Source organism: Streptomyces sp. NPDC058525, assembly GCF_042719495.1.
In the GTDB taxonomy this organism is placed as follows: domain Bacteria; phylum Actinomycetota; class Actinomycetes; order Streptomycetales; family Streptomycetaceae; genus Streptomyces.
In genome coordinates, this window is the sequence record NZ_JBHXNP010000076.1 from 1 (window position 1) to 46,933 (window position 46,933).

Below are 46,933 nucleotides of genomic sequence, written 5' to 3' on the forward strand. Positions count from 1 at the left end.
ACCGGGGGCCCCCCCGCGTTTCCCACCGGGGCCATACGCCCCCCCGCCAAACTTTATTGTGGGTAGGAACGCCGGCCGGTTACCGCCCCCTCACTGCTCCGCGGCACCGCGCTGCGGCATGATGTGGGGGTGAGTGTGCTCCCCCTGGTCTTCACCAGCGGCTGGGCCAGTGGGATCAACGCGTACGCCGTGATCCTCCTGCTCGGCGTCTTCGGCGCGACCGGCCTGACCGACGAGGTCCCGGCCTCCCTGCAACGCACCGACGTGCTGATCGTCGCGGGCGTGCTGTTCCTCTGCGAGGCCGTCGCCGACAAGATCCCGTACGTGGACTCGGTCTGGGACTCGGTCCACACGGTGATCCGCCCGGTCGCCGGTGCCACGGTGGGCGCGCTGCTGGCCGGCCAGAGCGGTTCGCTCTCCGACATCGCCGCCGGCGCGGTGGGCGGCTCCACCGCCCTGGTCAGCCATTTCGTCAAGGCCGGCACCCGGATGGCGATCAACACCTCGCCCGAGCCGTTCAGCAACATCGCCATGAGCACCGCCGAGGACCTCGGCGTGGCGGGCCTGGTCACCTTCGCGATGTTCAACCCCGAGGCCGCCGCCATCATCGCGGCCGTCCTGCTGGCCGCCGGGCTGGCCCTGCTGATCTTCCTCTGGACCCGGATCCGCCGCTTCCTGCGCCGCCGCGCCCAGCGCCGCGAGGAGAAGCGGCTGGCCGCCGAAGCCCGCGCGCACACCGCCGCCCCACCTCCCTGACCTGAGGGGACGCCTCCCTCGATAGGCTCATCCGCATGGCACGAATTGCGGTGATCGGCGCCGGGATGGGCGCGATGGCGACGGCGGCCCGGCTGGCCGTGGCGGGGCACCGGGTGACGGTGTACGAGCGCGGGGCGACGTACGGGGGCGCGGTCGGCCGGTACGAGCGCGAGGGCTTCGCCTTCGACACCGGGCCCGGCCTGCTGCACCTGCCCGCCGTCTACCGCGACCTGTTCGTCAAGACCGGCAAGCGGTCCCTGGAGACCTGCGTGGACATGGCGCAGGCGGACCCGGCCGTCCGGCACGTCCTCCCCCACCACGGAGTCGACGTCGCGCTGCCCGGCGCCTCCCGCGGCGGGGTCGCCGCCGCCCTCGACGGGGCCTTCGGCCAGGGCGCGGGCGAGCGCTGGAACGCCGTGCTGGGCCGCGCCCGGGACGCCTGGGACGCCACCCGCCGGCCGCTGCTGGAGGAACCGCTGCCCGCCGACCGCCGGGCCCTGGCCGCCGACCCGTACCCCGCGCTGCGCCGCGGCGGCCTCCTGCGCCGCCGGCCCCCGACCCTCGCCGAGGTGGCCGACCGGGAGCTGGGCGGCGGTCTCGGGGAGCTGCTGGCCGGCCGGGTGCGCGCGTACGGGATCGACCCCGGCCGGGCCCCCGGCTCGGCCGCCGTGCTGCCGTACATGGAGCAGACCTTCGGCAGCTGGTACGTGCGCGGCGGGATGCGGGCCCTGGCCACCGCCGTCCACGAGCGCTGCCGTGAGCGGAAGGTGGAGTTCGTCTTCGGCGCGGAGGTCCGGGAGGTCCGCACCGACGCGGGCCGTGCGGCCGGGCTGCTGCTGGCCGACGGCAGTGAGGTCGCGGCCGACTCCGTCGTCTGCGGGATCGACCCGCGGCTGCTGCCCGCCGCCTCCCTGCCCTGGCCGCGCGAGGCGGTCCCGGCCCGCGGCCCGGACCTGCCGAGCCGGCTCACCCTGTTCCTCGCGCTGAGCGGCGCCCGTCCCCCGGGGACCGTCCACCGCACCCTCGTGCACTCCCCCGGCCTGGACGTCACCGTCCTGCGCCCCGACGACCCCGCCACCCGCCCCGACGCGGACCACGAGGCGGTGACGGTGACCGCCGTGTGCGGACCGGCGGGCGCGACGGGCGCGGCGGACCCGTCCCCCGAGCGGCTGCTGGAGCTGGCCGGGCGGGCCGTGCCGGGGCTGCGGGAGCGGCTGCTGTGGCACGAGGCGCACACCCCCGCCGACATCGAGGCGGCGACCGGCGCCCCGGGCGGCTCGGTGCCCGCCCCCGCCCTCGCGGGGGCCGGCGGGCGGCTGCTCTACCCGGCCAACGCCACGGCCGTGCCGGGGCTGTACCTGGCGGGCGGCTGGGCGCACCCCGGCGGCGGGCTGGCGCACGCCGGGATGACCGGGGCCCTGGTGGCCGGGCTGATCGTGGAGGGCGCGGAGTTCCGCGGCTCCCAGTGACCGGGCCGCGGCCGGCGGGCGCTCAGTAGCGGTACTGCTCGTACTCGCCCTGCTGGGGGTACGGGTACTGCTGCGGCGGCTCGCCGCCCTGCTCGTCCCCCGGGTAGGGCTGGGCGGCGTCGCGCTGCTGCGGGACCCAGACCCCGCCGGGCGGGGTGTCCATGGAGTACTGCTGCTGCCCGTGGTCGGGGTACGGGGGGTAGGCGGAGTACTGGGCGTAGTTCGCGTCGTTCGCGTAGTCGTAGGACGCCGGCTGTCCGAGGCCCCCGCCGGTGCCGATGTACGGGTCCGAGTAGGCGGCGTAGACCTGCTGCTGATCGCCCGGCTGGTAGCCGGCGGAGTAGTCGTACCCGCCGACCCCGCCCTGGCCCGCGGGGTCGTAGTACGCGGCGTACTGGTGGGCGTCCTGCTCGGCCGTGGTGAACGGCGAGGCGAAGGCGGCCGTCTGGCCCGCGTCGGCGGTGGGCGCGAAGCTCTGTATGCCGTAGGAGCCGGTGTCCTCGGGCATCGGCTGCGGGCTGTAGACGTCCTCGACCGCGGGCGGGAACCGCCGCTCGGAGACGCGGTCTTCGGCCGCTTCCGCGGCCCCGTCCGCGCCCTCGTACTCCAGCGCGGTGACCTGGAGGGCCGGTTCGGGACGCGCGCCGCCGGAGCGCCGGCGGCCGGACTGCCGTACGGGTTCCCCGCCGCGCCGCAGCGCCCAGCCGGCCACGAAGCCCTTGCGGAAGGAGAGCGTCACCAGGGTCTGGCCCACGGCGAACGCTGCCGCGCCGGCGCCGATGACCGGCACCGACGGCAGGACCACCCCGGCGACCACGCCGAGGAAGCCGGTGAAGGCGAGCAGGCGCCAGCGGAGCCGGGCCTTGTACTGCATCAGGACCTCGGCAAGCAACCACAGCGCGACGAAGCCGAACGCGATGTAGAGGACCGTCATACCCATGCATGGCCCCTCTCGGTACGGCCGGCCGCCCAGGCAACGGGGGCCCGCCGGTCAGGCCCGCTGGTGCAGGCCCAGGTTCTCGTAGATCTCGAGAGACGCCGTGGAATTGTTCAGCGTGATGAAGTGCAGCCCTGGGACACCCTCGGACAGCAGCCGCGCGCAGAACTCCGTGGCGAACTCGATGCCAATGGAGCGTACAGCGGCCGGGTCGTCCTTGACGGCGAGCATGCGTTCTTTCACGTCCGCGGGGAAGACCGCGTTGCTGAGTTGGGGCAGCCGGTCGAGCTGCTTGATGCCCACAACAGGCATGACCTCGGGGATGATCGGGGTCTCGCAGCCCGCCTTCTCGACGCTGTCGCGCAGCCGCAGATAATTCTCCGGATCGAAGAACATCTGGGTGATCGCATAGTCGGCGCCCGCGCGGCACTTGTCCACGAAATGCCGGATGTCCGTATCCCAGTCCTTCGAACGCGGGTGCATCTCGGGGAAGGCGGCGACGCCCACGCAGAAGTCGCCGGACTCCTTGAGCAGCCGGACCAGGTCGGCGGCGAAGTGCACCCCCTCCGGGTGCGCCACCCAATCGGCCATCGGGTCGCCCGGCGGGTCGCCGCGCAGGGCGAGCATGTTGCGGATGCCGGCGTCGGCGAACTGGCCGATGACGTGGCGCAGCTCGGCGATGGAGTGGTCGACGGCGGTGAGGTGGGCGACCGGGGTGAGGGTGGTGTCCGAGGCGATCTGCTCGGTGGCCTTGACGGTGCCGCCGCGGGTGGAACCGCCGGCTCCGTAGGTCACGGAGACGAAGCTCGGGGATACCGCCTCGACCCGCCGCAGCGCGTTCCAGAGGTTGCGTTCGCCCTTCTCCGTCTTGGGGGCCCAGAACTCGAAGGAGTACGAGCGCCCGGACGCGAGGAGGTCGCGGACCGTGTGTGCACGATCCGACCAGGTGGAAGCGGTACCAGAGGCCATACGGGCAGGTTAGACGCGGGCTGGCGGACACCGAAGCGGTGTCCGCCTTTTGGACACGTTTTTGGACACCCTCCGGGGGGCGGGCCCGTCCTAGCCGAGGCGGGCGCGGACCCGCTTGGCGAGTTCCGCGGCGGCGGCGCCGGGGTCGGTGGCCTCGGTGAGGGCCCGGACGACGACGACGCGGGTGGCTCCGGCGTCCAGCACCTCGTCCAGATTGCCGCTGTCGATGCCGCCGATCGCGAACCAGGGCCGGTCCTGCCCGAGCGAGGCGGCGTACCGGACGAGTCCGAGGCCTGGGGCGTAGCGGCCGGGCTTGGTGGGGGTGGGCCAGCAGGGGCCGGTGCAGAAGTAGTCCACGCCGGGCTCGGCCACGGCCGCGTCGACCTCGGCCTCGGCGTGGCAGGAGCGGCCGATGAGCACGGAGCCGGGGCCGCCGAGGATGGCGCGGGCGGCGGGCACGGGGATGTCGCCCTGGCCGAGGTGGAGCACGTCGGAGCCGATGGCGTGGGCGACGTCGGCCCGGTCGTTCACGGCGAGCAGCTTGCCGTGGCGCCGGGCGGCCTCGGCGAAGACCTGGAGGTGCTCGAGCTCTTCGCCCGCCTCCATGCCCTTGTCGCGCAGCTGGACGATGTCCACGCCGCCGGCCAGTACGGCGTCCAGGAACTCGGGGAGGTCACCCTGGCGCTTGCGGGCGTCCGTGCACAGGTAGAGCCGGGCGTCGGACAGCTGCATGGGTGTACCCCCGTGATGGAGGCGGTGTACGGACCCCGGGGGCCCGTACACCGCGGTGGAGCGGATGCGGATCAGGTCAGAGGGCGAGCGCCTGGGCGCGGCGCTTGACCTCCGTGCCGCGATTCTCGCTCAGCGCCTGCGCGGGGGTGCCGGGCAGGGTCGGGTCCGCCGTGAAGAGCCACTCCAGGATCTCCGCGTCGGAGAAGCCGTCGTCGCGCAGCACGGTGAGCAGTCCGACGAGGCCCTTCACGACCTTGTCTCCGTCGATGAAGGGGGCCGGTACCTGCAGGGCGCGGTTCTCGCCCCGGCGTACGGCGATGAGCTGCCCCTCCTTGACCATCTGGCGGACCCGGGTCACCTCGACGTCGAGCATCTCCGCGATGTCGGGGAGGTGCAGCCAGGAGGGGACAAGGGCATCGATCTTTGCGTCAATCTCGGTCACGGGGACAAGCCTGCCACTTCGGCTGGGCCGCCGGTACCGGGGCGAGCCGTCCGGGGGCCCGGTGCTCCGCCGTCAGGCCGTCGCCGACTTGAGCGGGGTACCCGGGTCGCGGACCTTGGCCGGGTCCAGCTGCGCCCCCGTCTCGATCAGCTTGCGGCCCTGCGCCAGGTCGCGGGGGCGGCCGACGGCCAGCAGCGCGACCAGGGCCCCGTCCTTCAGCCAGCACACCGACCAGGCCGGCTCCCCCGGGTCGCCGCGCCAGAGCAGGGTGTCGGCCCCGCCGTGGTGGCCGGCGTACTGGACGAAGCGGCCGAACTGCTCCGACCAGAAGTACGGCACGGGGTCGTAGGCCCGGGCCGGCTCCCCGGCCAGGATGTTCGCGGCGACCGCCCGCGGCCCCTGGAGCGCGTTGTCCCAGTGGTGCACGAGCAGCCGGGTCCCGTAGCGGGCCGAGGGGAAGGAGGCGCAGTCGCCGACCGCGTACACGCCGGGCAGCGAGGTCCGCAGGTGGGCGTCGGCGGTGACCGAGCCGTCGGGGCCGAGCTCCACGCCGGTCCCGGCCAGCCAGCCGGTGGCGGGGCGGGCGCCGATGCCCACCACCACCGCGCCGGCCGGCAGCGCCCGCCCGTCGGCGAGGAGCACCCGGCCCTCCTCGACCCCGGCGACCTTCGCTCCGGTGACGAGGCCGGCGCCGGCCTCCTCGTACCAGCGGGCCATCGGCTCGGCGACCTCGGCGGGCAGCGCGCCCGCCAGGACCCGGTCCGCGGCCTCGACCACGGTCACCTCGCAGCCCGCCTCGCGGGCCGCGGTGGCGAACTCGGCGCCGATCCAGCCCGCCCCGACGACCACGACCGAGGGCGCGGCTGCCAGTACGGGGCGCAGCCGCTCCGCGTCGTCCAGGGTGCGCAGCAGGTGCACGCCCTGGACGCCGTCGGTCCCGGGCAGGGTCAGCGGCTGTGCGCCGGTGGCCAGGACGAGGACCCCGTACGGGACGGGCCCGGCCTCGGTGTCCAGTTCGCGTGCGCCGGCCCGCAGCCCGGTGACCTCGGTGCCGAGCCGCAGGTCGATGTCCAGCGCCTCGAAGTCCACGTCGAAGGCGGAGTCCTCGGCCTTGCCGAGCAGGACCGCCTTGGACAGCGGGGGCCGGTCGTAGGGCTGGTGGGGCTCGGCGCCCAGCAGGGTCACGGGGCCGGTGAATCCGCCCTCGCGCAGGGCGACGGCGGTCTGCACACCGGCCATTCCGGCGCCGACGATCACGACGCCGCTCTCAGTCTGTTCCGTCTGCTCGTTCACCCGGCCACCCTAATCATCTGACGGCCCGTCAGGAATAGGTGCCCCTTACCCGCCGTCGGCGACGGGGTTAGTCTGGCCACCGTACCTATCGCGGGAGTCCGGGCGCACCGGGCTGAGAGGGAGGCTGGACGGCCTCCGACCGTACGAACCTGATCCGGGTCATGCCGGCGAAGGGAGGGGCTGGACGCCCATGCACTCATCTCGGAAGGGATCCGACGTCCTCGTCATCGGGGGCGGGATCATCGGACTCGTCACGGCCTGGCAGGCGGCCCGCCGGGGCCTCGGCACCGTACTGGCCGATCCGGCCCCCGGCGGCGGGGCCGCCCAGGTCGCGGCCGGCATGCTCGCCCCGGTCACGGAGCTGCACTACGGCGAGGAGGCCCTGCTGGGCCTGGGCCTCGCCTCCGCCGCACGCTATCCGGAGTTCGCCGCCGAGCTCGCCGAGGCGAGCGGCGGCCTGGACATCGGCTACCGCGCCTGCGGCACCCTCGCCGTCGCCCTGGACGCCGACGACCGGCTCCACCTGCGCGAGCTGCACGCCCTCCAGCGCCGCTGCGGCCTGGAATCGGAGTGGCTCACCGGCCGCGAGTGCCGCCGCCTGGAGCCGATGCTGGCCCCGGGCGTCCGCGGCGGGCTGCGCGTGGACGGCGACCACCAGGTCGACCCGCGGCTGCTCGCGGCCGCCCTGCTCACCGCGTGCGAACGGGCCGGGGTGGAGGTCCACCGGGCGGCCGTGGAACGGCTGCTCGTCACCGCCGACCGGGCGGCCGGCGCCGTCCTCGACGACGGTACGGAGCTGCGCGCCGACCAGGTCGTGCTGGCGGCGGGCTCGCTCAGCGGCCGGCTGGCGGGCGTACCGGCGGAGGTGGTGGCACCCGTACGCCCGGTGAAGGGACAGGTGCTGCGCCTGTCGGTGCCCCCCGCCTACGCGCCGTTCCTGTCGCGGACCGTACGGGCCGTCGTACGCGGCAGCCACGTCTACCTGGTGCCGCGGGAGAGCGGCGAACTCGTCATCGGCGCCACCAGCGAGGAACTCGGCTGGGACACCACGGTCACCGCGGGCGGGGTCTACGAACTCCTGCGCGACGCCCACGAGCTGGTGCCCGGCATCACCGAACTCCCGCTGGTGGAAACCCGGGCGGGACTGCGCCCCGGCTCGCCCGACAACGCGCCGATGCTCGGCCCGACCGACCTGCCGGGCCTGCACCTGGCGACCGGGCACTACCGCAACGGGGTGCTGCTGACCCCGCTCACCGGCGAGGTCATGGCGGACCTGCTGACCACCGGCGAACTGCCGCCGATCGCCCGCCCCTTCAGCCCCCGCCGGTTCTCCGCCGCACGTCAGGAGTCGTACGCATGACCATCTCCGTCAACGGCGAGCCGCGCGAGGTCGCGGCCGGCACCACGCTCGACGCGGTGGTCGCCACCCTCACCGCGGCGCCCTCCGGAGTCGCCGCCGCGCTCAACGAGACCGTGGTCCCGCGCGGGCAGTGGCCGGCCACGGCCGTGGGCGAGGGCGACCGGGTCGAGATCCTCACCGCGGTCCAGGGAGGCTGAGCGCCATGGCAGACGACCTCTTCACGCTCGGCGGCCGGACCTTCTCCTCCCGCCTGATCATGGGTACGGGCGGGGCCCCGAGCCTGGACGTGCTCGAGCGGGCCCTGGTGGCCTCCGGCACGGAACTCACGACGGTGGCGATGCGGCGGCTGGACCCGACGGTCCAGGGCTCCGTCCTCTCCGTGCTGTCGAAGCTCGGCATCGCGGTCCTCCCCAACACGGCGGGCTGCTTCACGGCGGGCGAGGCCGTGCTCACCGCGCGGCTCGCGCGGGAGGCGCTGGGCACGGACTGGATCAAGCTGGAGGTGGTCGCGGACGAGCGGACCCTCCTGCCGGACGGCGTGGAGCTCCTCGACGCGGCCGAGACCCTGGTGGACGAGGGCTTCACCGTCCTGCCGTACACGAACGACGACCCGGTGCTGGCGCGCAAGCTGGAGGACGTGGGCTGCGCGGCGATCATGCCGCTGGGGTCGCCGATCGGCTCGGGCATGGGGATCCGCAACCCGCACAACTTCGAGCTGATCACGGAACGGGCGGGGGTCCCGGTCATCCTCGACGCGGGCGCCGGGACGGCCTCGGACGCGGCCCTGGCGATGGAGCTGGGCTGTGCGGCCGTGATGCTCGCCTCGGCGGTGACGCGGGCCCAGGCGCCGGCGCTGATGGCCGCGGCCATGCGCGATGCCGTGTCGGGGGGGCGGCTCGCGTTTCGCGCGGGGCGCATCCCGCAGCGCCGGTTCGCCGCCCACGCGTCGTCTCCTGCGGAGGGCCGCGCCACCCTGGACCCGGAACGCCCGGCGTTCTGAGGGAGGGTGGGGTACGGGACTTGCGGCGCGGGCCCGCCATCTCCTCCCCTCGCCCCCCGGGGCCGGTCGGCGGTTGCCCACCCGCCCCCGGGTGCGGGTCCGGGGGCCGGGGAGCGGTAGCCCCTTGGCCAGGATCAGAGAGGGTTCGGAGGGTTCCCGTCAGCCCCATCGTCCTTCCGTATCGTGCCGTTCCCTCAAAGCCATGGCTCGGGGCCGGGGGCCCGACTACCTGCCCCAAATGCCGCCCAGAGCCCCCTGGGGAGCACCCAGACGCAGCAGATCGCTACGCGCTCCTCTGATCTCGGCGACCGGCGGCCGTCTGCGGCTGGTCGTGGGCGCGTTCAACGTTGGCGACGGCGGTGGTGAACTCTCGGCCGGAGGCGTTGCGGATGTAGGCCAATTCCATCCAGCGCTCATGGGCCAACGAATCCGAGACGTTTTCGTTGATCACTGCCATCAGCACCCCCTCGGTGCCGGACGCGAGGTCCCGGACACGGTGTCGTAGGAGCCGATGGGGGACGTACCCGTAGCGTTCAGTCATGGCAGACCGCCTCGAAGGTGCTGAGGAAGCGCTCCCAGCCGGCCTGAGCCCGATCAAGCAGGCCGGTACTGGGCTCAGCCATGGCGGCCACCCTCTTGACAGGCACGTCCGCGGTCTCGGGCGCCTCGCAGACGCAGCTGTGCGCGATGCGGTCGGTCACAGGTCAACTCCTCCATAGGCAGGTGGTTTCACCCATCAGCCTGGACGCGTCCCAACCGTGCGGGAATGACCGCTTGTTGCACTTCCGTTGTACTTGCGTCCCCCTTAGGCGGTCCGGCGTGATTCGATGGCGGTGGGAAGGGAGCGATGTGTGGCGACCGTGCACCACTGGACCGGGCTGGAGGCCAAGGCACTCCGGCTCGCGCTGCGGCTGAGCGTCCGCGCGTTTGCCGAACACCTCGGTGTCGGCGTGCGGACCATCTCAAAGTGGGAGAAGCTCCAGGGGCTAACCGAGCCCCGCCCGGACACCCAGGCGATCCTCGACACAGCTCTGGCACGTGCGAATGCGGCCGCCCATCTGCGGTTCGAGACGTTTCTGTCCGAGGCCGGACACCCGGGGACGGAAACCGCACGGCGGGTGACACTGGCAGGTCCGCTGGCCTGGGAGTACGAATCCTGGGCCGATGACCTGGACCGGGTCGTGGTGGCCCTCTCTCAACAGGATTTCACGTTCGCCGATAGCCTGCTCAGCCGGTGGCCAAGCCGCTTCAAGACCCCCGATCTGGACGAGAAGGGCCTGTATCTGTTTGCCCGCTCGACCGCCTTGCTCGGCGACCTCAAGCGATATCGGGGAACGCCCGCCGGACTGCTGTCCGCCCAGCACTCCTATGTCGGTGCGCGCGCCGTCTTCACGCACCTCGGCATCCCGCGCCGTGTAGCCCAGCTCGACCTGTCCCTCGCGATCGTCATGGAGATGTCCGGCGAGCTGGAAACCGCTGCTCGCGCCTACGAAACCCTGGCTGTCGACGACCGGCTCTCTCCTCGCGACCGCGCGAGTGCCCGCTTGTGGGTGGGAACCGCGCTGAGCAAGGACGGTCAGCACGAATACGCGACGCGTGTCATGACAGCCGCGACTCGTGACTTCGAGAACCTAGCCGAACCCGACGACTGGTCGGTGGCCCACCAGAAGCTCGCCCTCGCCCGCCGCGACGCCGGAGACCTCACCGCCGCGTTCCGGTTCCTGGACGTCGCCTGTAGCACGGGCACCGTGCGGTCCCCGATGCAACGGGTGCAGCTCACCACCGCTCAAGCCCACATCTTGCGCACCGATCCCGCCACCCGTGACGACGGGCTCCGCCTTCTCGACGAAGCCGCAAAGATCGCCGCTCAGTCCGACCTCGGGCATCAACTACGTAGCATCGAGGCCATCAGACGGACGTGCGAGGGCGCCTTCAAACCCCTACACCGCCGACCAGGGAGCACCGAGTGGCAGACGGACGCCCGCAGGGAATCACCGAGGATCAGCTGCAGGCCGCCCAGCTGATCTGGGACTACCACCACATGCGTCACGAACTCCTCCCGTGCGACGCGGCCATTGCTTTGGGCTGCAACGACCTCGGCGTAAGCACCTACGCCGCCCACCTGTACGAGACCGGGTTCTTCCCCGCCCTCGTGTTCACCGGCGGCAACAGCGCGGCCACCAGCAGCGTGTTCCCCCGTGGCGAAGCCGTGCACTTCCACGAACACGCCCTCGCGCTCGGCGTACCCGCCCACGTGATGCTGCTGGAGCCGAAGGCGGCCAACACCGGGCAGAACATCGCGTTCGCGCGTGAGACTCTTACCGCCGCCGGGATCCGCCCCCGTTCCGTGCTGCTGATCAGCATGCCGTACATGGAGCGACGGGCCTTCGCCACCTGCCGCGAGCAGTGGCCCGACGTCGAAGTAGTGTGCGCTTCCGACCCATTGTCCTTCGAGACCTACCTCAAAGGCATGGGCGACGAGGAATCCGTGATCAGCATGATCGTCGGCGACCTGCAACGGGTGATCGAGTACCCGAAGCAGGGCTTCGCCATCGCCCAGGACGTACCGGAGGGCGTGCATGTCGCTTACGAGTCCCTCGTCCGCGACGGCTTCACCAGCTGTCTCACCAGCCCTGACCAACCGAGACCAGCCCCAGACGGCCGCCGGCCGCCGAGAAGCGCGTAGAGCGATCTGTCGCGCTTGGGTGCTCCGCAGGGGTCCGGTCAACATTTGGTGCAGCTAACTGCGCCCCGGCCCTGGGGCGGGGGTCTGGGGGCCCGGATGCCCGGCCGGCCGACGCCCGGTCCCGCGCCCGTCACCGAAGGGGATCACGCAGTCACGCGACGAATGAGCGCCCTTGGGAGACCGGCACGACACGGAAGGACGATGGGACTGACGGGAACCCCCGTACCCTCTCTGATCCGGTCCACGGGGATGCCGCTCCCCGGCCCCCCCCCGGCCCGCAGACGTGGGGGCGGGTGGGCAACCACCGCCCCGCCCCCACACCTCGAGGGGGAGATAGCGGGCCCGCGCCGCAGGCCCCGTACCGGCCTCCCATGTCACGGCTGGGCTGCAAGGCTGCCCCGGCCCGGCCAGGACGCGTCGTCGCGCCAATAGAATCGCCGGGTGGATACGACCCTGGATGACCCCCTCGTCGGGCGCGTGCTCGACGGCCGCTACCGCGTCGACGCCCGCATCGCCGCCGGCGGCATGGCCACGGTCTACCGGACCGTCGACACCCGCCTGGACCGCGTGCTGGCCCTGAAGGTCATGCACCCGGCCCTCGCCGCGGACGCCGCCTTCGTCGACCGGTTCATCCGGGAGGCGAAGTCCGTGGCCCGGCTCGCCCACCCCAACGTCGTCGCCGTCTTCGACCAGGGCACGGACGGGCCGTACGTCTACCTCGCCATGGAGTACGTCTCCGGCTGCACCCTGCGCGACGTGCTCCGCGAGCGCGGCGCGCTCCAGCCGCGGGCCGCGCTGGACATCCTGGAGCCCGTGCTCGCCGCCCTGGGCGCCGCTCACCGGGCCGGATTCGTGCACCGCGACATGAAGCCCGAGAACGTCCTGATCGGCGACGACGGCCGGGTCAAGGTGGCCGACTTCGGGCTGGTCCGGTCCGTGGACTCGGTGACCAACACCACCGGCTCCGTCCTCGGCACCGTCTCCTACCTGGCTCCCGAGCAGATCGAGAACGGCGTCACCGACACCCGCGTGGACGTCTACGCCTGCGGTGTCGTCCTGTACGAGATGCTCACCGGCACCAAGCCGCACACCGGCGGCTCCGCCGCCCAGGTGATCTACCAGCACCTCCACGAGGACGTGCCGCCCCCGTCCGCCGCCGTCCCCGGTCTCCCCGTCGGCCTCGACGAGCTCGTCGCGCAGGCCACCGCGCGGAACCCGGAGCTGCGCCCCTACGACGCCGCCGCCCTGCTCGGCCTCACCCGCGAGGCCCGCGCACGGCTCAGCGACGCCGAGCTGGACGCCGTACCGCCGCAGGCGCGCGCCGAGGAGCGGACGGCCGCCGAGGACCGCACCAGCGTGATCCCGCGCCCGGTCACCGCGCACCGGCCCGTGCACCAGACCTCCCGGCTGCAGGTTCCGCCGCCGCCCCCGTCCGGTCCGCCCGCCCCGGCGGGCGGGCGCGGGCCCCGGCGCGGCGTGCTGCTGGTGGTCGCGGGCGTGCTGCTGGCCCTCGGCCTGGGCACGGGGGTCTGGTACATCAACTCCGGCCAGTTCACCAAGGTGCCCAACCTGCTGGGCAAGACCGAGGAGCAGGCCAAGTCGCAGCTGTCGGCGGCCGGCCTCGGCGTGAAGCGGATCGAGCGGAAGTTCAGCAGCTCCTTCGACCGGGGCACGGTGATGAACACCGACCCGCCGGGCGGCAAGCGGATCCGCGGCAACGGCGCGGTGACGCTCACCATCTCCCGGGGCCCCGAGGTCGTGGCAGTGCCCAACCTGAAGGGCCGCCCGCTCGAGGAGGCCAAGGCCGAGCTGACGAAGACCGGGCTGGCCCCCGGCATCGTCACGCAGGCCTTCAGCCAGGACGTCGCGCAGGGCTCGGTGATCAGCACCGACCCGGTGGGCGGCGAGAAGCGGGCCCCCGACACGGCCGTCGCCATGATCGTCAGCAAGGGCCGTCCGGTCCCGGTGCCGAGCGTTGCCGGCCTCCCCTTCGAGCAGGCCAAGTCGGCCCTGGAGGGCCTCGGCCTGAAGGTGGCCACGGCTCCCGAACAGGTCAACGCCCCTTCCCCGGCCGGTACGGTCGCCAACCAGTCGGTCGGCGCCGGAACCCAGGCCGCGGCCGGGGACACGGTCACGCTGACCGTCTCCAAGGGCCCCCGCCAGCTCCCCGTCCCGGACGTGACCGGCCAGGACGTGGACTCGGCGCGCAAGGCCCTGGAGGGCGCCGGCTTCAAGGTGAAGGTGGAGCGGCCGCTCATCTCGTTCAGCAAGACCGTGGACACCCAGTCGGTGGCCGGCGGCCAGAACGCCCCCGAGGGCACCACGATCGTCATCAAGACCAAGGGGCTGTGAGCAGCGGTGATACGCAATCCGGTGGGCGGGCACGTGCCCGTCGCGGGCGGGCTCGCCTCGGTCGGTCTGACGTACGCCCGGGAGATGGGCGCGGAGGCGGTGCAGGTCTTCGTCGCGAATCCGCGCGGCTGGGCGACGCCGGTCGGCAACCCGGCGCAGGACGAACTGTTCCGGACGCAGTGCGCGCAGGAGTCGCTCCCGGCCTACGTGCACGCCCCGTACCTGATCAACTTCGGCTCGCACACCGGGGCGACCGTCGAGAAGTCGGTGGAGTCGCTGCGCCACTCGCTGCGCCGGGCCCGGCAGATCGGTGCGCTCGGGGTGGTCGTGCACACCGGCTCGGCCACCGGGGGCCGGCCGCGCGAGGCGGCGTACGCGCAGGTCAGGGAGTACATGCTGCCGCTGCTGGATGAGCTGACGCACGACGACGACCCGTTCCTGCTGCTGGAGTCCACGGCCGGGCAGGGCTCTTCGCTGTGCTCGCGGGCCGAGGAGTTCGGGCCGTACTTCGACGCGCTGGACCACCACCCGAAGCTGGGGATCTGCCTGGACACCTGCCACATCTTCGCGGCGGGCCACGACCTGGCGGAGCCGGGCGGGACGAAGCTGACGCTGGACCTGCTGGTGGACACGGTGGGCGAGGGCCGGCTGAAGCTGGTCCACGCGAACGACTCCAAGGAAGGGGCCGGTGCCCACAAGGACCGGCACGCCAACGTCGGCCAGGGCCACATCGGCCGCGAGGCCTTCGCCGAGCTGTTCACGCACCCGGAGATGGCGGGCGTACCGCTGATCATCGAGACTCCCGGCGGCAAGGAGGGGCACGCGGCGGACGTGGCCCTGCTGAAGGAGCTGCGCGGGGGCGGGTGACCGCCCGATCCGTTGAGGAATACCCCAGGGGGGTATACGGTTCTGCCCTATCGGCGGAACCGCTACCCGGCTTTTCCCATCAGGGGGTCGACATGGAGCAGCACGCGCACCACGAGGACGAGCAGCACCGGCACCACGGCCACGAGCGGCACGGCCACGAGCCGCACGCTCACGAACAGCACGGCCACGCGCACCACGGCCACGGACGTGCCGGCTGGGCCACGGCCGCCCGGGCCACCCTGCACTGCCTCACCGGATGCGCCGTCGGCGAGGTGCTCGGCATGGTCATCGGGACCGCGCTGGGCTGGGGGAACGTCCAGACGATGGCCCTGGCGATCGCCCTCGCGTTCCTCTTCGGCTACGCGTTCACCCTGCGCGGGATCCTCGCGGCGGGGGTGGGCCTGCGTACGGCCGTCCGGGTGGCGCTGGCCGCGGACACTCTTTCGATCACCGTCATGGAGCTGATCGACAACGGCGTGATCGCCCTGTGGCCGGGCGCGATGGACGCGCACCTGTCGGACCCGATGTTCTGGGCGGTCCTCGGGATCGCGCTCGCGGCCGCCTTCGTGATCACGGTCCCGGTCAACAAGTGGCTGATCAGCCGCGGCAAGGGCCACGCGGTCGTCCACCGGTACCACTGACCGGCCGGACGCGGACGAGCCCTACAGCTCGGGGCCGTCCCCCGGCTCCTCCTGGTACGAGTAGCGCTGCTCGCGCCAGGGGTCGCCGATGTTGTGGTAGCCGCGCTCCTCCCAGAAGCCGCGGCGGTCGGCGGTCATGTACTCGACGCCGCGGACCCACTTGGGGCCCTTCCACGCGTACAGGTGCGGGACGACCAGGCGCAGCGGGAACCCGTGCTCGGCGGTGAGCAGTTCACCGCCCTGATGGGTGGCGAAGACGGTCCGCTCGGAGGCGAAGTCGGCCAGCCGCATATTGGAGCTGAAGCCGTACTCGGCCCACACCATCACGTGCGTGACCTGCGGCGCGGGCGGCGCCAGGGCGAGGATCTCACGGGCGAGCACGCCGCCCCATTCGGCGCCCGGCATGCTGAACTTCGTCACGCAGTGCAGGTCCGCCACGACCGACTCGAACGGCAGCGCCGCGAACTCCTCGTGGTTCCAGCAGTGCTTGTCACCGTCGGCCGTCGCGCCGAAGACGCGGAACTCCCAGCGGTCGGGCTTGAACTTGGGTACAGGACCGTAGTGGGTGACCGGCCAGCCCCGCTGCAACCGCTGCCCCGGTGGAAGCTCCGACTGCTCTGCTCCCGGAGATTCCCGGCTTTCCGGCTGACCCATGACTCCATGGTGACAGACGCGCCGGGGTGGTCATGACCAGGTCTGGACCGATTCGGGCAACTCCCACTAAGGAGGCACTTACTGGACGGCCTTCAGCGGCGGTGCAAGGATGCGCCCAATCCCCCGGCCACGGCTGGGAGGTGCCCCCAGCCCCGTCATTGATGACATTGCCTGGAAGGAGCCTCTGCGATGCAGGGCGACCCCGAGGTCCTTGAATTTCTGAACGAGCAGCTGACCGGCGAGCTGACCGCCATCAACCAGTACTGGCTGCACTACCGCATCCAGGACAACAAGGGCTGGACCAAGCTCGCCAAGTACACGCGTGAAGAGTCCATCGACGAGATGAAGCACGCGGACAAGATCACCGAGCGCATTCTGATGCTCGACGGTCTGCCGAACTACCAGCGCCTCTTCCACGTACGGGTCGGGCAGACGATCACCGAGATGTTCCAGGCGGACCGCCAGGTCGAGGTCGAGGCCATCGACCGGCTCAAGCGGGGCATCGAGGTCATGCGCGGCAAGGGAGACATCACCTCCGCCCGCCTCTTCGAGGACATCCTGGCGGACGAGGAGCACCACATCGACTACCTCGACACCCAGCTGGAGCTCATCGAGTCACTGGGCGAGCCGCTGTACATCGCGCAGCTGATCGAGCAGCCGAGCTAGCAGGGCCGGACGGCGTCCGAGCGGGTGGCGCGGGCCGGGCGAACCGGTCTAGGCGGCTTCCGCGAGCGAGGGTGCCGGAACCGGGCCGGGCGACACCTCGGCGGCGAGAACGGCCGCCCCGTTGCCCTTCTCCAGCAGTTCCCGGCGCGGGCACGCACCGCGGCCGAGTATGCCCTGGATGGTGCGCACGCAGGATCCGCAGTCGGTGCCGGCCTTGGTGGCCGAGGCGATCTGGCGCGGAGTGCAGGCCCCGGCGGCCGCGTGGTCCTTGACCTGCTTGTCGGTGATCCCGAAACAAGAGCAGACGTACACGCGGTTCACCTCCCTGGGCGGACTGGTTCAGCGAGCCACCCCTATTCGGTGAGGCTTACCTAACCGTACCCAAAGTTAGGGTCGCCTAAAAGCCCCCGATACGACGATGGGGCGCGGATCACATCGATCCGCGCCCCATCGTCGTAGGTAGCTACTTACTGATCGCGGTACATCTCCGCGACCAGGAACGCCAGGTCCAGGGACTGGCTGCGGTTGAGCCGCGGGTCGCAGGCCGTCTCGTAGCGCTGGTGCAGGTCGTCGACGAAGATCTCGTCGCCGCCGCCCACGCACTCGGTGACGTCGTCACCGGTGAGCTCGACGTGGATGCCGCCCGGGTGGGTGCCGAGGCCCTTGTGGACCTCGAAGAAGCCCTTGACCTCGTCGAGCACGTCGTCGAAGCGGCGCGTCTTGTGGCCCGAGGCCGCCTCGAAGGTGTTGCCGTGCATCGGGTCGGTGACCCAGGCGACGGTCGCACCGGACGCGGTGACCTTCTCGACCAGCTCGGGGAGCTTGTCGCGGACCTTGTCGGCGCCCATGCGCACGACGAAGGTCAGCCGGCCCGGCTCGCGCTCGGGGTCCAGCCGGTCGATGTACGTCAGCGCCTCGTCCACCGTGGTGGTCGGGCCGAGCTTGATGCCGATCGGGTTGGCGATCTGCGAGCAGAACTCGATGTGCGCGTGGTCCAGCTGGCGGGTGCGCTCACCGATCCAGACCATGTGGCCCGAGGTGTCGTACAGCTTGCCGGTCCGCGAGTCGGTGCGGGTCAGCGCGCCCTCGTAGTCGAGCAGCAGCGCCTCGTGGGAGGCGTAGAACTCGACGGCCTTGAACTCGGCCGGGTCGGTGCCACAGGCCTTCATGAAGTTCAGCGCGTTGTCGATCTCCCGCGCGAGCTGCTCGTAGCGCTGCCCGGACGGGGAGGTCTTCACGAAGTCCTGGTTCCAGGCGTGCACCTGGCGCAGGTCGGCGTAACCACCGGTGGTGAAGGCGCGCACCAGGTTCAGCGTCGAGGCCGACGCGTGGTACATGCGCTTGAGCCGCTCGGGGTCCGGGATCCGGGCCTCTTCGGTGAAGGCGAAGCCGTTGACGGAGTCGCCGCGGTAGGTCGGCAGGGTGACGCCGTCGCGGGTCTCGGTGTCCTTGGAGCGCGGCTTGGAGTACTGGCCCGCGATGCGGCCGACCTTGACGACGGGCACGGAGGCCGCGTACGTGAGGACGGCGCTCATCTGGAGCAGCGTCTTGAGCTTGGCGCGGATGTGGTCGGCGGACACGGCGTCGAAGGCCTCGGCGCAGTCGCCGCCCTGCAGCAGGAACGCCTCGCCCTTGGCGACGGCTCCCAGACGGGCGCGCAGCTGGTCGCACTCGCCCGCGAAGACGAGCGGAGGATACGACTCGAGGTCCGCGACGACAGCGCGCAGAGCCTCGGCATCGGGGTACGAAGGCTGCTGCGCCGCGGGAAGGTCTCGCCAGGTCGCCTTGGCGGCGGGGGCTTGGGTTTCAGCGTTCACGGTCACCCCGTACACATTACGGTGTCATTCGTCCCGTCCAGCCTCACGCCCACCTGATGAGACGGATGCGGCTCGAAGGTCGACGGCTCCGGAAGTTTCGGAATCCATGGTCATCCCGCTCCCCGGGAAACGTCCCGGCACGCCGGGGCCGATCTGGGCTAAGGTGCGCTGCATGTACGCGCACACGAACCTGAACTGGTGGTGGCCCGCTTCCGGCGGCCCACTCCTCGCGCGTACGTAGAAACGACACGACCGACGCGAAGGCCGCCCCGAGGGGCGGCCTTCCGCGTTGTGCGCGGGCCAGGGGCCGCTCCTCCCACCGGAAGGACGCCGCTCCGAATGAATCTCAGCCGACTGCTCGACGACTCCTGCCCGCCGTTCGCCCTGCTGCGCCGGCGGACCCCCGGCCGCGACCACGACACCGTCGAGGTGCTGATCGGCCCGGTCCACGAGGCCGCGCGCCTCGCCGACCTGCCCGTCCGCGAGCTGCCCACCCTCGCCCTGGTCCCCTTCCGGCAGATCCGCGAGCGCGGGTTCGACGTACGCGACGACGGCACGCCGCTGAGCGTGCTGGCCGCCGAGGAGGCGTACGAGATCCCCCTCGCCGAGGCGCTGGCCGCGCTGCCCGCGCACGCCGTACGGGTCGACGGGGGCGGCTTCGACATTCCCGACGAGGAGTACGCGGCCACGGTCGAGCGGGTCATCGAGGACGAGATCGGCCGCGGGGAGGGCGCGAACTTCGTCATCCGGCGCACCTACGGGGGCCGGATCGAGGGCTTCGGCCGCGCCGACGCCCTGGCCCTGTTCCGGCGGCTCCTGGAGGGCGAGCGCGGCGCGTACTGGACGTACGTCGTGCACACCGGGGAGCGCACCCTGGTCGGGGCCAGCCCCGAGGTCCACGTGCGGATGTCCGGGGGGACCGTCGTGATGAACCCGATCAGCGGCACCTACCGGTATCCCGCCGAAGGCCCCACGGCGCAGTCGCTCCTCGCCTTCCTCGGCGACCGCAAGGAGACCGAGGAGCTGTCGATGGTGGTCGACGAGGAGCTCAAGATGATGTGCACCGTGGGCGACATGGGCGGGGTCGTCGTCGGGCCGCGGCTGAAGGAGATGTCCCACCTCGCGCACACCGAGTACGAGCTGCGCGGCCGGTCCTCGCTGGACGTGCGGGAGGTGCTCCGGGAGACCATGTTCGCCGCGACGGTGACCGGCTCGCCGGTGCAGAACGCCTGCCGGGTCATCGAGCGGTACGAGGCCGGGGGCCGCGGCTACTACGCGGGGGCGCTGGCCCTGCTGGGCCTGGACCCGGCGGGCGCGCAGACCCTCGACTCCCCCATCCTGATCCGCACCGCCGACATCGACCGGGAGGGCGGGCTGCGGGTGCCGGTCGGCGCCACCCTCGTGCGGCACTCCGATCCGGCGGGCGAGGTCGCGGAGACCCACGCGAAGGCCGCCGGGGTGCTGGCGGCGCTCGGGGTGCGGCCCGCGGCGCCCCGCCCGGCCTTCGAGGGGCTCCGGCTGGCCGACGATCCCCGGGTGCGGGCGGCCCTGGCGGCCCGGCGGGCGGACCTGGCCCCCTTCTGGCTGCGGATGCAGGAGCAGCCGGCCGCGCCGGCCGGCCACGCGCTGGTGGTGGACGGCGAGGACACCTTCACCGCGATGCTGGCGCACGTCCTTCGGGTGGCCGGGCTGGCGGTGACCGTACGCCGCTACGACGATCCGGGGCTGCGGCCGGCGGCCCTGGCCTGGGAGGGCCCGGTCGTGCTGGGCCCGGGCCCGGGGAACCCGGCGGACGCGGCCGACCCCAAGATGCGGATGCTGCGCGAACTGGCGGCGGAGCTGCTGGCGGGCCACCGCCACGGCCTGGTCGGAGTCTGCCTGGGGCACGAGCTGCTGGCGGCCGAGCTGGGCCTCCCGCTGGTCCGCAAGGCGGAGCCGGCGCAGGGCGCGCAGACCCGCATCGACCTGTTCGGGGCCGAGGAGGTGGTCGGCTTCTACAACACGTACACGGCGCACTGCGACGACGCCGGCGCGGACCGGCTGGCGCAGGCGGGCGTCGAGGTGTCCCGCGATCCGGTGACCGGGGAGGTCCACGCGGTCCGCGCCGTCGGCGGCGGCTTCGGCGGCGGCTTCGCGGGGGTGCAGTTCCACCCGGAGTCGGTGCTGACCCTGCGGGGCGCGGATCTGCTGCGCGAACTGCTGGCCGGCGTGATGACCACCGCCCCGGCATAGCCGCGGCGGCGGAGCGTCAGTCGGGGACCAGGGTGTTCTCGGAGCGGCGGCCGGCCAGGTAGTCGGCGACGTTGGCGACGGTGGTGTCGATGATTTGGCCCACCGCGTCGGTCGTGTAGTACGCCTGGTGCGAGGTCACCACCACGTTCGGGAACGTGACGAGCCGGGCCAGGGTGTCGTCCTCGACGGCCTCCAGGGACTTGTCCAGGAAGAACACCCCGGCCTCGGCCTCGTACACGTCGAGGCCGACGCCCGCGAACCTGCCCGCCCTGAGCTCCGAGACCAGCGCGTCCGCGTCCACCAGCCCGCCGCGGCTGGAGTTCACCAGGATCGCGTCGTCCCGCATCAGCCGCAGCGCCGCCGAGTCGATGATGTGGTGGGTGGAGTCCAGCAGCGGCACGTGCAGGCTGATCAGGTCCGCGGAGGCGAGCAGCTCGCCCTTGTCCACGTACTTCATGCCGAGCTCCACGCAGGCCGGGTTCTGTACGACGTCCCAGCCCAGCAGGTTCATCCCGAAGCCGTGCGCGATCCGGGTGAACGCCTCGCCGATCTTGCCGGTGCCGAGCACGCCGACCGTACGGCCGCGCATGTCCCGGCCCATCAGCCCGTTCAGCCGGAAGTCGAAGTCCCGGGTCCGGTTCGAGGCCCGGACGATCCGCCGGTTCACGGCCATCGCCAGGGCCCACGCGAACTCGGCCACCGAGTACGGGGAGTAGTAGGAGACCCGGCTGACGCTCATGCCCAGCTGCCGGGCCACGCCCAGGTCGATGTTGTTGAAGCCGGTGGAGCGCTGGGCGATCATCTTCGTCCCGCCCGCCGCGAGGGTCCGCAGCACCCGGCCGTTCAGGTCCGCGTTCACGCTGGAGGAGACGATCTCGTAGCCGGCCGCGATGGGCGCGGTGTCCTCGGTCATGAAGACCTCCAGACAGCGCACCTCGTGCTGCCCCGCGAAGGCACGCTCCAGAAGCGGCTTCTCGTCGGCCGTCACACCGAATGCCAGGATCTCCACGCCGGCTCCCGTACCTCGTACCCATGGGTCGTTTGTCACCATACGACCCATGGGTCCGTGTTGCCGCTCGCCGCTTCGGCGCCCGCCGCGCTCAGCCGAAGAAGACCCCGACCTCCCGGTACAGCGCCGGATCCACCGTCTTCAGCTTCGCCGTGGCCTCGGCGATGGGCACCCGCACGATGTCCGTGCCCTTCAGCGCGACCATCTTGCCGAAGTCCCCGTCGCGCACCGCGTCGATCGCGTGCAGTCCGAAGCGGGTCGCCAGCCAGCGGTCGAAGGCACTCGGCGTACCGCCGCGCTGGATGTGCCCGAGCACCGTCGTACGGGCCTCCTTCCCGGTCCGCGCCTCGATCTCCTTGGCCAGCCACTCGCCGACGCCCGACAGGCGGACGTGGCCGAAGGAGTCCGTGGTGGCGTCCTTGAGGACCATCTCCCCGTCCGTGGGCATCGCCCCCTCCGCGACCACCACGATCGGCGCGTAACTCGCCTTGAACCGGGAGGTCACCCAGGCGCACACCTGGTCGACGTCGAAGCGCTGCTCCGGGATGAGGATGACGTTGGCGCCGCCCGCGAGGCCCGAGTGCAGGGCGATCCAACCGGCGTGCCGGCCCATCACCTCGACGACCAGGACCCGCATGTGCGACTCGGCCGTGGTGTGCAGCCGGTCGATGGCCTCGGTCGCGATGCCGACGGCGGTGTCGAAGCCGAAGGTGTAGTCCGTCGCCGACAGGTCGTTGTCGATCGTCTTCGGCACGCCGACGCACGGGATGCCGTACTCCTCGTACAGCTTGGCCGCGACCCCGAGGGTGTCCTCGCCGCCGATCGCGATCAGGGCGTCCACCTCGTACTTGGCGAGGTTGTCCTTGATGCCGCGGATGCCGTTCTCCGTCTTGAACGGGTTGGTGCGCGAGGAGCCGAGGATGGTGCCGCCGCGGGGCAGGATCCCGCGGACGGCGGGGATGTCGAGCGGGACCGTGGCCCCTTCGACCGCGCCCCGCCAGCCGTCCTTGAACCCGATGAACCCGTATCCGTACTCCTGCTCGCCCTTGCGCACGACGGCCCTGATCACCGCGTTGAGCCCGGGGCAGTCACCGCCGCCGGTCAGCACTCCGACCTTCATGGAATCTCCCTTCGCCATGACGGCCACGCTAGTGGTGACCCAGGTCACAACGAGAGATCTGGAAGAGTCAATTCGGGCGGAATCACGGGGCGTTGCGTACACCCGTTCACTCGTACGAGGACATAAGTACGACCGACGCCACCGGCTACACGTCGTCGAGGCCCCGCTCGATCGCGTACCGGACGAGCTCGACCCGGTTGTGCAGCTGGAGCTTGCCCAGGGTGTTCTGCACGTGGTTCTGGACCGTGCGGTGGGAGATGACCAGCCGTTCCGCGATCTGCTTGTACGAGAGCCCCTTGGCCACCAGCCGCAGCACCTCGGTCTCCCGGTCGGTCAGCTGCGGCGCCTTCACCTCGTCGGAGGCGGCCGGCGCCGGGTCGGTGGCGAGGCGCCGGTACTCGCCGAGCACCAGCCCGGCCAGGCCCGGCGTGAACACCGGGTCGCCGGCCGCCGTCCGGCGGACCGCGTCGATCAGCTCCTGGGCACCGGCGGACTTCAGCAGGTAGCCGGTGGCCCCGGACTTCACCGCCTCCAGCACGTCCGCGTGCTCCCCGCTCGCCGACAGGACCAGCACCCGCAGCGCTGGGTTGGCCCCCACCAGCTCCTTGCAGACCTGGACCCCGGGCATGCCGGGGAGGTTGAGGTCGAGGACCAGGACGTGGGGGGTGACGGCGCGGGCCCGGCGCACCGCCTCGGGGCCGTCGCCGGCGGTGGCCACCAGGTCGAAGCCCGCGGCGGCCAGGTCGCGGGCGACCGCGTCCCGCCACATCGGATGGTCGTCGACGACCATCACCTTGATCTCGTTCAGCTCGCTCACTGGGTCCTCCCCCTCGGTACTTTCAGTTCCACCTCGGTGCCCTGCCCGGGGACGGACACCAGCTCGGCGCTGCCGCCGAGGTCACGCAGCCGGCCCCGGATGGACAGGGCCACTCCCATCCGGCCCTCGCCCTCCGCCTGGTCGAGCCGGCCCGCCGCGATGCCCGGGCCGTCGTCCCGGACGGTCACGATCACCTCGTCGCCCCAGTCCTCGAGCAGGATCCAGGCGCTGGCCCCCTCCCCGGCGTGCCTGCGCACGTTGTCCAGGGCGGCGCCGACGGCCGCGGCCAGCTCCTTCGCCGCGGGCACCGGCAGCGGCACCGGGGCGCCCGGCTCGGCGAAGCTCACCCGGCACCCGGCGTGCGGGGCCAGCAGCGTCCGCACGTCCAACTCGCCCTCGTCCGCGCCCGGCTCCTCGACCTCGTACGCGTCCACCAGCGCGCCCCGCGACCCGTCGCTGGAGATCCGGGAGGGCTGCACCAGCCCGCTGCTGACCAGCGTGCGCAGCGCCACCTCCTGCTCCCCGGCCATCCGGCCCAGCTCGGCGGCCTCGCCGCCCAGTTCGGTGCCGCGCCGCTGGACCATGGCGAGGACCTGGAGGACCCCGTCGTGGATGTCGCGGGCGAGGCGCTCGCGCTCGCGGGTGGCCGCCTCGATCTCCAGGGCGCGGGCGAGGGTGGCCTCACTGGCCCGGGCCACCTCGACGACATAGCCGATGGCCACCGAGGCGACCCACACCAGCAGGACGTTGTGCAGGGTGTCCCGGGTGGGCTGGCCGCTGTGGATGACGACGTTGGCCGCGGCCACGAAGGTGGAGGCCACGCACGCCCAGCGCCAGCCGCCCTTGATGGCGAAGGCGAGGACCGCGCCGGCCGTCCAGATCGTGGGCAGGGTGGGACCGCCGGCCGCGATCCGCTCCTGGGTGTCGGCGAGCGGGGTGAGCAGGATCCCGACGAGGGCGACCGTCAGGTCGATGCCGAGGAACCGCTTGGTGCAGCTGGCGGCGTTGGCCACCTTGCCGTGCGTGGCCAGGGTCCAGACCACGAGCACGGCGAGGTAGCCGGCCGCGATCCAGGGGCGGTCGAAGCGCCGGTACGCGGCGACGAAGAGCCCCACGGCGTAGACCATGGTCAGCAGCCGGTAGGCGGTCAGGGCGCGCCAAAGCGGCTGCTCGACCGACATGCGTACGACGCGTTCGCGTTTCGCCATCTCCCCCACCCCCCGCGGGCGGTACGCCCGTCGCTACTCCGCCTTGCCGTCGGCCTTTTCCGCCTTGTCGGCCTTCTCGGCCTTCTCGGCCTTCTCGGCCTTGTCCGCCTTGTCCGCCTTCTCGGCCTTGGCGGCGGCCTTCTCGGCGTCGGCGATCTGGCGCTTGGCCGCCGTCGCGTAGATGTCCACGTACTCCTGGCCGGAAAGCTTCATGATCTCGTACATGACCTCGTCGGTCACCGAGCGGAGGATGAAGCGGTCGCCGTCCATGCCGTGGTAGCGGCTGAAGTCCAGCGGCTTGCCGATCCGGATGCCCGGCCGCATCAGCTTGGGGACCACCTTGCCGGGCGGCTGGATCTTCTCGGTGTCGATCATCGCCACCGGGATCACGGGGGCGCCGGTGGCCAGGGCCACGCGGGCCAGGCCGCCGGGCTTGCCGCGGTACAGCCGTCCGTCGGGTGAACGCGTCCCCTCGGGGTAGATACCGAACAGCTCCCCGCGTTCGATGACCTCGACGCCGCTCTTGATGGCGGCCTCGCCGGCCCCGCGCGCACCGGAGCGGTCCACCGGGAGCTGGCCGACGCCCTTGAAGAAGGCGGCCGTCAGCTTGCCCTTGACGCCCGGGGAGGTGAAGTACTCCGCCTTCGCGATGAAGGTGACCTTCCGGTCCAGCACGGCCGGGAGGAAGAAGGAGTCGGAGAAGGACAGGTGGTTGCTCGCGAGGATCGCCGGCCCCTCCGCGGGAATGTTCTCGAGGCCCTCCACCCACGGCCTGAAGGCGAGCTTCAGTGAACCGCCGATGGAGAACTTCATTGCGCCGTAGATCAACTCGAAAGCCTTCCTGTGTCTGTCGAACAGACCATATCCCGTGGCTCTCCCGGCAGCGGCCCGACGGCCCTGGTCGGTGCCACCCCGGTCGCGTACGGTGAAGTCACACAGAGCAACGCACCCACCTGATGTACATCATGATCAAGGAGACCCTGGTGCCCGTCCTCCCTGGAGCCGAGCCGTTCCGCCACGAGGGCGGAGAGGTCGGCGTCCTCCTCTGCCACGGCTTCACCGGTTCCCCGCAGTCGCTGCGCCCCTGGGCCGAGTACCTGGCCGCGCGAGGGCTCACGGTGTCGCTGCCCCTGCTCCCCGGGCACGGCACGCGCTGGCAGGACATGCAGCTCACGGGCTGGCAGGACTGGTACGCCGAGGTGGACCGCGCGCTGCGGGAGCTGCTGGACCGGTGCGAGCAGGTCTTCGTCTTCGGTCTGTCGATGGGCGGTGCGCTGACCCTGCGGCTGGCGGCCAAGCACGGGGACGCCATCAGCGGCATCGTCCTGGTCAACCCGGCCAACAAGGTCCACGATCCGATGGCCTTCGCCCTCCCGGTGGCCCAGCACTTCATCCGCTCGACGCCGGGCATCGCGAGCGACATCGCGAAACCGGGCTCGGAGGAGGTCGGCTACGACCGGGTCCCGACGCGGGCCGCGCACTCGCTGCGCAAGCTCTTCAAGCTGGTGGACACCGAGCTGCCGCAGGTCACGCAGCCCGTGCTGCTGCTGCACAGCCCGCAGGACCACGTCGTACCGCCGGTGGACTCGGCGCGGATCCTGGCGCGGATCTCGTCCACCGATGTCACCGAGACCCTGCTGGAACAGAGCTACCACGTCGCGACGTTGGACCATGACGCGGAGCGGATCTTCGCGGACAGCTATGCGTTCGTCGGCCGACTGGCGGAGAGCGTGGGCAGGGAGGGGGCGCAGGCGGGTGGCTGAGCACGAGGAGCAGTCGGGCGGGGTTCCGCCGCTGGACGAGGAAGCGGCGTGGGCGGCGATCGTCGCCGGGTACGGGCAGGAGCCGCCGGACCCGCCGGGGGCCCGGCCGTTCAAGCCGATCGAGAACCTTCTGCTGCCGGAGGAGGACGTGAAGCCGCTGCCGCCGGGGCCGGAGCCCGGGGCCGGGGCCGCGCCGGAAGCCAAGGCCGCGCCCGAACCGGAGCCGAAGCCGAAGGCCGCGTCCGAGCCGGAGCCCGAGCCGCCCGCGGCGCTGGGCAGCTCGGTGGTCTTCGCCCCGGGCGTCGGCGCGGGCATCGGCCCGGGCCCGCGCGACCACTCGCTGGCGGAGCCGGCGGACGAGGGCCACTTCGTCCCGCCGGAGCCGGAGCTGCCGGAGGCGGACACCACGTCGAAGTTCGCCTGGCTGGCGGTCGTCGGCGGTCCGGTGCTGCTGCTCCTGGCGGTGCTGTTGCAGTGGGAGATGACCTGGTGGCTGACGACGCTGGGCATCGGCGGCTTCCTGGGCGGCTTCGCGACGCTGGTCGCGCGGATGGCCCAGGGCGACGACGAAGACGACGACCCCGGCCGCGGCGCCGTGGTCTAACCCGGGCCCGCCACCGGGGCTCCGCCCCAGACCCCGGCGGCCTGGCCACGACCATGCCCATGGCTACGCCCAGGCCCCTGGGGCTCCGCCCCAGACCCCGCGCCTCAAACGCCGGCGGGGCTGGATTTTGCCGGCGTCAGCGTTCGAGTGCGGCATCAGCCGAATCAAGCCTCGCCGGCGTTTGAGGCGCGGGGGTCCGGGGGCAGAGCCCCCGGCAACGGCGCCCCAGCCGGGAGGCGAAGGGTGGCCAGGACCGGTAGGTGGTCCGTGGCCGCCGTCAGGTCCGCCGCGCTCACCCCCGCCAGTCCCGCAGGGACACCGCAGGCCAGCACCTCCACACCCCCCGTCGCGAAGACCGCGTCGATCCGCCGGTCCGGCGCCCCCGCCGGGAAGGTCCGCTCGCCGCCCCACGGGGCCACCGACCAGCAGTCCCGCAAGGTCTCCGCGAGCGCCCCGAAGGCCGCCCCGTCCGGGCCCTCGTTCACGTCGCCCGCGACGATCCCGTACGGGGTGTCCAGCCCGGCCAGCCGCTCCAGGAGCAGACCCGCCTGGTCCCGGCGCTCGGCCCGGTCCAGGGACAGGTGCGCGCAGACCAGGCCCGCCCGGGCGCCGCCGATCCGGACCACCGCCGTCGCGAGGCCCCGCCGGTGCAGGCCGGGGGTGCGCGGCAGCAGCACGTCCTGCGTCCGCTCCACGAAGACCCGCAGCGAGCACATCAGCAGCGGCCCGGCCGCCGTCGCACCCCCGCCCAGCACGACCAGGTCGCATTTCGCGGCCAGCCTCGCCGCGTGTTTGCGCCAGCGGAAGAACCGCGGCGCCTCCTGGACGAACACGAGGTCCGGCGTGCAGGCCCGGATGACCCGGGCGAGCGCCTCCTCGTCGTCGCGCAGCGAGCGGATGTTGTAGCTGAGCACCCGGATCACGGCAGAACCGTCGGGCTCCGTACGGGACTTCGGCAGCTGGTCCATGCCCCGCAAGATATGACGGCGCCCGCCGCTCCCCCAAGGGGCGCGGCGGGCGGTCACGAACGAGGAGGGCGGATCAGCCCTGGCGCGCCAGGTCGGCCGCGCCCACGAGCCCGGCCTTGCCGCCCAGTTGGGCGGCCAGCACCTGCGCGTGCGGACGCCAGGCCCCGCCGACCAGCCAGCGCTTGAAGGACTTGCGGATCGGGTCGAGGACGAGGTCGCCCTCGTCGGAGACCCCGCCGCCGACGATGAACGCCGACGGGTCGAAGAGCGAGGCGAGGTCGGCCAGGCCCGCGCCGGCCCAGCGGGCCAGCTCGCGGAAGGCGTCGATCGCCACCAGGTCGCCCTGCCGCGCGGCCTGGCTGATGTGCTTGCCCTCGATGCCGTCGGGGGTGCCGTCGCCGAGCGAGAGCAGGACCGTCGCGTTCTCGGGGGTGGCGTTGGCGCGCTGCTTCGCGTACCGGACGAGCGCGCGCCCGGAGGCGTACTGCTCCCAGCAGCCCTGGCTGCCGCATCCGCACAGCAGGCCGTCGGGGACGACCCGGATGTGGCCGAATTCGGCGGCGACGCCGAAGCGCCCGCGCCGCAGCTTGTTGCCGATGATGATGCCGCCGCCGAGGCCGGTGCCGAGCGTGATGCAGATGACGTCGTCGTGGCCCTGGCCGGCGCCGAAGCGGTACTCGCCCCAGGCGGCGCAGTTCGCGTCGTTCTCGACGACGACGGGCAGGCCGATGCGCTGCTCGACCTTGTCCTTGAGCGGCTCGTGCCGCCAGTTGATGTTCGGGGCGAAGAGCACGGTGGCGCGCTTGTCGTCCACGTAGCCCGCGGCGCCGATGCCGACGGCGTCGATGGTGTGGTTGCTGCTGACTTCGGAGACGGCGGCGCAGATCGCCTCCGTCACTCCGTCCGCGGTCGGCGGGGTGGGCACCTTGTACGTCTCAAGGATGGTGCCCTCTTCGTCGACCACGCCGGCCGCGATCTTCGTGCCGCCGATGTCGACGCCGATGGTGAGTCCCATTAGTCCCTCGGTTTCCGGTCAAACCCCGCCACGGCCCACCGTACCCGAGGGCGGAGGGGGTTCAGTCGAGATCGATCCGCTCGGCCGGGCCGTCGTCGGGGCCCTCGTCACGGGGATCGCGCTCGCCGGGCGCCTGCCGGGGAGCCGGGGGCTCGCCCTGTGTCCAGCGGCGTTCGTGGCCCTCGACGGCGGAGCGGTAGGCGGCGAGCAGCTCGGATCCGGCGGCCGCGAGGTGGTCGAAGACCTCGGGGTTGCGCTCGATGACGGGCTTGGCGGCGGTCTTCGCCTGGTTGACGAACTGGCGCACGGCGCCCTGGGCCGCGCTGCCGATGAGGGGGTTGTTCAGCCCGGAGACCTTGTCGGCGACGGCCTCGAAGAGCTTGAACAGCTCCTCGGCGGCGGTCCCGGTGCCCTGGCCCCCCGTCCCGCCTTGTCCGCGCAGGCGCTCCTTCTCTGCGGCGAGGTCCTCGGCGCAGGCCTTGGCCCAGGCGTCGTCGGTGGGGCGGTCGGTGGCCTCGCTCATGGCGGACTCTCCTGCGGCGGCTGCGGTGCGTGCGGTACTGGCTACCTTCGACGGTACCCGAACGGCGGTACGCGGTTCAGGGTGTGCGGGGCCAGAGTCCGGGGTCCGGGGTGAAGCGGATGCGCAGGCCGCCGTCGGCGAGGGCGGCGCCCGAGACGGTGCAGCGGCGCAGCGCCGCGGGCAGCGGAACGATCCTGCGGTACGGGCCCACGGTGAGCAGCAGCTCGTCGCCCCGGCGGATCAGGTCGAGCTCGCGCTTGTGCGCGCCGGGCAGCGGGACCGCCCAGACGAGCACCCCGTCCTCGGCGAGCCGGTCCTCGACCGCCCAGGCCCGGCGGGGTGCGGGCCGCTCGGGGACGAGCCCGCCGGCGGCGGCGAGCAGTTCCAGGTCCTGCGGGCCGCGCGGGTCCCGGCCGAGGTGGCCGAGCCGGACCACGGGCAGGTCACCGGCCCATGCGGAGGCGCACTTCTCCTGCTGGGCGGCGAGTCCGGCGAGCCAGGGGTCGGCGGAGTGCTCGGGCAGCAGGCGGTTGGCGACGACGGCGGCGACGGGCAGCTGCTGGAGGGCGAGCCCGAGGCGCCCCGCCCGGATCGCGTCGGCGGCGGCCGGTCCCGGTTCGGCGACCAGCCGGACCTCGGTGGTGGCGGCCTCCATGACCTCCTGGACGGCGGCCAGCTCCTCGTCCCACCGGGCGGCGGCCTCGTACAGCCACTGCGCGGGCATGGGCACGCCGGCCAGCTGGGCCAGTACGGGCCGCAGGGCGCGGGCGGCCTGCCGCTCGGCGGGGAGCAGCCGGGCGAGGTAGCGGCGCAGCTGGGCGGGGAGGGCAAGGGTGGCCAGGGCCTGGTGGAGCGGGGGCAGGTCGACGACGACGAGGTCGCACCCGGGTGCCGCGGCGGCCCGCCGCAGCGCGCGCAGCAGCGCGAACTGCTCGGCGCCGGGCAGTTCGGTGAGTTCCTCGGCGCCCAGCGGCCGGGCTCCGAGCATCCCGAGGAGGGCGGATCCGCGCTCCTGGAGGGCGACGAGCTCCTCGCGGAACTCCTCGCCGGAGTCCACCCGGGCCACCCGGATCCCGCCGGCCACCGGTACGGCGGTCAGGCCGGGCGCGGCCTCGGCGGGCTCGCCCACCGGTTCCCCGGTCAGGGCGGCGAGGGGGTCCCCGACGTCGCCGGAGAGCAGCAGCACCCGCCGCCCCTGCCGGGCCGCGGCGAGGGCGGTGGCCGCGGCCACGGTGGTCCGCCCGGCCCCGCCAGGGCCGGTGATCAGCAAGGTGTGCACGGTGTCGGGCCTCAGCCGGTCGATTCCACGCGCTTCTTCAGGCCGGCCAGGGCGCGGTCGATGATGACCTTCTCGGCCTTGCGCTTGATCATGCCGAGCATGGGGATCTTGACGTCCACGGTCAGCTGGTAGGTGACCTCGGTGCGCTTGCCGCCGTCCAGCGGGGCCAGCCGGTACGAGCCGTCCAGCTGGCGCAGCATCTGCGACTTGTCCAGGGTCCAGGCGACCTCGTTCTCGCCCTTCCAGGTGTAGGAGAGGGTGTGGTCGTCCTTGATCGCGCCCGCGTCGAGCAGCAGCCGCACCTTTTCGGCGCGGCCGTCGGCGCCGGAGGCCAGTACTTCGGCCTCCTTCACCTCACCGGTCCACTCCGGGTAACGGGCGAAGTCTGCGATCACGGCCATCACGTCGGCCGGCGCAGCCTCGATCGTGATGCTTGAGCTGGTGTGTTCCGCCATCGCAGTCGCTCCTCCGTGGAGTAATTCGAGGAAGTGTGCGGCCTCCGGCCGCCGCTCGAAGGCTACCGTGCGTGCGGAGCTCACCACTCCAGGGCCCAGGGCCTCCCGGTCGCCGCGAAGTGCCCGACGTTCACGCACTCCGTGCTCCCGATCCGCATCCGCCGGGCGAGCGGCTGGTGGACGTGGCCGAAGAGGGCGTACCGGGGGCGGGTGCGCCGGATCGCGGCGAGCAGGGCCTCGCTGCCGCGTTCGAAGCGGCGGGCGACCGTGTCGTAGCAGAGCTCCGGCACTTCCGGGGGGATGTGCGAGCACAGGACGTCGACCTCGCCCAGCGCCTCCACCTTGGCGGCGTACTCCTCGACGTCCACTTCGTACGGGGTGCGCATCGGCGAGGGCAGGCCGCCCCCGACGAAGCCGAAGACCCGGCCGCCGATCTCCGCGCGCTGCCCGTCGAGGACGGTCAGGCCGGGGCGGTCGGCGTACTCCGGCCACAGGGTGGGGATGTCGACGTTGCCGTAGGTGGCGTAGGTGGGGCTGGGGAAGGCGGCGAACATCTGCGCGTACTGGCGGCGCACGGCCTCCTCGATCAGCCGCTCGCGGTCCAGCCCGGCCCACAGCTGCCGTCCGAGGGCGTGGGCCTCGGCGAAGCGGCGCGCGGTGCGCAGCTCGACGATCCGGTCGGCGTTCTCGACGCCGAACAGGTCGGGGAAGATCCCCCGCGAGTGGTCGGCGTAGTCGAGGAAGAGCACGAGGTCCCCGAGGCAGATCAGCGCGTCCGCGCCGTCCCCCGCCCTGGCGAGGGCCTCGGTGTTGCCGTGCACGTCGCTCACGACGTGGACCCGGGTACGGGATCCGGAACGGAGCCCGGCACGGCTCGATCCGCTCGTGCCCCACGTCCCGCCCCGCATGCTGCCGCCCATAGCGGCCACCCTAGGGCGGCGGGGCGGCCGTGGGGTAGCGGGGGTGCCGGATGCAGCCGGACCTGCGGTTACTTCCGAGTCGCCGAGGGGGTCGACTAGTGTCGGCAGGAAAAGGCCGTGTCGTGTGACGCAGGGAACATCTGGCCGGTTCCCTCTATCCGGAACCCACTACCGGTGGGTAACGTCCGGTCGGTCCACATGGTGGCGATGGCGCCCAGAGGAGCAGCAGTCTTGCGCGAGTTCAGCCTTCCGGCCCTGTACGAGGTCCCGTCGGACGGGAACCTGACGGATCTCATCCGCCGCAACGCCGCGCAGCATCCCGACACCGCCGTCATGAGCCGCAAGGTGGACGGCCGGTGGCAGGACGTGACCGCGACCGAGTTCCTGGCCGAGGTCCGGTCCGCGGCCAAGGGCCTGATCGCCGCGGGCATCCGCCCCGGTGACCGGGTCGCCCTGATCTCCCGCACCCGCTACGAGTGGGTGCTGATCGACTTCGCGATCTGGACCGCGGGCGGCGTCACCGTCCCGGTGTACGAGACCAGCTCCCCCGAGCAGATCCAGTGGATCCTCGGCGACTCCGGCGCCGTCGCCGCGGTCGTCGAGAGCCCCGGGCACGCCGCGGCCGTCACCTCGCTGCGCGACCGGCTGCCGGACCTGCGCGACGTCTGGCAGATCGAGCAGGGCGCCCTGGAGACGCTGAAGAGCGCGGGCGCCGGCATCACCGACGCCGAGGTCGACGAGCGCAGCAGCCTGGCGTGCGCCGACGATCCGGCCACCATCGTCTACACCTCGGGCACCACCGGCCGCCCCAAGGGCTGCGTGCTCAGCCACCGCAACTTCTTCGCGGAGTGCGGCAACGCCGTGGAGCGGCTGAAGCCGCTGTTCAAGACCGGCGAGTGCTCGGTCCTGCTGTTCCTCCCGGCGGCGCACGTCTTCGGCCGCCTGGTCGAGGTGGCCGCCGTGCTGGCGCCGATCCGGCTGGGCTGCGTACCGGACATCAAAAACCTGACCGACGAGCTGCAGTCCTTCCGGCCCACCCTGATCCTCGGTGTGCCGCGCGTCTTCGAGAAGGTCTACAACTCGGCGCGCGCCAAGGCGCAGGCCGACGGCAAGGGCAAGATCTTCGACGCGGCGGCCGAGACGGCGATCGCCTACAGCCGGGCGCTCGACACCCCCCGCGGGCCGTCCTTCGGCCTGAAGCTCAAGCACAAGGTCTTCACCAAGCTCGTCTACAGCAAGCTGCACGCGGTCCTCGGCGGGCGCGGCGAGTACGCGATCTCCGGCGGCGCGCCGCTGGGCGAGCGCCTCGGGCACTTCTTCCGCGGCATCGGCTTCACCGTGCTGGAGGGCTACGGCCTGACCGAGTCCTGTGCGGCGACGACCTTCAACCCGTGGGACAAGCAGAAGATCGGTACGGTCGGCCAGCCCATGCCGGGCTCCGTCGTGCGCATCGCGGACGACGGCGAGGTGCTGCTGCACGGCGAGCAGATCTTCACCGGCTACTGGAAGAACGAGACGGCCACCGCCGAGGCGCTCACCGACGGCTGGTTCCACACCGGCGACGTCGGCACCCTCGACGAGGACGGCTACCTCACGATCACCGGGCGCAAGAAGGAGCTCATCGTCACCGCGGGCGGCAAGAACGTCGCACCCGCCGTGATCGAGGACCGGATCCGGGCGCACGCGCTGGTCGCGGAGTGCATGGTCGTCGGCGACGGGCGGCCGTTCGTGGCCGCGCTGGTCACCATCGACGAGGAGTTCCTCGGCCGGTGGGCCGCGGAGAACGGCAAGCCTGCCGGTGTGACGGCGGCGGAGCTGCGCGACGACGCGGAACTCAACGCCGCCGTCCAGAAGGCCGTCGACGACGGCAACGCGGCGGTGTCCAAGGCGGAATCGGTGCGGAAATTCCGCATTCTGCCCTCCCAGTTCACGGAGGAGTCGGGCCACATCACGCCTTCGCTGAAGCTCAAGCGGAATGTGGTCGCGAAGGATTTCGCGGACGAGATCGAAGCCCTGTACCGGGGTTAGCCGGAGTCGGCCGGGGCCGGTAGCCGGGGCCGGGGGCCGGGGCCGGCCGGATCTAGTCCTCGACGAGGATCCGGGCCATGTTCCGCTCGGCGAGGGCGGTGACGGTCACGAACGGGTTCACGCCGAGCGAGCCGGGGACCAGGGAGCTGTCGACCACGTACAGCCCCTGGTGGCCCTTGGCCCGGCCGTAGAGGTCGGTCGCCTCGCCGAGGACGCAGCCGCCGAGCGGGTGGTAGGTGAAGTTGTCGGCGAAGGGCTTGTTGCCGCCGAACAGGTCGTACCGGTAGATGGTGAAATTGCGCCGGTTGATGCGGTCGAAGAGGTTCTTCGCCGCGTTGACGGAGGGCGCGTTCTGGTCCCGCCGCCAGTTGAGCCGGGCCGAGTCGGTGGCCGCGTCGTACGTGAAGTGCCCGCGCTCGCGGTTCTTGGTGATGGCCAGGTACATCGAGATCCAGTGCTCGATGCCCATGGGGAGCGGGGCGATCTCCGCGAAGACCGGGTTCGCGGCGTTGTCCCAGTCGTCGATGCCCAGGGCGGGCATGGTGGCCTGGTGGGCGCCGACCGTGTCCCACAGGTGGTTGGCGCGGGCAGTCATGACGTTGCCGTTGGGGCCCCAGCCGAGCCCGACCCGGTCGCTGAGCGCGGGCAGCGTCCCCGTCTCGCGGGCGCGCAGCAGGATCTCGGTGGTGCCGAGGCTGCCCGCGCCCAGGAAGAGCCGCCGGCAGCCGAGTTCGCGGACCTGGGTGACCCGCCCGCTCACGTCGCTGGTCCGCACGGTGAGCACGTAGCCCCCGGCGGGGTCCTGCCGTACGCCGACCACGCGCTGCATGGTCTCGATGGTGACGTTGCCCGTGCCGATGGCGGCGGCGAGGTAGGTCTTGTCGACGCTCTTCTTGCCGTGGTTGTTGCCGTAGATGACCTCTCCGGCCAGGGCCGACCTGGTGGCGGTGCCGGCCGCCTCCCGCTTCATGTAGCCGAAGTCGTAGACGTTGGGGACGAACACGGTCTTCAGGCCGGTGTTGTGGGCGTGCTTGCGGGAGACCCGGGCGAAGCGGTACCACTCGGTGGACTCGAACCAGGCCGGGTCGATGTCGTTGACCCCGAGCATGGCGCGGGCGCGGGGGTAGTAGGTGCCGTACATCTCGTCGGCGTCGACCCCGGGCAGCACCTCGGAGAAGTACGACCGCCGGGGCGTCGGGGCCATGCCCCCGTTGACGAGCGATCCTCCGCCCACCCCCCGCCCCACGTACACGGACATGTCTCCGTAGTTCACCCGGTCGAGGACGCCGGGGTACGGGCTGATGTCGCGGTTGACCACGTCGAGCCAGAGGAACTGCGCGAGCGGGGCCTCGGTGCGGGTGCGGAACCACATGGAGCGGTGGTCGGGGGCGGAGGTGGAGGGGAAGACCTTGCCGTCGGGCCCGGCGGTGTCCCAGAGCCGGCCCATCTCGAGGACGACGGTACGGATGCCCGCCTGGCCGAGGCGCAGCGCGGCGACGGCGGCGCCGTAGCCGGAGCCGACGACGATGGCCGGCGCGTAGTGGGCTGCGCCCGGCTCGGCGGCGGTGGCGGAGTCCAGGCCGATCCGCGTGAAGCCGAGCGCGGCGGCGGTCTGCAGGGCGCCGAGACCCAAGAGGTGACGGCGCGTCAGGTTTGGTGTCATGGCCGCATGATGGGCGGAATCCGCCGCTCCACCCATACGCCGCACTGCCAGACATCTGAGAGACAGTCAGCCATGGCTCCGGGGCCGCCTGCACGCCACCGCTCCCGGGGCTCCGCCCCGGACCCCGCTCCTCAAACGCCGGAGGGGCTGGATATGGCTCATGCCGCCTGCCAAGTGCGGCTGGATGGCGCACAGAAGCACATTGCCGGCTGCGGAGCCACATCCCAGCCTGACGCCGGCATGTCCAGCCCCGCCGGCGATTGAGGCGCGGGGGCTAGAGGAGTTCTCGGAGGCGGTCCGCCAGGAGGTCCCAGCGCCAGCGGGACTCGACCCAGGCGCGGCCCCGTTCGCCCATGCGGGCCCGCAGGTCCGGGTCCCGGAGCAGGGTCACGATCCGCTCCGCCGCCTCGTCGGGGGCCCCGCCCCGGACGACCCAGCCCGTCTCCCCGTCCAGCACCGCGTCCGGCGCCCCGCCGGAGTCGCCCGCGACCACCGGCAGCCCCGTCGCCGACGCCTCCAGGTAGACGATCCCGAGCCCCTCGACGTCCAGCCCGCCCCGCCGGGTCCGGCACGGCATCGCGAAGACGTCCCCGGCCCCGTAATGGGCCGGCAGCTCGGACCACGGCACCGGGCCCGTGAAGACCACCGAGTCCGCGACGCCCGTCGAGACCGCCAGCGCCCGCAGGTCGGACTCGTACGGCCCGCCGCCCACGATCAGCAGCACCGCGTCCGGCACCCCCGCCAGGATCCCCGGCATCGCCTCGATCAGCGTGTCCTGGCCCTTGCGCGGCACGAGCCGCGATACGCACACCACCACCGGCCGGTCGGTCAGCCCGAGCCGCGCCCGGACCTCCGCCCCGCCCGACTCCGGGTGGAAGGTCTTCTCGGCGACCCCCGGCGGCAGCTGCACCATCCGCTGCGCCGCCCGGTCCGTCACCGCCGAGGCGATCCGCGAGCGCGTGTACTCCCCCAGGTAGGTCAGCGTGTCGGTGCCCTCGCCGATCCGCCGCAGCAGCTGCCGCGCCGCCGGCAGCTGGGCCCAGCCCGCCTCGTGCCCGTGCGTGGTCGCCACGATCCGCTTGGCGCCCGCCCGCCGCAGCGCCGGACCCATCAGGCCGAGCGGGGCGGCCGCGCCGAACCACACGGACTCACAGCCGTGTTCGCGCAGCAGGCCCACGGCCCGCCGGGTCACGCGCGGGGTCGGCAGCAGCATGGTCGTGCGGTCGCGCACCACCGGGAAGGGCTGCTCGGCGTCGAAGGCCGCGGTGGCCTCGCGGCCCTCCGCACTGTGCTTCCACGTGGAGGCGTACACGACGACCCGGTCGGGATCCAGCCGCAGTGCCATGTTGTGCAGGAAGGCCTGGATGCCGCCCGGTCGCGGGGGGAAGTCGTTGGTCACGATCAGCGTCTTGTGCATTGCCTGCCGACAGTACCGGACGTGCGCCGCGCTCAGCGGAGCCAGCCGCGCAGGGCCTCCTGCCAGGCCTTCGTGAGCCCCGCCTGGTCCACGCCCAGCGTCTCGTCCAGGGCCGTCGGCAGCGCTTCGCGGCCCGCCCGCTCGTACAGGTCGACCAACGCCTCCTCGCCCCACTTCCCGGCGATCAGCCGGCAGGCCAGCCACGCGCCCTCGTACGCCCGGGCCAGCGCCTGCGGGTCGCCGCCGAAGGCGAAGTCCTCCGTCGCGGGCAGCCCCGCCGGCACCTCGCCCCGCCGCACGGCCCGGGCCAGCGCGGGAGCACCCTGCTCCGGCGTGGTGGCGCCGCCGCGGTAGGCCGCCCAGTCCGCGAAGCCCTCGGAGAGCCACAGCGGGGTGTCGGCCGTGGTCGCGGCCCGGGTGGCCACGTGGGTGACCTCGTGGGTCAGCACGATCCGCCGGCCCGCCTCGCCCAGCTCGGCGTACCCCTCCGGATTGACCACCACCCGGTCCGCGGGGGCCGGTCCCGCGCCCACCCGGCCGGTGGTGACCGCGCCCATGCCCCGGTAGGCGTCGGCGGTGCCGCCCAGCAGCTCCGCCATCCGCTCCAGCGTCCCGGGGACCAGCACGACCACCCGCCCGGCCCACGGCCGGGGCCACGCGGCGCTCGCCGCGGGCACCGCCCGGTCGGCCTCGGCCGCGATCCCCCGCAGGGTGTCCTCGCTGTGCCCGGAGCCGCCCAGCACCAGCGCGTGCGCGCCCCGGACCACCGACACCGGCCCCTGGTCCCACAGCTGCGGCGGCGCGCCCGGCGCGGGCCGGTCGGCGGCGACCCGCCACGTACCGGCCTCCTCGCGCAGTTCGAGCTCGCGGGCCGAGCCGCCCGCGGCCGGGTCGTAGCCGGTGAGCCGGTAGCGCAGCTCGGCCCGTACGAGGGCCCGTACGCCGTCCCGTCGCACCGAGCCGACCTCGTACGCCCAGTCCTGCACCGGGATCCCGGCGAGCCGCTCGGGCGGCGTCCGGGACCACTCCGCCACGGCCCGGCGGACGTCCGCCTCGGCCGTGTCCGCGGGCGGCCGCAGCGCGCAGCCGGCTGACAGCAGGCACAGCAGGAGCGGCAGTACGCGGACGAGACGGCGGGCCGGGAGCATCAGCCGATCGTACGCAAGGGCGGCCGCCCCGGGGTCAGGGCCGGGTGACGGCCGACACCGGCATCATCCCGACGGGGTCGTAGCGGACCCTGGCGCCGGGGTACGGGGCGTGCACCACCTGGCCGTTGCCGACGTACATGCCGACATGGCTGGCGTCCGAGCGGTAGGTCACCAGGTCGCCCGGGCGGGCCTGCGACAGCGGCACCTGCCGGCCGGCGTGCCGCTGGGCCTGCGAGGTGCGCGGCAGCGAGACCCCGGCCTGCCGGTAGGACCAGACCATCAGCCCCGAGCAGTCGAAGCCGGAGGGGCCGGTGGAGCCCCACACGTACGGGCGGCCGACCGCGGCCCGGGCCGCCATCACGGCGGTCGCGGCGCGCCCCGAGGAGGGGCCCCCGGAGGGCAGCTCGGGCAGCGCGTCGGGGCGGCCGCCGGAGCGGGAGGCGCGCTCGAAGTCGGCCCGCTCCTCGGAGGGCATCGCGTTGAGCAGCCGCCGGGCGGCCGCGAGCTTGGCCGTGACGGAGCGCTTGTGCCGGGCCACGTCGGCGCGCAGCGCGTCGAGTTCGGCGAGTTTGCCGGAGGCCTCCCGGCGCTCCTGGCCGAGCCGGCGCTGCTCCTCGCGCAGTTCGTCGAGCTGCCGGGCCTGGCGGCCCGTCAGCCGGTCGAGGGCGGCGGCCTGCTCCAGGTACGCGTCGGGGTCCTCGGCCAGCATCAGGCCGACGGCGGGGTCGATGCCGCCGCTGCGGTACTGGGCCCCGGCGAAGGTGCCGAGGATGCCCCGCATGGTGTTGATGCGCTCCTGGCCGCGGGCGACCGCGTCCTGGGCCTTGTTGACCTCGGCGCGCAGCCGGTCGGCCTTCTCGCCCGCCTCGTTGAAGCGCTCGGTGGCCTGCTCGGCCTCCTCGAAGAGCCGGTCGACCTGGGCGCGGGAGCCGGCCGCGGGGTCGTGCGGCAGGCCGGGGGCCGCGCCCGCGGGTGTGCCCGTCATGGCGACCGCGGCGGTGGCCGCGGCGGCGGTGAGGACGGTGACCTTCGTGTTCCGGTCGAGGCTGCCGAGCCCGGCCCGGCGATGGGACGCCACGTGAAACCGCTCCCTTCCGCTGTGCGTGGCCCGGGTCCGCCCCCCGTGGACGGACGTGTGCCGGTCACGCGCTGGCAGACAGTAGCGGCGCCACCGGGCGCCGACCAACGACCGCCGGCGGGCACGCACAGTGACGCCCCGCCGGAGACGCAGGTCACCGGCGGGGCGTGGGGTCAGATCGGGGCCCGGTAATTCGCCCGGATGGGCGGTGTACGGCGCGTCCCGTGCTCGCGGCGGAGCGGGTCAGCCGATGCGGACGCCGAACTGGAACGGCATGTTGTCCATCGACTCGTACTTGACGCCCCCGCGCGGGTTGGCGGCGTGCAGCGTCATGTTGTTGCCGGCGTACAGGCCGACGTGGTGCAGGTCCCCGTAGAAGAAGACCAGGTCACCGGGCTGGAGCTGGCTGCGGCTGATGCGGGTGCCGTCGTTGGCCTGGGTGTAGGTGACGCGGCTGATGCTGACGTTGGCCTGCTTGTAGGCCCACTGGGTCAGCCCGGAGCAGTCGAAGGAGTTGGGGCCCTCGTGGCCGGATATGTACGCGCTGCCGACCTTGGTCTTGGCGGCCGCGAGAGCGGCGCCGGCGCGGCCGGAGAGCTTCTCGTTGCCGAGGTCGACGCGGCCGGCGTCGCTGCGGCTGGCGCGGGTCTCCTCGTCCTTGAGCGCGGCGCGCTCCTGGGCGGTGAGGGTGTTGAGCAGGGCCTGGGCCGCGGCGAGCTTCTCCTGCGAGACCTTCTTCTTCTCGCCGAGCTCCTTGCGGGTGGCGTCGAGGTCGGCGAGCTTGCCGGCGGCCTCCTGGCGCTGCTGCGCGAGGGTGCGCTGCTTGGCCTGGATCTTCTGGACCGCCTCGACCTGCTTGCCGCTCAGGTGCTCCAGGGAGGAGGCCTTGTCGAGGTAGCTGTCGGGGTCCTCGGAGAGGAGGAGGGCGACCGAGGGGTCGATGCCGCCGTTGCGGTACTGCGCGCTCGCCATCGAACCGAGCGTGCTGCGCAGCTCGTTGAGGTCGCCCTGGCCGCGCGCGACCTGATCCTGGAGCTGCCCGATCTCCTTCTCGAGCTTCTCCTGGCGTTCCTTGGCCCCGTTGAACTTCTCGGTGGCCTGCTCCGCCTCTTCGTACAGCGCGTCGACCTGGGACTTCACCTCGTCCTTGCTCGGCTTCGCCGGAGCGGCGGTGGCGGACTGGGAGGTGAGGGCGACAACGGCGGCCGCGGTGGCGCCGAGGACGGTCACACGGGCGCGGTTCGGCTGCTTGGGTCGACGGTGGGACGCCACGGAGGCGAGCTCCTTCTTCCTAGAGCCGCCGAAGAACGCAACTCGGCAGCACCTCCGCCGACACCCCGAATGAGTGATCTACCGCACGAAGGTTTGAACGCACACTAGTGACCTTGCTGTGATCAGTTCAAATCCCGTCGGGAAAAAATCCGCTCCCCTACCAGCTTCTTTACCTACAGCGCACGCTCTGTGCCGGGCACTTGACGGTACGTTCCCTGAGACCCCTGCCAATTCGGGCATGCAGGGCAGGAGTTACGAAACGCGCGAAAGCCGCTTCAGCAGCAATGCGGACGCCACCGGCCGCGCACCCGCCTTGGCCACCCCGTCGGCGACCTCCCGGTCGGTCGAGACCACGACCACCGGCCGGCCGGGCGGCTCCGCCCGCACCAGCTGACGGATCAGCTCGTCCGCCGTCACACCCGCCTTGGAAAACAGCACCCGCACCCCGCGCGGCGGCGCGAGCAGCACCGGAGCGGCCAGCTCCGCCCCGTCGAAGACACACGTCATCTCCGCGCCCGTCTGCGCGGCCAGCATCGACAGCCCGCCCAGCAGCCGCAGCCGCTGCTTCTCCAGCGGCATCGTCGGATAACCCGTCTTGGTCACGTTGTAGCCGTCGACCACCAGATGCGCCTGCGGCAGCGCCAACAGCTGGTCCAGCAGCGCCGGATCGGTCTCCGACAGAGCACGCGCCGCGATGTCCTTCGGCGTCATCCGGCCCGGCTCCACGGCCTCCACGGTGTCCGCCGGGCGCGTCGACACCGGCGGCAGCGCCAGCTCGCGGCGCAGCCCCGCCGCCGCGTCGAGCACGGTGTCCAACAGCAGCCGCAACCGCATGTCCTCGATGCTGCGCCCCTCGCGGGTGGCCCGGCGCGAGGTCTCCAGCGACGTCTCCACCTCCGCCAGCCGGGACTTGAGCCGCCGGGTCTCGCTCTCGGCCGCGGCCACCCGCGCGGCCGCATCCCCGCGGATCCCGTCGATCTCCGCATTCACCTTGCGCAGGGCGGCCTCACCGCGCTTGACGTCGCTGAGCGCGCTGCGCAGTTTGCGCTGAAGCGATTCCGCTTCCTTGCGGGCCTCGTCCAGCTCGGCCCGCACCTGCTCACCGCCGGACCGCTGCAGGTCCCGTACCTGCGCCAGCTCCTCGCGCAGCCGGTCCAGCTCGCGCCGCGTCTCCTCGCCCACCCGCTCGGCGTCGGCGCGCTGCGCCTCCTCGCCCGCGGCGGCCACCAGCTTGACCCAGCCGACCGGCCGCAGGACGTACGCGGCGGCCGCCACGTCCAGCGGATCCGCGGCGGCGGGCGGAGCGCCGGACTCCAGGGCACCGGCCAGCTCCGCCTGCGCCTCGCGCAGCTTCTCGGCGACCCGGCTGCGGAACACCGGGTCGGTCTCGACCGCCGCGGCCATCGCGTTGCCCGCGAACTTGGCGCGCCGGGTCGGGGTGAAACGGGCGTACTGGCGCAGCTGCGCCGGGAGGTCCGCGACCGTCAGTCCGCCGAAGGCGTCCGAGACGAGCGCGACGACCCTGCGCCGCACGCCTTCCGGCAGCGGGCGGTCGAGCACCTCGGCGGCGTCGCCGGCCGCATCGGCCGGCTCAGCGCCGCTTGCTGGCTCCACAATCCGTCACCCCTACCGTGATCTACCTGTGGGCGGGGCTCCGTCAGGAGTCCGCGCCCGGCCTGTCCACGAGCTCGATCTGGTCCACCGCGTTGCACCAGCGGCAGCGGACCGATTCGATGGTCTCATTGACCACCTCTCGCTCCTCGACCTTGGGCTCCCCGGCGAGGTCCAGGTGGACGTACTCCACGACCTTCGACGATCGGGTGACGTCGAAACGCGTGAGGTTGCCGCACAGGGTGCAGCGCCACCGGGTGGTGTCGGTCGGCAGGGGAACCGTCATCAGGCCGCTCTCTCCTTCGTAGCTGTTTCAATTAAAGCCGTCTGCTGAGCCGTCCGCGCCGATTGGGCGGACGCCGGCTCGTAACCCTACGGCCTGCCACCGCCCCGGGTGGGGTCGGTTGCGTCATGCTCTGTCACATGATCGTAAGGTGGCAGGCCGTTCGCGAGGCCGCCCGGGGACCGGTGGTCACCCATGCGCTGATCGCGGGCTGCGCCGTGGTGTTCGTACTCGGCCCGGCCTCGGGGCTGAACCCGTCCTACGGCACCGGCGAGGGGCTGCTGGATGCCGGGACGGACTACTTCCGACGCTGGGGCGTGGTCCCGGACGAGTTGTTCACGGGCCGGCCGCGGGCCTGGCTGACCCCGCTGACGGCCCTTTTCGTGCACGGCAGCTGGCTGCACCTGCTCGGCAACATGCTCTTCCTCTACGTCTTCGGCGCCATGACGGAGGAACGGATGGGCCGCCCGGCGTTCCTCGTCTTCTACGTCTGTACGGGGTACGTGGCCCTGGCGGCGTACGCGGCGGCCAACGCGGGCTCCTCACAGACCCTGGTCGGGGCCTCCGGAGCCATCTCGGCGGTGCTGGGCGCATTCCTGTTCCTGCTCCCGCGGGCCAGGGTGACGAGCCTGTTCCCCTTCCTGTTCTTCCTGCCGCTGCGGTTCCCGGCGTGGCTCGTGCTGCTGTTCTGGTTCGCCCTCCAATGGGTGGCCGCGCACCGGGCGGGCAGCGGGCCCGGGGTCGCCTACCTGGCCCACCTGGTGGGCTTCTCCGTCGGGTTCCTGTACGCGTGGGTCCGGTATCGGCGTACGACTAGAGTGGTGCGACCAGCGACGGCCATCGAGGGAGACAGTCAGCCGTGATCACCGCGATCGTGCTCATCAAGACCAGCGTGGACCGCATCCCCGAGATCGCCGAGTCCATCGCCGCGCTGGACAGCGTCAGCGAGGTGTACTCCGTGACGGGGACGTACGACCTGATCGCGCTGGTGCGGGTGGCCCGGCACGAGAACCTGGCCGACATCATCCCCGGCCGCATCAGCAAGATCCCGGGCGTCGAGGCCACGGACACGCACGTGGCGTTCCGCACGTACTCCCAGCACGACCTGGAAGCAGCCTTCGCCATCGGCCTGGACGCGTAGCGCTAGGCCGGACCCCTTTCCCAGCCTCCGCCCCACCCCGGCTCCGACAGCAAGGCCCTTCCCCCTGTCGCCTCAAACGCCGGCGGGGCTGGGTTTGTCCCCCTGAGCGGAACCGAACCCACCGGCCCCGTCCGGGGTTGCCCCTCAACCCTCACCGGTCTGCTGGCCCCGTCCCCCTTGCCTCCTTGGGCGGGATCGGTCTGCCGGTCGGTCCGCGGGGTCCCTCCGGGGTGTCTCCTCGGCTCGCGCACGAAGCCACGTCCCGGCCGCCGAACCCAGGTTGCGCGCTCGTCCTGCGGGGACACCCCTACACGCCCCCACTCCCCCACCAGAACCAACGGGCCCGACCCCTCGATCCGAAGCGGGCCACACCCCACCCCGCCAGGAAGGGGACCCGGCCCGCACATCCGAAGCAGGCCGTGGGGTGGGGACGTGCAGGAGGGTCCCCGCAGGACGAGCGCGCAACCCAGGCCGCACCGGCGAAGCCACCCCGAAGTGCGCGAGCCGAGGAGACACTCCGGAGCGGCCCCGCCCCACACCCCGCCGGGGCAGGCAAGGGGATCAGGCCCCACGGGCGAAGCCAGCCCGCCGGGCCGGAAAGGGGGACCAGGCCTCGGCCCGTGCACCCGTCGGCCCAGGCGTATAAGCACACCACGCCCCCGGATGGCCCACGGTCCGGACCCGCCGCAGGGCCCCGGTCTAGCATCGCGGCGTGCGCAACGACGACAGCCCCCCACGCCCCGAAGCCGCCGCGTCGGCCGGGCCGGACCTCCGGCCCTGGTACACGCGCCGCTCCACCCTCGTCATCGCGGTCGCCGCCCTGGCGCCGACCGCCCTGGCCGGCTGGGTCCTGACCCAGGTCCTGACCGGGGCCGGCCCGGACGGCCGCGACGCGAAGCCGGCAGCCGCACCGAAGGCCGCGGCCTCAGCGACGGCCACGGCCACGGCTCCGGCCGCATCCGTGCCCACCCCCGCCGCGGCCCCCGCGAAGGGCCCCCTGTCCGGCCGGACCGTCGTCATCGACCCCGGCCACAACACCGGCAACTTCGACCACACCGACGAGATCGACCAGAAGGTCGACATCGGCACGGCGCGCAAGGAGTGCGACACCACCGGCACGACCACCAACGCCGGCTACATGGAGGCCGAGTTCACCCTCGACGTCTCCCTGCGCCTGCGGACCGCGCTGGAGGCGCAGGGCGCCAAGGTGGTCCTCACCCACGAGGCCGACCGCCCCTGGGGCCCCTGCATCAACGAGCGCGCCCGCATCGGCAACGCGGCCAAGGCCGACGCCGTCGTCTCCGTCCACGCCGACGGGGTCTCCTCGGGCAACCGCGGCTACCACATCATCCTCCCGGCCAAGGTCAAGGGCGGGGCCGCCGACACCGCGGCCATCGTCGAGCCCTCCCGCCGCCTCGGCGAGCGCATCGCGTCCAACTTCGCCCGGACCACCGGCTCCTCTCCCGCCAACTACCTCGGCGGCGGCACCGGCTTGGTCGTCCGCGACGACCTCGGCGGACTGAACCTGTCAACCCAGCCCAAGGTGTTCATCGAATGCGGCAACATGCGTGACGCCAAGGACGCGGCGCAACTGACGAGTCCGGAGTGGCGGCAGAAGGCGGCCCAGGGCATCAGCGACGGCATCGTAGGCTTCCTCGGCGGGTAGTCCCCTCGGGAATCCCGGATCGGGACTGCTCGCAGCCCCGATCCGCTCGGCCGCGGGACACTCCGTACCATGGTGCCGCCCGCCCCGCTCCAGGCACGTTCTGCGACCGCGGCACCACGAGACGACCGAGACCGAGAAGGACACCTAAGACGTGAACATCCGCTCCCTCACTCGAGGCGACGGCGTGGTGATCGGAGCAGCGGTGCTGCTGTTCATCGCCTCGTTCCTCGATTTCTACTCCACCACCGGTGGCGACCTCCCGAGCGCGTGGGACACCGACTCCTACCGTCTGGTGCTCCCCAGCGTCTTCCTGATCGGCTTCATCGCCGCCGGCCTGCTGATCGCCGGCCGCTTCCAGCCCGAGACCCGCAAGGTGCTGGGCCTGCCGCTGGCGGCGTGGGGCTCCGTGCTCGCCGTCTCGGCCGCCTGGTCCGCGCTGTGGGCGCTGATCACCTGCCCGAGCCAGATCGACCTCGGCGCCGGCTCGATCATCGCGTTCCTCGCGACCCTGGCCCTGGCCGGCGTCGCGCTCTTCAGCGCCAAGGTCCCGGCGCTCGCCGGCCCGCTGCTGCCGGAGCCGAAGCCCGCCGCCGTCCCGCCGTACGGCGGCCAGCCGCAGCCGGGCGCCGGATACGGCTACCCGGGCGGGCAGCAGCAGCAGCCGTACGGTTCCACCCCGCAGCCGGTCCCGCCCTACGGCGGCACCCCGACGCCGGCTCCGGCCCCGGCTCCGCAGGAGGCGACCCCTCCGCCCGCCGACTTCACCCCGTTCTGGTTCGCGGTCCCGGTGGCCCGCCCCCTCTTCGCCGAGGACGGCTCCCCCACCCCGATCGCCGAACTCGCCCCGGGCACCTGGTACCTGGCCGTCGAGCAGCGCGGCGCGGCCACGCTGATCGCGCAGACCCAGGACGGCCGCCGCGGCGTCCTGAACGACACCTCGGGCATCCAGCGCGGCTGACCCCGCGCCGCACCGGCGTTTCGGCAACGGCCCCCCGCCCTTCCGGATGCTGTTGGTTTATTCGGGGGCTCGCGTGACGTCGGCCTTCAAGACCCGGTTGTGGTCTTGTATGGC

Annotated in this window: 47 protein-coding genes and 1 riboswitch; of the genes, 19 read left to right on the forward strand and 28 right to left on the reverse strand. The window is 72.6% G+C overall.

Annotated features, from left to right (window positions below):
* The first annotated feature begins 129 nt into the window (after positions 1 to 129).
* Both ACFWP3_RS29200 and ACFWP3_RS29205 read left to right on the forward strand, forming a co-directional pair.
* Positions 130 to 756 (forward strand): DUF4126 domain-containing protein, encoded by a 627-nt coding sequence (locus ACFWP3_RS29200; RefSeq protein WP_384226824.1) that lies wholly within the window; start codon positions 130 to 132, stop codon positions 754 to 756.
* Positions 757 to 791: 35 nt separating this feature from the next.
* Positions 792 to 2,225, forward strand: a complete 1,434-nt coding sequence (locus ACFWP3_RS29205; RefSeq protein ID WP_384226826.1) for a phytoene desaturase family protein — start codon at positions 792 to 794, stop codon at positions 2,223 to 2,225.
* A gap of 22 nt (positions 2,226 to 2,247) precedes the next feature.
* Here ACFWP3_RS29205 and ACFWP3_RS29210 read toward each other — a convergent pair whose 3' ends face one another.
* The 5 genes from ACFWP3_RS29210 to ACFWP3_RS29230 form a co-directional block, all read right to left on the reverse strand.
* Complete coding sequence (locus tag ACFWP3_RS29210) at positions 2,248 to 3,165, reverse strand: hypothetical protein (protein WP_384226828.1); 918 nt, start codon at positions 3,163 to 3,165, stop codon at positions 2,248 to 2,250.
* 51 nt (positions 3,166 to 3,216) lie between these two features.
* A complete protein-coding gene (gene metF, locus ACFWP3_RS29215) occupies positions 3,217 to 4,131 on the reverse strand; it encodes a methylenetetrahydrofolate reductase [NAD(P)H] (protein ID WP_384226830.1) in 915 nt (304 codons plus the stop codon).
* Between the two features lie 90 nt (positions 4,132 to 4,221).
* The gene (thiE, locus tag ACFWP3_RS29220) at positions 4,222 to 4,863 is read right to left on the reverse strand and encodes a thiamine phosphate synthase (protein ID WP_384226832.1); all 642 of its coding nucleotides are present in this window, start codon (positions 4,861 to 4,863) and stop codon (positions 4,222 to 4,224) included.
* A 76-nt stretch (positions 4,864 to 4,939) separates the two neighbouring features.
* Complete coding sequence (locus ACFWP3_RS29225) at positions 4,940 to 5,305, reverse strand: Rv2175c family DNA-binding protein (protein ID WP_384226835.1); 366 nt, start codon at positions 5,303 to 5,305, stop codon at positions 4,940 to 4,942.
* 72 nt (positions 5,306 to 5,377) lie between these two features.
* Positions 5,378 to 6,598: an NAD(P)/FAD-dependent oxidoreductase gene (locus ACFWP3_RS29230; protein WP_384226837.1), complete on the reverse strand. Its 1,221-nt coding sequence runs from the start codon at positions 6,596 to 6,598 to the stop codon at positions 5,378 to 5,380.
* Between the two features lie 80 nt (positions 6,599 to 6,678).
* Positions 6,679 to 6,791: riboswitch (TPP riboswitch) on the forward strand.
* Between ACFWP3_RS29230 and thiO the strand changes: the two genes are divergently transcribed.
* From thiO to ACFWP3_RS29245, 3 genes are all read left to right on the forward strand, one after another.
* Positions 6,789 to 7,958, forward strand: coding sequence for a glycine oxidase ThiO (gene thiO, locus ACFWP3_RS29235; protein WP_384226839.1), 1,170 nt, complete (start codon positions 6,789 to 6,791; stop codon positions 7,956 to 7,958). (Overlaps the previous riboswitch by 3 nt.)
* Positions 7,955 to 8,155, forward strand: a complete 201-nt coding sequence (thiS, locus tag ACFWP3_RS29240; protein WP_384226841.1) for a sulfur carrier protein ThiS — start codon at positions 7,955 to 7,957, stop codon at positions 8,153 to 8,155. Before thiO ends, thiS begins: the two co-directional genes overlap by 4 nt.
* 5 nt (positions 8,156 to 8,160) lie before the next feature.
* Complete coding sequence (locus ACFWP3_RS29245) at positions 8,161 to 8,958, forward strand: thiazole synthase (RefSeq protein ID WP_384226844.1); 798 nt, start codon at positions 8,161 to 8,163, stop codon at positions 8,956 to 8,958.
* Positions 8,959 to 9,241: 283 nt separating this feature from the next.
* Here the strand turns inward: ACFWP3_RS29245 and ACFWP3_RS29250 are convergent, their stop codons facing one another.
* Entirely contained in the window at positions 9,242 to 9,499 is a 258-nt protein-coding gene (locus ACFWP3_RS29250; protein WP_384226846.1) for a hypothetical protein, read from the reverse strand.
* Positions 9,492 to 9,659 (reverse strand): hypothetical protein, encoded by a 168-nt coding sequence (locus tag ACFWP3_RS29255; RefSeq protein ID WP_384226848.1) that lies wholly within the window; start codon positions 9,657 to 9,659, stop codon positions 9,492 to 9,494. Before ACFWP3_RS29255 ends, ACFWP3_RS29250 begins: the two co-directional genes overlap by 8 nt.
* A 150-nt stretch (positions 9,660 to 9,809) precedes the next feature.
* Here ACFWP3_RS29255 and ACFWP3_RS29260 point away from each other — a divergent pair, with 150 nt between their 5' ends.
* From ACFWP3_RS29260 to ACFWP3_RS29280, 5 genes are all read left to right on the forward strand, one after another.
* A complete protein-coding gene (locus tag ACFWP3_RS29260; protein ID WP_384226851.1) occupies positions 9,810 to 10,982 on the forward strand; it encodes a helix-turn-helix domain-containing protein in 1,173 nt (390 codons plus the stop codon).
* Positions 10,925 to 11,644: a YdcF family protein gene (locus ACFWP3_RS29265; RefSeq protein ID WP_384226853.1), complete on the forward strand. Its 720-nt coding sequence runs from the start codon at positions 10,925 to 10,927 to the stop codon at positions 11,642 to 11,644. Before ACFWP3_RS29260 ends, ACFWP3_RS29265 begins: the two co-directional genes overlap by 58 nt.
* A 441-nt stretch (positions 11,645 to 12,085) precedes the next feature.
* Positions 12,086 to 13,996 carry a Stk1 family PASTA domain-containing Ser/Thr kinase gene (pknB, locus tag ACFWP3_RS29270; RefSeq protein ID WP_384226855.1) on the forward strand — a complete coding sequence of 637 codons (1,911 nt, stop codon included), beginning with the start codon at positions 12,086 to 12,088 and terminating at the stop codon, positions 13,994 to 13,996.
* A 9-nt stretch (positions 13,997 to 14,005) separates the two neighbouring features.
* Positions 14,006 to 14,863, forward strand: coding sequence for a deoxyribonuclease IV (locus tag ACFWP3_RS29275; RefSeq protein ID WP_384226911.1), 858 nt, complete (start codon positions 14,006 to 14,008; stop codon positions 14,861 to 14,863).
* 92 nt (positions 14,864 to 14,955) lie between these two features.
* Positions 14,956 to 15,504 (forward strand): DUF4396 domain-containing protein, encoded by a 549-nt coding sequence (locus ACFWP3_RS29280; protein ID WP_384226857.1) that lies wholly within the window; start codon positions 14,956 to 14,958, stop codon positions 15,502 to 15,504.
* A gap of 21 nt (positions 15,505 to 15,525) precedes the next feature.
* Here the strand turns inward: ACFWP3_RS29280 and ACFWP3_RS29285 are convergent, their stop codons facing one another.
* On the reverse strand, positions 15,526 to 16,158 hold the full coding sequence (locus ACFWP3_RS29285; RefSeq protein WP_384226859.1) for a sulfite oxidase-like oxidoreductase: 633 nt from the start codon (positions 16,156 to 16,158) through the stop codon (positions 15,526 to 15,528).
* 189 nt (positions 16,159 to 16,347) lie between these two features.
* On the opposite strand from ACFWP3_RS29285, the gene bfr reads away from it, so the two are divergent.
* The gene (bfr, locus tag ACFWP3_RS29290; RefSeq protein ID WP_384226862.1) at positions 16,348 to 16,824 is read left to right on the forward strand and encodes a bacterioferritin; all 477 of its coding nucleotides are present in this window, start codon (positions 16,348 to 16,350) and stop codon (positions 16,822 to 16,824) included.
* 48 nt (positions 16,825 to 16,872) lie between these two features.
* Here bfr and ACFWP3_RS29295 read toward each other — a convergent pair whose 3' ends face one another.
* Together ACFWP3_RS29295 and ACFWP3_RS29300 are read right to left on the reverse strand one after the other, a co-directional pair.
* Entirely contained in the window at positions 16,873 to 17,145 is a 273-nt protein-coding gene (locus tag ACFWP3_RS29295) for a bacterioferritin-associated ferredoxin (protein ID WP_384226864.1), read from the reverse strand.
* Positions 17,146 to 17,291: 146 nt separating this feature from the next.
* Entirely contained in the window at positions 17,292 to 18,656 is a 1,365-nt protein-coding gene (locus ACFWP3_RS29300) for a class II 3-deoxy-7-phosphoheptulonate synthase (RefSeq protein WP_384226866.1), read from the reverse strand.
* Between the two features lie 324 nt (positions 18,657 to 18,980).
* On the opposite strand from ACFWP3_RS29300, the gene ACFWP3_RS29305 reads away from it, so the two are divergent.
* Entirely contained in the window at positions 18,981 to 20,873 is a 1,893-nt protein-coding gene (locus tag ACFWP3_RS29305) for an anthranilate synthase family protein (protein ID WP_384226868.1), read from the forward strand.
* 16 nt (positions 20,874 to 20,889) lie between these two features.
* Here ACFWP3_RS29305 and ACFWP3_RS29310 read toward each other — a convergent pair whose 3' ends face one another.
* The 5 genes from ACFWP3_RS29310 to ACFWP3_RS29330 form a co-directional block, all read right to left on the reverse strand.
* Positions 20,890 to 21,882: a 2-hydroxyacid dehydrogenase gene (locus ACFWP3_RS29310; protein WP_384226871.1), complete on the reverse strand. Its 993-nt coding sequence runs from the start codon at positions 21,880 to 21,882 to the stop codon at positions 20,890 to 20,892.
* A gap of 91 nt (positions 21,883 to 21,973) precedes the next feature.
* On the reverse strand, positions 21,974 to 23,002 hold the full coding sequence (locus ACFWP3_RS29315; RefSeq protein ID WP_384226914.1) for a 6-phosphofructokinase: 1,029 nt from the start codon (positions 23,000 to 23,002) through the stop codon (positions 21,974 to 21,976).
* 145 nt (positions 23,003 to 23,147) lie between these two features.
* Positions 23,148 to 23,792, reverse strand: a complete 645-nt coding sequence (locus tag ACFWP3_RS29320; protein ID WP_384226916.1) for a response regulator — start codon at positions 23,790 to 23,792, stop codon at positions 23,148 to 23,150.
* 23 nt (positions 23,793 to 23,815) lie between these two features.
* On the reverse strand, positions 23,816 to 25,027 hold the full coding sequence (gene macS / locus ACFWP3_RS29325; RefSeq protein ID WP_384226873.1) for a MacS family sensor histidine kinase: 1,212 nt from the start codon (positions 25,025 to 25,027) through the stop codon (positions 23,816 to 23,818).
* A 33-nt stretch (positions 25,028 to 25,060) separates the two neighbouring features.
* Positions 25,061 to 25,840, reverse strand: coding sequence for a lysophospholipid acyltransferase family protein (locus ACFWP3_RS29330; RefSeq protein WP_384226919.1), 780 nt, complete (start codon positions 25,838 to 25,840; stop codon positions 25,061 to 25,063).
* 170 nt (positions 25,841 to 26,010) lie between these two features.
* Between ACFWP3_RS29330 and ACFWP3_RS29335 the strand changes: the two genes are divergently transcribed.
* Positions 26,011 to 26,790, forward strand: coding sequence for an alpha/beta hydrolase (locus ACFWP3_RS29335; RefSeq protein WP_384226921.1), 780 nt, complete (start codon positions 26,011 to 26,013; stop codon positions 26,788 to 26,790).
* Positions 26,783 to 27,394 (forward strand): hypothetical protein, encoded by a 612-nt coding sequence (locus tag ACFWP3_RS29340; protein ID WP_384226876.1) that lies wholly within the window; start codon positions 26,783 to 26,785, stop codon positions 27,392 to 27,394. The genes ACFWP3_RS29335 and ACFWP3_RS29340 overlap by 8 nt, the downstream gene beginning before the upstream one ends.
* Positions 27,395 to 27,558: 164 nt before the next feature.
* Here the strand turns inward: ACFWP3_RS29340 and ACFWP3_RS29345 are convergent, their stop codons facing one another.
* The 6 genes from ACFWP3_RS29345 to ACFWP3_RS29370 all read right to left on the reverse strand — a co-directional run bounded on the left by ACFWP3_RS29345 (position 27,559) and on the right by ACFWP3_RS29370 (position 32,542).
* Entirely contained in the window at positions 27,559 to 28,362 is an 804-nt protein-coding gene (locus tag ACFWP3_RS29345; RefSeq protein ID WP_384226878.1) for an endonuclease/exonuclease/phosphatase family protein, read from the reverse strand.
* A gap of 73 nt (positions 28,363 to 28,435) precedes the next feature.
* The gene (locus ACFWP3_RS29350) at positions 28,436 to 29,377 is read right to left on the reverse strand and encodes an ROK family glucokinase (RefSeq protein ID WP_384226880.1); all 942 of its coding nucleotides are present in this window, start codon (positions 29,375 to 29,377) and stop codon (positions 28,436 to 28,438) included.
* Between the two features lie 61 nt (positions 29,378 to 29,438).
* Positions 29,439 to 29,900: a DUF5304 domain-containing protein gene (locus ACFWP3_RS29355; protein ID WP_384226883.1), complete on the reverse strand. Its 462-nt coding sequence runs from the start codon at positions 29,898 to 29,900 to the stop codon at positions 29,439 to 29,441.
* Between the two features lie 76 nt (positions 29,901 to 29,976).
* Positions 29,977 to 31,179, reverse strand: coding sequence for an ArsA family ATPase (locus tag ACFWP3_RS29360; protein WP_384226885.1), 1,203 nt, complete (start codon positions 31,177 to 31,179; stop codon positions 29,977 to 29,979).
* Between the two features lie 11 nt (positions 31,180 to 31,190).
* Positions 31,191 to 31,634 (reverse strand): SRPBCC family protein, encoded by a 444-nt coding sequence (locus ACFWP3_RS29365; RefSeq protein ID WP_384226888.1) that lies wholly within the window; start codon positions 31,632 to 31,634, stop codon positions 31,191 to 31,193.
* 80 nt (positions 31,635 to 31,714) lie between these two features.
* Positions 31,715 to 32,542, reverse strand: coding sequence for a metallophosphoesterase (locus ACFWP3_RS29370; protein ID WP_384226923.1), 828 nt, complete (start codon positions 32,540 to 32,542; stop codon positions 31,715 to 31,717).
* Positions 32,543 to 32,785: 243 nt separating this feature from the next.
* On the opposite strand from ACFWP3_RS29370, the gene ACFWP3_RS29375 reads away from it, so the two are divergent.
* Positions 32,786 to 34,582, forward strand: coding sequence for an AMP-dependent synthetase/ligase (locus tag ACFWP3_RS29375; protein ID WP_384226889.1), 1,797 nt, complete (start codon positions 32,786 to 32,788; stop codon positions 34,580 to 34,582).
* A gap of 52 nt (positions 34,583 to 34,634) precedes the next feature.
* On the opposite strand, the gene ACFWP3_RS29380 is transcribed toward ACFWP3_RS29375, so the two are convergent.
* The 7 genes from ACFWP3_RS29380 to ACFWP3_RS29410 form a co-directional block, all read right to left on the reverse strand.
* The gene (locus ACFWP3_RS29380) at positions 34,635 to 36,245 is read right to left on the reverse strand and encodes a GMC oxidoreductase (protein ID WP_384226892.1); all 1,611 of its coding nucleotides are present in this window, start codon (positions 36,243 to 36,245) and stop codon (positions 34,635 to 34,637) included.
* A gap of 274 nt (positions 36,246 to 36,519) precedes the next feature.
* A complete protein-coding gene (locus ACFWP3_RS29385) occupies positions 36,520 to 37,662 on the reverse strand; it encodes a glycosyltransferase family 4 protein (protein WP_384226894.1) in 1,143 nt (380 codons plus the stop codon).
* Positions 37,663 to 37,694: 32 nt separating this feature from the next.
* Entirely contained in the window at positions 37,695 to 38,810 is a 1,116-nt protein-coding gene (locus tag ACFWP3_RS29390; protein WP_384226897.1) for a hypothetical protein, read from the reverse strand.
* A gap of 34 nt (positions 38,811 to 38,844) precedes the next feature.
* Positions 38,845 to 39,888, reverse strand: coding sequence for an NlpC/P60 family protein (locus ACFWP3_RS29395; protein ID WP_384226899.1), 1,044 nt, complete (start codon positions 39,886 to 39,888; stop codon positions 38,845 to 38,847).
* 243 nt (positions 39,889 to 40,131) lie between these two features.
* Positions 40,132 to 41,160: an NlpC/P60 family protein gene (locus ACFWP3_RS29400; protein ID WP_384226901.1), complete on the reverse strand. Its 1,029-nt coding sequence runs from the start codon at positions 41,158 to 41,160 to the stop codon at positions 40,132 to 40,134.
* Between the two features lie 252 nt (positions 41,161 to 41,412).
* Positions 41,413 to 42,777, reverse strand: coding sequence for an NYN domain-containing protein (locus tag ACFWP3_RS29405; RefSeq protein WP_069919969.1), 1,365 nt, complete (start codon positions 42,775 to 42,777; stop codon positions 41,413 to 41,415).
* Positions 42,778 to 42,817: 40 nt separating this feature from the next.
* Positions 42,818 to 43,057 carry a hypothetical protein gene (locus tag ACFWP3_RS29410; RefSeq protein ID WP_008738811.1) on the reverse strand — a complete coding sequence of 80 codons (240 nt, stop codon included), beginning with the start codon at positions 43,055 to 43,057 and terminating at the stop codon, positions 42,818 to 42,820.
* 125 nt (positions 43,058 to 43,182) lie between these two features.
* On the opposite strand from ACFWP3_RS29410, the gene ACFWP3_RS29415 reads away from it, so the two are divergent.
* From ACFWP3_RS29415 to ACFWP3_RS29430, 4 genes are all read left to right on the forward strand, one after another.
* Positions 43,183 to 43,917 carry a rhomboid family intramembrane serine protease gene (locus ACFWP3_RS29415; protein ID WP_384226904.1) on the forward strand — a complete coding sequence of 245 codons (735 nt, stop codon included), beginning with the start codon at positions 43,183 to 43,185 and terminating at the stop codon, positions 43,915 to 43,917.
* Positions 43,914 to 44,195, forward strand: coding sequence for an Lrp/AsnC family transcriptional regulator (locus ACFWP3_RS29420; RefSeq protein ID WP_008738815.1), 282 nt, complete (start codon positions 43,914 to 43,916; stop codon positions 44,193 to 44,195). Before ACFWP3_RS29415 ends, ACFWP3_RS29420 begins: the two co-directional genes overlap by 4 nt.
* A gap of 712 nt (positions 44,196 to 44,907) precedes the next feature.
* Positions 44,908 to 45,861, forward strand: coding sequence for an N-acetylmuramoyl-L-alanine amidase (locus ACFWP3_RS29425; protein WP_384226907.1), 954 nt, complete (start codon positions 44,908 to 44,910; stop codon positions 45,859 to 45,861).
* Between the two features lie 151 nt (positions 45,862 to 46,012).
* Positions 46,013 to 46,819, forward strand: a complete 807-nt coding sequence (locus ACFWP3_RS29430; protein ID WP_384226909.1) for a hypothetical protein — start codon at positions 46,013 to 46,015, stop codon at positions 46,817 to 46,819.
* Positions 46,820 to 46,933: the final 114 nt, after the last annotated feature.

Excerpts from the sequence above, each read along its gene's own strand:
- ACFWP3_RS29315 (WP_384226914.1), bottom strand. The coding sequence starts at position 23,002 with ATGAAGGTCGGAGTGCTGACCGGCGGCGGTGACTGCCCCGGGCTCAAC.
- ACFWP3_RS29415 (WP_384226904.1), top strand. The coding sequence starts at position 43,183 with ATGCTCTGTCACATGATCGTAAGGTGGCAGGCCGTTCGCGAGGCCGCC.
- ACFWP3_RS29385 (WP_384226894.1), bottom strand. The coding sequence starts at position 37,662 with ATGCACAAGACGCTGATCGTGACCAACGACTTCCCCCCGCGACCGGGC.
- ACFWP3_RS29380 (WP_384226892.1), bottom strand. The coding sequence starts at position 36,245 with ATGACACCAAACCTGACGCGCCGTCACCTCTTGGGTCTCGGCGCCCTG.
- ACFWP3_RS29205 (WP_384226826.1), top strand. The coding sequence starts at position 792 with ATGGCACGAATTGCGGTGATCGGCGCCGGGATGGGCGCGATGGCGACG.
- bfr (WP_384226862.1), top strand. The coding sequence starts at position 16,348 with ATGCAGGGCGACCCCGAGGTCCTTGAATTTCTGAACGAGCAGCTGACC.
- ACFWP3_RS29250 (WP_384226846.1), bottom strand. The coding sequence starts at position 9,499 with ATGACTGAACGCTACGGGTACGTCCCCCATCGGCTCCTACGACACCGT.
- metF (WP_384226830.1), bottom strand. The coding sequence starts at position 4,131 with ATGGCCTCTGGTACCGCTTCCACCTGGTCGGATCGTGCACACACGGTC.
- ACFWP3_RS29345 (WP_384226878.1), bottom strand. The coding sequence starts at position 28,362 with ATGGACCAGCTGCCGAAGTCCCGTACGGAGCCCGACGGTTCTGCCGTG.
- ACFWP3_RS29390 (WP_384226897.1), bottom strand. The coding sequence starts at position 38,810 with ATGCTCCCGGCCCGCCGTCTCGTCCGCGTACTGCCGCTCCTGCTGTGC.
- macS (WP_384226873.1), bottom strand. The coding sequence starts at position 25,027 with ATGGCGAAACGCGAACGCGTCGTACGCATGTCGGTCGAGCAGCCGCTT.
- ACFWP3_RS29245 (WP_384226844.1), top strand. The coding sequence starts at position 8,161 with ATGGCAGACGACCTCTTCACGCTCGGCGGCCGGACCTTCTCCTCCCGC.
- ACFWP3_RS29370 (WP_384226923.1), bottom strand. The coding sequence starts at position 32,542 with ATGCGGGGCGGGACGTGGGGCACGAGCGGATCGAGCCGTGCCGGGCTC.
- ACFWP3_RS29365 (WP_384226888.1), bottom strand. The coding sequence starts at position 31,634 with ATGGCGGAACACACCAGCTCAAGCATCACGATCGAGGCTGCGCCGGCC.
- ACFWP3_RS29410 (WP_008738811.1), bottom strand. The coding sequence starts at position 43,057 with ATGACGGTTCCCCTGCCGACCGACACCACCCGGTGGCGCTGCACCCTG.
- ACFWP3_RS29355 (WP_384226883.1), bottom strand. The coding sequence starts at position 29,900 with ATGAGCGAGGCCACCGACCGCCCCACCGACGACGCCTGGGCCAAGGCC.
- ACFWP3_RS29285 (WP_384226859.1), bottom strand. The coding sequence starts at position 16,158 with ATGGGTCAGCCGGAAAGCCGGGAATCTCCGGGAGCAGAGCAGTCGGAG.
- thiS (WP_384226841.1), top strand. The coding sequence starts at position 7,955 with ATGACCATCTCCGTCAACGGCGAGCCGCGCGAGGTCGCGGCCGGCACC.
- ACFWP3_RS29320 (WP_384226916.1), bottom strand. The coding sequence starts at position 23,792 with ATGGTCGTCGACGACCATCCGATGTGGCGGGACGCGGTCGCCCGCGAC.
- ACFWP3_RS29330 (WP_384226919.1), bottom strand. The coding sequence starts at position 25,840 with ATGAAGTTCTCCATCGGCGGTTCACTGAAGCTCGCCTTCAGGCCGTGG.
- thiE (WP_384226832.1), bottom strand. The coding sequence starts at position 4,863 with ATGCAGCTGTCCGACGCCCGGCTCTACCTGTGCACGGACGCCCGCAAG.
- ACFWP3_RS29280 (WP_384226857.1), top strand. The coding sequence starts at position 14,956 with ATGGAGCAGCACGCGCACCACGAGGACGAGCAGCACCGGCACCACGGC.
- ACFWP3_RS29210 (WP_384226828.1), bottom strand. The coding sequence starts at position 3,165 with ATGGGTATGACGGTCCTCTACATCGCGTTCGGCTTCGTCGCGCTGTGG.
- ACFWP3_RS29305 (WP_384226868.1), top strand. The coding sequence starts at position 18,981 with ATGAATCTCAGCCGACTGCTCGACGACTCCTGCCCGCCGTTCGCCCTG.
- thiO (WP_384226839.1), top strand. The coding sequence starts at position 6,789 with ATGCACTCATCTCGGAAGGGATCCGACGTCCTCGTCATCGGGGGCGGG.
- ACFWP3_RS29350 (WP_384226880.1), bottom strand. The coding sequence starts at position 29,377 with ATGGGACTCACCATCGGCGTCGACATCGGCGGCACGAAGATCGCGGCC.